Origin of the sequence: Corynebacterium sp. 51B, assembly GCF_008930785.1 — a bacterium.
GTDB classification, from domain to species: domain Bacteria; phylum Actinomycetota; class Actinomycetes; order Mycobacteriales; family Mycobacteriaceae; genus Corynebacterium; species Corynebacterium megadyptis.
Genome location: NZ_PQMK01000003.1, coordinates 170,749 through 228,419, shown reverse-complemented (window position 1 = coordinate 228,419; position 57,671 = coordinate 170,749). Strand labels below are relative to the sequence as shown.

Sequence of the window (57,671 nt, the reverse complement as noted above, 5' to 3'; positions counted from 1 at the left end):
CGCGATCCTGCTCTCCGAGGTGCGCCTGCCGGTACCGCGCGCGATTGTGCGCCCGGTGGGGTTGATCGCCTCGGCCTCGCTGTATATCTATCTGATCCAGTTCGATATTCTGGCGCAGCCCTTAAGCGAGTTCCTCACGGTGCCGCTCTGCTTCCTCGCGGGGATTGTGCTGTGGAAGGCGTCGACAAGCGTGGTGTCGTGGCTCGCGCAGCGGCGGATGGTCTAAGGCCACCGCGCCGCTTATCGATGCCTCCCTGGGGGCTTAGCTCCCCACGGGCGTCATGTGCACCGTGTGCTGGGCGAGACGGGCGGAGTCTTGCTCGTCGTGGGTGACCAACACGCTGGTGACGCTGTACTGCTCGATGATGGCGGCCACCTCATCGCGCACCTGGCCGCGGAGGGCGGTGTCGAGATTAGAGAAGGGCTCATCCAATAGCAGCACCCGCGGCGAGGGGGCGAGGGCACGCGCCAGCGCCACGCGCTGCTGCTGCCCACCAGAAAGCTCGTGCGGGTAGCGCTTGTCATAGCCCTCAAGGCCGACCGCGGCGAGCATGGCCTGCACCCGGTCCTTGGTGTTTGCGCGGTTCATCTTGCGCAGACCGAAAGCAATATTGGCGCGCACCGTGAGGTGCGGAAAGAGCGCATAGTCTTGGAATACCAAGCCAATGGCGCGCTTTTCCGGGGGCACAAATACCCCCGGGCCCGCCAGCAGGGTCTCATCCATGTACACCGATCCCGAGCTGGGCCGCTCGAGGCCCGCGATCAGGCGCAGCGCCGTTGTTTTGGCGCAGCCACTGGGCCCTAAGAGCGCAGTGCATTCCCCAGCGGGGGCTTCGAGGTTGAAATTATCCAACTGCCGGGTCTCAGACCCGGGATAGCTGAAGCACACATCGCGCAGCGTGATCGTGGGGCAGGAGGAAGTATTAGTCATGGGTAGACCCTTCAAGCTGTGCGGAAGAAGCGGAGCTGTCGTCCTCGCTGGTCGCAGTGGTGGTTTTTTGTCGCCACAACAACACCAGCAGCGGCAAGGCGGCGATGAGAACAATCATGAGCGAGGCCAGAGAGCTCTCCGGGATCTTCTCATCATTGGCGTATTCAAAGACGCGGGTGGCGAGGGTAGAGAAGTTGAAGGGGCGCAGGATCAGCACGATCGCCAGCTCCTTCACCATGTCAATGAACGCCAAGAGGAAGGCTCCCACTAGGGCGGTGGAGATCATGGGCATGTCCACGCGGAAGAAAGCTCGCGTCGGGCCGGTGCCCAGCATGCGGGCGGATTCGTGGAAGCGCACGCCGGTGCGCTCGAAACCGGATTCCACCGATTGCATACTTACCGCCAGGTAGCGGATCACATAGGCCACAATCACGATCGTCGGCGAGAGCATGAGCTGTAGCGGCGAGTGGGAGTCGATCCACAGTGCCACCGACAGGATCGCTAGGGCGATCACTGTGGAGGGTACCGAGTAGCCCATCACCGTGATGCGGGCCAAAAAGCGCGAGGTCCGCGAGGGCCATAGCCGCTGGTTATTCGCCACAATGACAGCGAATACCGTGGTCAGTGCCGCGCCGATGCCGGCGACCCACACGGTGGTAATCGCATCCTCGAGCATCCCCTCGGTGCGGATATTGGGCAGCGAGAGAATGGCCCAATAGGCCATCTGTGCCACGGGAATGAGCAGGGCAAACGCCAATGTTCCCCAGCTCAGCAGCATGACCAGCCACTTGGTGGGGCCCTGCAGGGTGCGACGAGTAATGGGCGTGACTCGGCCCGAAGAATAGGCTGCAGAGCGGGAACCGCGCATTACCTTCTCGCCGACGCTGATGATTGTGACCACCAGCAGCAGATTGCCCGCGAGTTTCAGCGCCGAATTCACGTCCTGAAAACCCAGCCAGCTCTTAAAGATGGCGGTGGTAAAGACATTCAGCCCGAAGTACTGCGAGAGGCCATAGTCCGAGAGCACCTCGAAGGCCACCAGGGTGGCACCCGCGATCACCGCATTGCGGGTGAGCGGCAGAATGATCTGAAAATAGGTGCGAATGGGGCCCGCGCCCAGCACGCGGCTGGCCTCGATGAGTCCACCGGCTTGGCGATCCAGGAAGGCTCGCACCACCAGATACACATAGGGGTAGAGGAAGAGCGAGAACATCACGATGGCGCCGGGCACATTTTGAATGTCCATCAGCGAGGGCGGGATATCAATGCCCAGTCTTTCGCGGGCAAAGACCTGAATGGTGCCCGTGTAGCTGGTCATGGCCACATAGGTGTAGCCACCGATATAGGGCGGGATTGCCAGCGGCACCACGAGGGCGATGCTGAGGAACCTCCGGCCGGGGAACTCAGTGGCAGTGATAAACCACGCGAGCGCGGAGGCCAGCGAGCAGGTAATCGCCAGCACGCCGATGACCACGATCGTGGTTTCTTTGATATAGCCCAGCAGCAGTGTGTTCTGAATATGCCGCCAGGTGTCGGATACAGGGGAAAGTAGACCTGACAAAATGCCAAGAAGCGGTAGTAGCATGAGCGCTACTACCGTCAGGCTCAGCAGGAGCCAGGGTGCCTGCCCGCGGGCAGGCACAAAACGTTTGACCGTCACTTACTCCGGCTTTCTATCTACAGGAGTGGAGAGGCGGAACACTACTGCCAGCCAACCTCATCGAAAATGCGGGTGGCGACGGGGCGCTCCTTGCCGAAGGTGGCGAAGTCGAGATCCTGCGGGGTGAACTCGCCCCAGGATGCCTGGATCTCAGGAAGCTTGGCCTCCGGGTTCATCGGGAACTCGCCGTTCTCCTCAGCGATCAGTTCCTGGATTTCCGGGCTGGCCAGGAACTCGAGGAAGGTCTTGGCGTTGTCCGCGTGCTTCGCACCCTCGAGGACCGCAGCGTAGCTGATGTTCAGGTGGGTGTTCTCGGGGAAAGCAAGCCCGATCTGCTCCGAAACCTTGCGCTCCTCGGGATCGGAGGAACGGTTCATCAGTGCCCAGTAGTAGGAGTTCATGATGGCGACGTCGCTCTCGCCTGCAACCACTGCCTTGGCCTGGTCGCGGTCATTGCCCTTGGGGTCGCGAGCGAAGTTATCCACCACGCCCTGAGCCCACTCCTTGGCCTCATCCTCGCCGTTCAGGGCGACGAAGGAGGACAGCAGAGCCTGGTTATAGGAGGAGCTGGAGGAGCGTGCGAGCACCTTGCCCTCGAACTTCGGCTCGGTGATCGCGTCGTAGGAGTTGAGCTCCTCCGGATCCACGGTCTCCTTGTTATAGGCGAGCACGCGGGCACGAGAAACAATGCCCATCCAGTTGTCGCCGCGGAAGTTCTCGGGGATCGACTTCTCGATCTCGGGGGTCATGGAGTCGCCAAGAATACCTTCCTCGTTGAGGGGGTAGATGGACTCGGCGCCCACGGTGAGGAACACGTCCGCTGCGGGGTTGGACTTCTCACGCTTGACGCGCTCGATCAGCTCGTCAGCTTTGCCCTCGACAACGTTGATTTCGATGCCGGTGTCTTTTTCGAAGCGATCGTAGATCTCCTTGTCCACGTCATAGTGGCGGGAGGAGTAGACATTCACAACATCGGGAGAGTCTTTATCGAACTCCTCGGGGGCGTCACCTCCGCTGGAGCAGCTGGCCAGAGAGAGGCCCACCGCAGCGGCGACGATGGTAGCGGTTAAACGGCGCATATGGTCGTTCCTTAGGGTTGTGCGCTCAGCGTGTCCATGTGACGATTTTGGTCACACTGAATAGGCTGGCGCGCGGCGTACAAAATGTGGGATCTATAAGAGTCCCACATGGGCGTCTTAGATAATAGCAAAGGCTTGCCATATTCCCTGCCAGAAGGTCTCTTAGCCTAAGCACATAGGACGTGTGCATTGAAAATACTGTGCGCGCCAGAAATATTTGTGCTGGTGGCGAGGTTAGGCATGCGTATGTGTTTTTTGCCACTCAATGCCGCGCGGGGCGTTCTAGGCGCTCCGAAGTGCTGCCATACGGGGGTAGGTGAGAGCGAGAAAAACAATAGGGACATGTCCCCAATGTGGCTAAGTGCATGGACGGAATGCGCCATCTGGGGTGACGTATCGCGCTGCGTTACTCCTGACCCTGTGTCGAGTAGTTACTTTCGTGGTGTGCTCGGGAAATAATGGCGCCGTATGCGGGGCATATGCCGGCTCGGGACTTTAAGCTGAGATCATGCTGAGTATTTCTTCTGTCTGGAAAAGCATCCTTGGCGGTGGCGCCGCGCTCATACTTATGGCCGGCTGCTCTGCTCTGCCGTCCTCCTCTGAAGACTCGACTGCCTCTGAGGCTGCGTCCGGGGCGGCCTCCGAGTCTGCGTCTGAGTTCGCGTCCGAGTCTGTCACCGTCACGGAAACCATCACCGAAACGAGTGTTCGTAGCCGCAGCTCTGCCGCACCGGCCAGCACTAGTGCGCAGCAGGAGGCGGAACGCGAACCCACTATCTCTCTTGCGCAGAGGTGTGACATGGACAAGCTACGCGCAGACGTGGACTGGGTAGGGGGTCTGAGCGTGCTGTATTGCGATGAGAACTTTACCCGTTATGGGAGGCCCAACACGGGGTCTGTGCACATTGCCCACTGGAGCGGGGACTCGTGGCACACGATCAACCCAGATGGCAAGGACACTAATGACTTCAGCTGTTATAGCCGTGCACATCTGGAGGATCTGGGCTTAACGGCGGAGCAGATCCAGCGTGTGCACCTGTGCGAGGGGGCGTAAATACGTATAGCGAAGGTGAGGTATGAGTCGCCGGCACGCCGCTGTGGCTGTGCCGTCCGTGTGCCTATGGCAAGGAATAATTCCCCCAGTCATCCGATGCTATCGGGCCTACGGTAGGCAACTAGAGCACTGATAAGAACTCCCAGATAGATCGATAGCGGAGACATGCTGAGGACAAGAAGGGGCTGTATTCTCCGCGAAGAACCCGATGGTCATGTAGGCATATCTCACACAGTGCATGAGCTACACCGGTGTAGTCCATTGGTGGTGTATTCCCACGATGGTTGATTATTAAGTCCGACTTCCTCCGGTGGCATAGTGCGAATGTCCAAGCTGTGTGCTGGAAATTCAGTCGTCACACTAATTTCTTCGATCCGTCCTACTGCGGTGAATTCTTTCGGTGGGTTCGGGCGAACACCCTCTACGATTGCCACCTCGAGAGAATCCGGAGATTCCTTCACTGCGCTTCGAAGTCCAAAACATTTCGGATCGCCGGTGGTGACAGTGAAAGTCACCTCATTCGCCCCTGTGACCTCATACTTCGTCCAGTCGACGATCTTTTCAGAGTGCATAGGAGCATCGTTATTCGCACAGCCGCACACCATAGCGACGGCACCGAGGAGGATGATCAGCCGTCCTCTCAGTTGTCTCAATGAGGGCCATGTCATCGTTTCCTGCATTATCGTTCCTTACCCATGTGTGGAGTAATCTGCGCCGGAGGCGTGGTGATACATCTAGGCTACATAGTCACCACGATAGGCGAGCTAGTTAACAATGCCGTGCACATTCGGTTTGTCTGTGGGAGCTTGGCGGGCCACCGCGCCGATATAGCGGGTGCCGTACCAGCGCTAGCGAAACGGCCACAACAAGCAAAAAACACCCCTTCCGATACGCCGTCCGGCCAAACAAGGCGGTGTATCACGATGGGGTGTTTAGGTGGAGCCGATGACGGGAATCGAACCCGCGTATTCAGCTTGGGAAGCTGATGTTCTACCATTGAACTACATCGGCAGTGCTGCTCAGCGGGGGTAGGGCATAGCCTGCATCTCGGCCACATAGGGACCGCGCAGCTGCCTTCCCGCATCTGAGTTGCAAGCTCACAGTGTAGCACCACGTTTTATGGTTCTACCAACTGCCGTGGCCGGGGCGGTCCGCTCTTTTTCTTACCTCTATGCCGCGTACCCGCTACACTTGCGAACGTGCTTCTTTCTGACCATGACATTCGCGCCGCCATCGATTCGCAGGCATTGGGAATTACCCCCTATGACGAGACGCTGGTTCAGCCCTCGTCCATTGACGTGCGCATGGACCGTTTCTTCCGTGTGTTCAATAACTCGCGGTACACGCACATCGACCCAAAAATGCAGCAGGATGAGCTGACGAGTTTGGTCGAGGTCGAAGAGGATGAGCCCTTCGTGCTGCACCCCAGCGAGTTCGTGCTGGGCGCCACGCTGGAGCGTTTCCGGCTACCGAGCGATCTCGCGGGCCGCCTCGAAGGAAAGTCCTCCTTGGGCCGGCTAGGTTTGCTCACCCACTCCACCGCCGGCTTCATTGACCCCGGTTTCGATGGCCACATCACTCTCGAGCTGTCCAATGTGGCCAATCTGCCGATCATGCTGTGGCCGGGAATGAAAGTGGGACAGCTAGCGCTATTTAAGATGACCTCGCCCGCCGATGTGCCCTATGGTTCGAGCGCGCTCGGCTCCAAATATCAGGGGCAACGCGGACCAACGCCGTCCAAGGCGTACTTAAACTTCCGCTAGGCTGCGCCCACACGGCGCGTGCGCTAGCACGAGGATTCTATGATCACGTTCGAGAACGTCACGAAAACCTACCCAGCCCGTGAGGGGGATAACACCGCCCCCGCGGTCAGTAACTTCTCGCTATCGATCCCGAGCGGCAAAACCACCGTTTTTGTGGGCTCCTCCGGCTCTGGAAAAACGACCCTGCTGCGCATGATTAATCGCATGGTCACGCCCACCAGCGGCCGCGTGCTTATCGACGGCAACTCGGTGGCAGATCGTGACCCTGTTGAGCTGCGCCGCTCTATTGGTTATGTCATGCAGGCCTCGGGTCTGCTCCCCCACCGAACGATTGCGGAGAATATCGCCACGGTGCCGCGCCTCGAGGGGGCGTCGAAAAGCGAAGGGCGCGAACTCGCTGCACCGCTGATGACGCTGCTCGGGCTGGACACGGGATTGCTCGATCGTTACCCGAGTGAGCTCTCGGGCGGTCAGGCGCAGCGCGTCGGAGTGGCGCGGGCGCTGGCCCACGACCCCAATATTTTGCTCATGGATGAGCCCTTCGGCGCTGTGGATCCGCTGGTGCGGCGGGAGCTGCAAGACCAGTTGCTTGATCTCCAGCAACGCCTGCACAAGACAATTGTGCTGGTGACCCACGATATGCAGGAGGCTATTGCGCTGGGCGATCAGGTGGTGGTGCTGCGTACCTCCGCGGAGATCGCGCAGGTGGGCACCCCCACGGAGATCGTGCGCGAGCCCGCCGATGAGTTCGTGAAGAAATTCCTGGGCATGCACACCAACACGGTGCACATTGAGCAGCGTGATGGGCAGCAGATCGTGGTGGATCACCTCGGCCGGGTCCAAGGGATCGTGGGGTAGATGAATCTGTCGTGGATAGCGGACAACCTGGGCTATATCGCGGGTCTCGCCGGCCAGCACGCGATGCTGGCGGTGCCGGCGATCGTGGCGAGCTTCGTGTTGGCCTTGCCTTTTGGCTTTTGGCAGCGGTCCTATCCCACCGCGCGGGAGCTACTCATCGGTGCGGTGGGCTTGCTCTATGCGGTGCCCAGTTTGGCGCTTTTTATCGTGATGCCCCTGCTCTTGGGAACCTCGGTGCTCTCGCCAATAAACGTGGTGGTGGCGATGATTCTCTATGGGCTGGCCCTGCAGATTCGCAGTACCACGGATGCTTTCGCCTCGGTGCCGCTGGCGCCGGTGCAGGCCGCAGAGGCCGTGGGGTATAGCCGGTGGCAGCGCCTGCTGCAGGTGGAGTTTCCCCTAGCCCTGCCAGTGCTGATCGCCGGGCTGCGGGTGGTATCGGCGTCAACGATTTCGCTGATCTCGGTCGGGGCGCTCATCGGCGTGCAGTCTCTCGGCACCTTGTTCACCAATGGTTTCCAGCGGGCCTTTCCCACCGAGATTCTGGCGGGGGTCCTCGGCACGGTGGTGTTGGCCGTGGTCTTTGATCTCATCATCGTGGCTATCGGCCGGATGTGTACGCCCTGGGTGCGTGCCTCTCAGCAAGGGGGTGTGGGCTGATGAGTCCTGTAGCAGCGGCTTTGCAACAGATCACGAGCGCTGAGTATTGGACTGGATCCACCGGTTTTGGCGCGCGGGTGCTCGAGCATATGGAGCTGACCCTGTTCACCATGATGTTCACGCTTGCGATTGGTTTGCCTGTGGGTATCTGGTTGGGAGTGCGCGCCCACCGTACCGGCCGGACTGGCACCAGCATCGTCGCCGCACTGGGGGCGTTGCGAGCGTTGCCCACGCTGGGACTTGTCACCTGGCTGACCTTGATTATTCCCCTCGGCATCTCTATGCCCACGATTCCCGCAGTGATCGTGTTGGTGATTCTCGCGGTGCCGCCGGTGGTGGCGGGGGCCTATTCTGGCATCGCCGCCATCGAGCACAGTGTGGTGGATGCGGCGGTCGCCCTGGGGCATTCGCCCTGGCAGTCGCTGCGGGCGGTACATCTGCCGCTGGCGCTGCCCACAATCATCGGTGGCATACGCTCCGCCACCGTCCAGGTCCTCGCCACCGCCACGGTCGCGGCTTATATCGGTTTGGGTGGGCTCGGCCGTCCGCTTATCGACGGCTTGGCCCTGCGGGATTATCCGCAGATGCTCGCCGGAGCCATTCTGGTGATTGCACTGGCGTGGATAGTGGACATGCTTCTCGCCGTGGTCCAACGCGCCGCCCGTCCGCGCACCTAGGCCGCCACCTCGTTGTCCACCGCTGGGGCCAGCGTGGCCCAGGGTGCATCTGCACAGTTCAGCGATATTTTCACCAACAATAAAACTCAGCGACTGTTAAACTAAGCAGTTGTGCTGCAGTGTGCCGAGCGCCGAAATTGCCCTGTCACCGGCTATCAGCGGTGGGTGTGGCTTCCATTTCTCGATCACCGATATTCCCGTGGATAGAGATCCATGTGCGCGCGCAATCGGTGGACGCCGAGTATGCCGGGGTGATCCTCGGCGCGGCTGTATCGCGTGTTTATCCCTTATGTGCAGGGACCATCACTCAGGTGAACTCAGTACTGTGGAGGTAGTGAGTATGTCCCAAGAGAATTATTAGAGAAAGTAGAGCAGATGAACATCAATTCCCGTCTTGTGAGCATGACTGCGGTCGTGAGCGCGAGCGCCCTCGTACTGGCTGGCTGCGGAGCCGGCAATGATCCCCTCGATGGACAGGGCTCGGATGGCGAGAAGAACTCGGACCGGGACCGCGGCACCATCGTTATTGGTACGGCGAACTTTCCCGAGTCGGAGCTGATCGGACAGCTCTGGGCGGAGGCGCTGCGCACGCAGAGCATCGATGTCGAGGTGAAGTCCGGCATTGGTTCCCGCGAGGTGTATATCAAGGCAATCGAGGAAGGCTCGATCGATCTGGTGCCCGAGTACTCCGGAAACCTGGCGATGTACTTGGCTGGCGATGAGGATGCGGTGACCGTGGGCATGTCCAGCGAGGAGGTGCTCGATGCGTTGAAGGAGGTAACTCCCAAGAATCTTGCTGTGGGCGAGGCCGCCGAGGCGCAGTCGAAGGATTCCTACCGCGTCACCCCCGAGGTGGCCCAAGAATATGATCTGAAGAGCCTCGAGGATCTCCGCTCTGTCCCGGAGATTGTTGTCGCGGGCAACCCGGAGCTCGCCGAGCGTCCTTATGGCCCGAAGGGGCTGAGCGAGTTCTATGGCGTGGAGGAATCCTCCATGGAATTCAAGGCCATCTCTGATGGTGGTGGCCCGCTGACGGTGAAGGCTTTGACCGATGGGGCGGCCACGATCGCCGATATTTATACCACCTCTCCGGTGCTCAATAGCGAGGGCGAGGAGATCAATCTGGTGATGCTTGATGATCCCAAGGGGATGATCCTGCCGCAGAATATTGTGCCGCTGATGGCCAAGGGACGGCTGGGCCGCGAGGCGCGAGAGACCATTGCCTGGGTCAACCGCACGCTCACGACGGAGAAACTCACTGAGCTGAATAAGCGCAATGTGGGCCCCGATAAGGAAGATCCCGCGAAGATCGCCCGTGAGTACACCCAGGAAGTGTTCTAGACACACACCATTCCTGCCTGAGACCCTGCCCCGCCACACGGGGTGGGGTCTTTGTGCTGTGACATGGGGGAATACGCTTGTAAGCAAGCATTCATGCGCGGGCTAGCGCCCGGTCAGCGGTGGTTTACCCACCTGAGCTAGGAATAACACTCATGAACATTTCAGTACTGGGCACCGGGTATCTCGGGGCAACGCACGCGGCATGCATGGCAGAGCTTGGCTTTTCTGTGGTGGGCGTGGACATTGATGAAGACAAGATCGCGGCGCTATCGGCGGGGCGAGCACCTTTTTATGAGCCGGGGCTCGGCGCTATTCTGCGCCGCGCCATCGACAAGGACCGGCTCTGCTTTTCCACCGACATGAGCGCGGCGGCCCAGGCGAATGTTCATTTCATCGCAGTAGGCACCCCACAGGCCAAGGGCTCCTTTGCCGCCGATACCTCAGCGGTGGAGGGGGTGCTGCGTGAGCTGGTGCCGCATCTCGAGGGCGAGCATGTGGTGATCGGGAAATCAACTGTGCCAGTGGGCACGGCGGCGCGCTTGCAAAAAATGGCGGATGATCTCGCCGGAGACCGCGCCCGCGTGGAGGTGTGCTGGAATCCAGAGTTTTTGCGAGAAGGCTATGCGGTGCACGACACCATCACCCCGGATCGCATCGTGCTCGGTATGGCGCGCCCTGATTCCTCGGCTCGCGCCGTGGTGGAGAACATCTATGCCCAAGCCCTCGAGGCGGGCACCCCGTTGATTGTGACGGATCTGGCGACGGCGGAATTGGTGAAGGTGGCGGCGAATGCTTTCCTGGCTACCAAGATTTCCTTTATCAACGCCGTCTCTGAAGTGTGTGAGGTTGCGGGCGCGGACATCACCGATGTGGCCGATGCGCTGGGCTACGATAACCGCATTGGCCGGCGCTTTTTGAACGCCGGGTTGGGCTTTGGCGGCGGCTGCCTGCCGAAGGATATTCGCGCTTTCATGGCTCGCGCCGGCGAGCTCGGCGCCAATGAGGCGCTCACCTTTTTGCGCGAGGTCGATGCCATCAACATGCGGCGCCGCGATCACTTGGTGCAGGTAGTCAAGCGGGCATGTGGCGGATCGCTGATCGGGCAGAATATCGGGGTGCTCGGCTGCGCCTTTAAACCCCATAGCGATGATGTGCGCGATTCTCCTTCCCTCGCCGTGGCGGGTGCGTTGTCGCTGGGCGGGGCGGAAGTCAGCGTCTATGACCCTCAAGCCATGGATAATGCCCGCGCAGTCTTTCCCACGTTGCACTATTCACGCGATGCGCGCGAGGCGCTGGCGGGTGCCGATTGCGTGGTGGTGGCGACTGAGTGGCCGGAGTTTATGGAGCTCGATCCGCGTGAGGCGGCAGTGTTGGTGCGCACCCCTCGGCTGGTCGATGGCCGCAATGTGATGGATCGGCAGGCGTGGGCTGCGGCAGGGTGGAGCGTGCATGCGCTGGGGCGCCCCAGCTTGGAGCCGGGATCGGTATGAAGAGGAGCTAGGCAGTCGCGCCACCCTCGGCGATAGCGTCCTAGTCGCGCCGGCGCTGCTCATCCTCGCGGTGCGGCCCCACAGTCAAGGCCGCAATGCCGGTGGTAATCGGCACCGCCAGGCAGAGGGCGAGGGCACCCACGGCAGAGCGCATGAGCTCGGTGGACATAATGTCCGAGGTGAGAGTGTTGCTCAGCGGGCGATCCGCCACGGAGAGCAACAGCAGTAGCGGCAGCGCCGCGCCAGTATAGGACAGCACCAAGGTGTACACCATCGAAGCGATGTGATCGCGCCCCACCCGCATGGCGGAGGTGAATACCTGCCATGGAGTGTTGCGCGGATTGAGCTCATAGAGCTCGTTCACCGTGGAGGCTTGGGCAATGGTCACGTCATTGAGCACACCCAATGCGCCGATGATGAAGCCGCACAACATCAACCCCGGCACCGTCACATCGGGCAGGTAGAGCTGAATCAGCAGATTGTCCTCATCACCCAAACCACGAATACCGGTGGTACTAATCGCATAGCGGCCCAACAGCGCTGCTATGAGCAAGGCGGTGAGGGTGCCGCCCAAGGCGGCCGAGGACTTCCAGTTCAAGCCGTGTACCAGGTAGATCACGATGAACAATACGAGCGCTCCGGTGACCACCGATAGCCACAGCGGATCGCCGCCGTGCAGCAAGCTGGGCAGCAAGAACACGGCGATGACCACCAAGCTCACGCTCAGCCCCACCAGCGCCCGCATGCCGCGCCAGCCGCCGATAACCACAAAGCCGAGAGCGGTCAGAAGCGTCCAGACGAGGATCGGGGTCCCGCGTTGAAAATCGGAGAACGCATACTGGGTGCCGCCATTGGGGGTGTCATTAACCAGCAGGCGAATCTGATCGCCCACCTGCAGCTCCGGATCGCCAGGCAGATTGTTGGTGATCAGCAAGGTGCGCATCCCGGCGTCATCGCCGGAGGTGAGATCCACGATTGAGTGGGTACAGGTGTGGTTCGGCTCGACGGGGCGGGCGGAATCACGACTCGGCGCCCCAGGCGCGGTGGGGCCATTGGGTGCGGGCGGTGGCGTTGGCGCTGCCGGAGCAGCCGGAGCGGCCGCGGGGGCAGTTTCAAACACCTGCCCCGAGCCGGGCGCATCACAGGCCCCCTCTTGGACCACGGCGACGGTGCCATCGACCTGCTTGTGCGCGAGCGGGACGGAGAGGCTGAACCCTTCAGCGATGCTCGGCTTCTCAGCGGAGGGCCAGAGCAGCACGGTGCCGATCACCGTCAATAGTGCAGTCAGCGCCAAAGCCCCAGCGAGGATCTTCTGCGCCATGCTGAACTGCGCCGCGCTACCGGCACTGCTGGCTGGTCGCTTGGATTCCGAATGCCGCGAGTGTCTGCCCATAGTTGAAAAGACTACCTTCCTGCTGTGCAGGAAATAACCCCCGCAGCAGTGCAGCGCCGCAGCGGTGGGGCCGCCCCCGGTGAACAATCACCGACAGCAGCAACCCCGCCCATCCCGCGCGCGGCGGAGTGGACGGGGCGCGAGGCGACCGCTGCGATAGGCGGCCGCCGCGGACGTTATTGCTTATAGCTGGCGAGGAAATTGCCGAGGCGGTCGATCGCTTCCTCCAGGCCGCTGGGCCAGGGGAGGGTGACCACGCGGAAGTGATCGGGCTCCGGCCAGTTAAAGCCGGTGCCCTGCACCATCAGGATCTTCTCCTTGCGCAGCAGATCCAGCATCAACTTGGTGTCATCGTGAATGTCGTAGACATTGCGATCGATCTTCGGAAACGCGTACAGCGCACCCATGGGCTTGACCACGGAGATACCGGGGATCTCGTTGAGCTTCTCATAGGCCACATTGCGCTGGCGCAGCAGCCGGCCGCCCTCCGCGGTGAGGGAGTAGATGGACTGCCGTCCGCCCAACGCCACCTGGATGGCGTGCTGGGCGGGCACATTCGGGCACAGGCGCGTTCCCGCCAACAGGTCGAGGCCCTCGATGAAGCCCTCGGCGTGATCCTTCGGGCCGGTCAGCACCATCCAGCCGGCGCGATAGCCGGCCACGCGATAGGCCTTGGACAGGCCGTTGTAGGTGATGCACAGCAGATCGGGGCACAAGGAGGCGATGGAGATGTGCTGGGCGTCGTCGTAGAGAATGCGGTCGTAGATCTCATCGGCCAGCACCAGCAGCTGGTGCTCGCGGGCGATGTCGGCGATCTTATTCAGTACCTCACGGGAGTACACCGCGCCCGTGGGGTTATTCGGGTTGATCACCACGATCGCTTTGGTCTTTTCCGTGATCTTGGACTCGATATCCTCGATCGACGGCTGCCACTCGTTTTCCTCATCGCACAGATAGTGCACCGGGGTGCCGCCGGCGAGGGAGGTGGCGGCCGTCCACAGGGGGTAATCCGGGGAGGGGATGAGCACCTCGTCGCCATCATTCAACAGCGCCTGGGTGGTCATGGTGATCAGCTCGGAAACACCATTGCCCAAGTAGACATCGTCGACATCGAACTCGGGGAAACCGTGGATCATCTCATAGCGCGTCACGATTGCGCGGCGCGCCGGGATCACTCCCTTGGAGGTGGAATAGCCTTGGGCGCTCGGCAGTGCGGCAATCATGTCGCGCATGATCACGTCCGGGGCTTCGAAACCGAACACAGCGGGGTTGCCGGTGTTCAGCTTCAGGATGCGGTGACCATCCATCTCGAGGCGCTCGGCCTCCGCTGCCACCGGACCGCGAATCTCGTATAGGACGTCTTTGAGTTTCTCGGACTGGTCGAACTCGCGGCGCTTCACGTCGGGGCGACGCTCGTCGCGGGGCTGATGGGTGTCATTGCTCATTGTTCCATCATGCCACTGGCCTCCGGCGCAGGAAAGTGCTGTGGGGAATCTGTGGGGCAGAATCGCCGATGGTCACAGAGGGTGGCGTCGATAAGCGCTTGGGAGCTAGGAGCGGAACACGGCGTCGCGGATCTCGGGCACCTGAACCACGTTCTCACTATCACGGAAATGGCCGGTACCTGCGACGATGGTGGGTTCCACGGCCAGATGGGCGGCCACCTCATCGCTGGCGGTGGCCGGCACGAGGGAGTCATTATCGGAGCGAATCACCGCGATAGAGGCGACCCGTTCACGAATTTTCTCCCACTCCACCTCCTCGCAGAAGGCACGGATCTCCGCAGGTGTGCCCTCATAGGGGCGGGCAAAGGGGGCAACCAGCACCAACGTCCCGAGCGACCACTCAGAGGTGTCGCGCGTGAGATAGCGCAGCGCCGTGATCCCGCCGAGAGAGTGCGTCACCAGCCCCATCGAGGTATCGAGTTCCGGCAGCTGCCGGTCGAGCACATCCTGCCACTGGCTCGGCACGGGCGCATCGGGGGAGGGAAAAGCCACCGCATCCAGCACGGCGCCGCGCATGATCCCCTCCAGCTTCAGCCACTGAAACAAACGCTTCTGTGGCGAACTGTGGAAACCGTGGAGGGCGTAGACAGAGCGGATAGGGGCTACCGGCTGGGCAGTTTCGAGCGACATAGCAACGACTGTACCCAGCCGCCGCGGCTATGTCTCCGTGCCGTCCTCGGAGTCGTCGTGCTGTGCGCTTGTCGACGTATCACTGCCCGCATCCCGGCCCGTCACCGGTTGTGGCACGGCGGGTGGGGGAGCGGTAGGCGCGGGCACCGCCGGCTGCGGGACAGCTGGTTGCGGGGTTGCTGGCTTGGGGGTTGCGGCCTTTGGCGTTGCCGGCTTGGGGGTTGCTGCCTTGGGCGCTGCGGCGTTCGGTGTGGCCGGCGTTGGGGCGGCCGGTTTCGGGGTGGCTGGCGTCGGCGTTGCAGGTTTCGGCACCGCCGGCGTGGGTGCTGCCGCTGGGGGAGTAACTGCCTTGGGTACGGCAGGCTGAGGAGTTGCGGCCTTTGGGGCGGCTGGTGCTGGCGCTGCTGCTTTCGGCGTCGCCGGTTGGGGCACGGCAGGTTGCGGAGTTGCTGCCTTCGGGGTTGCAGGTGCCGGTGTCGCGGGTTTCGGAACTGCGGGCGTTGGTACTGCTTCCTTCGGCGTCGCCGGTTGAGGCACCGCCGGCTTGGGGGTTGCCGACTGTGGTGTTGCTGGGGTTGCTGCCTTGGGCACGGCTGCTTTTGGCGTGGCCGGCGTTGGTACTGCTGCCTTCGGGGTCGCCGGTTTCGGGGTGGCCGGCGTGGGCACAGCTGCTTGCGGAGTAGCCGGCTTGGGCGCTGCTGCCTTCGGCGTCGCTGGCGTGGGCGCGGCGGGCCGTGCCGCCGGCGGAGTTGCAGCCTTCGGTGCTGCCGGGGTCGGCGCGGCAGGCGTCGGGGTAGCCGGAGTCTGCCCCGCATCCTCGGCGGCGTGGGATTCTGGGCCGGGAAGAGGTGCGTTCTTCGTGGCAGACCGCGGTGCGGCCACACGGGTGGGCCGCTCGAGGAACGCCTTGGGGCGAGCGGGCGGCAGCGCGCCGTCGATGGTGATGGAATCGCGCATCAGCTGGGCGACATCCTTAATCACGGGGGCGTTGCCCTGCTTGTTGGCGGTGGCTTTCACCCCGGCACCCAGCATGGTGTTACAGAAGGGGCAGCCCACGGCGATGGTCTCGGCGCCGGTAGCCACGGCCTCGGCTGCGCGGTTATCACTGATGCGTTGGCCGATGTTTTCTTCCATGAACATGCGGGCGCCACCGGCGCCGCAGCAGAAGCCATCGTCGCGGTTGCGCGGCATCTCCCGCAGCTCCATGCCGGTGGATGCGAGCAGCTCACGCGGCGGATCAAATACCTTATTATGGCGCCCCAAAAAGCAGGGGTCGTGGTAGGTGAGGGGGCGACGGTTCTCCGGGCCGCGGGGCACCGGGGTGATCAGCTTCTCGCGCACCAAGCGGTTGAGCAGCTGGGTGTGGTGGAACACGTCATAGTGGCCGTCGAAGTCCGGGTATTCATTGCGCAGCGTGTTAAAGCAGTGGGCGCAGCTGGTGATGATCTTGCGCTGCCGCGGCGGCACACCATCAAATACTTGGTTGAGAGTGCTCACATTCTGCTCGGCGAGGGTCTGGAAGAGCAGCTCATTGCCGGCGCGGCGCGCCGGGTCGCCCGTGCAGGTTTCGTCCTGGGCGAGCACCGCGAACTTCACCCCGGCCGTATGCAGCAGCTCCACGATGGCGCGCGAGGTTGCCACACCGTCCTCGTCGAGGGAGCCGGCGCAGCCCACCCACAGCAGATATTCGGTGTCGGAAAAATCGGCGACATCCTCGCCAAAGATCGGCACCTCGATACCGTCCTTGCGGGCGCGCTCAATCCACGCACGACGATCGCGGGAATTGCGCCCCCACGGGTTGCCCTTGTTCTCCAGGTTCTTAAACAGCCCCGTCAGCTCGGAGGGGAAGGCGGACTCCTCGAGCACCTGGTAGCGGCGCAAGTTGGCCACGTGGTCGATGTGCTCAATATCCACGGGGCACTGCTCAACGCAGGCGCCACAGTTGGTGCACGACCACAGCACATCCTCAGTCACGGCCTGGTTGGCGCCGACGAGCTTCAGCACATCCACGCCGTCGTGGCTGTCCTCTGGAGTGAGATCGGCGTGGAGGGCGGCGTCGCGAAGCGACATCATGAGTAGCTTCGGCGAAAGGGGCTTCTCGGTGTTCCACGCGGGACACGCCGCTTGGCAGCGGCCGCATTCGGTGCAGGTGGCCGAATCGAGCAGCATCTTCCATGAGGCATCGCCGACGGTGCCGGTGCCGAGGCTGGCAGGTTCGCTCTGCTCGAGATCGGCGAGCCGGAGAGGGCGCGGGCCATCCATCAGGGGGCTGAGCGCACCAAGGGAGGGACTGCCGTCGTAGTTGCGGCTAAAGAAAAGATTGAAGAATGCGAGAATGCGGTGCCAGGACACGCCCCAATGCAGGTTGCGTCCCACCACGATCAGCCACGTCATGCCGGTGAGCAGCTTGAATAGGGCGAAACCGCTGACCATGAGCGGTGCGGCCGGCAGCAGCTGGGATAGGGGACCGGTTACCCAGTCTGTCCACGGGGAATAACCGCCATAGGTGGCAATGGCGCCGGCCTTGACCAGCAGAATACCGAGGCCTTCGAGGAAGACCACTGCCTCCACGAAATGCGCGGCGGTGGCGTTGGAGCCATAGAAACGATCGACGCGGTTCGCGCGGCCCACGCGTAGGCGAGTGATGAACAGAAAGAGGATGCCCACGACCGTACCCAGCCCGAGGACTTCCTCGAGCAGCCGGTAGACGCGCAGCTCATGCAGCCACGGCCAGCCGCCGGCGGGATTAAAGGTTTGGATATAGGCCTCAAACCAGACCACCACACCAAATAAGAACCCCACCATCACCAGCCAGTGGGCAATCGCCACTGCGGGTTTGGGCATCATTTCGCCGTGCCCGAACACCTTGCGCAGCACCTGGAAGGCACGGCTAAAGGGGCGATCGGTGCGGGTAGTGGTGGGCGTGCCCCGGGAGACGAAGCGGACAATGCGCCAGCACCCGTGCAGAAATACCGCCCATGCGGGCAATGACAGCACGACGCCCGCAATCCCCAAAAGGGTAGTCATGGTTGTTTCCCGTTCAGCTTCGGCAGTAGTCCCTCGCATTTTAGCTTTAGGACGCCGCCATGCGGTTGTCAGCACTGCCTAAGCGATACGCCCAGACTCGGCGCGAGAACTCACTAAGCTGGAGGGGAGGAAACACCACGACAGCGATGTCACTAGCGAAGGATCCAGAGAAAAAACGATGCCCAACATTATTTGGCAGATTTATCCACTCGGCTTCACCGGCGCCCCCGTGCGCCCCAGCGAGGGAGAGCGCGAGACCACCCCGCGGCTGCGCCATATCTGTAATTGGCTGGACTATGCCGCCGCGATCGGCGCGGACACCATTCTGCTGAACCCGATCTTCGAATCCACCACCCACGGCTATGACACCATCGACCATCGAAAGATCGATACCCGCCTCGGCACGGATGAGGACTTCGATCACCTGGTGAAGGTGTGCCGCGAGAAGAACCTTGAGCTGGTGCTCGACGGGGTGTTTAACCACGTCGCTGAAAGCCACGAGTTGGCCACCGCGGGGCATGTCAGCGGCGGCGACTTTGAAGGACACGGCGATCTGCTGGAGCTGGACCACTCTTCCCCCGAGGTGGAGGACTATGTGGTGGATGTGATGTGCCACTGGCTCGAGCGCGGCATCTCTGGGTGGCGCCTCGACGCCGTGTATGCCACCGATCCGGAGTTCTTTGCCCGCGTCACCACCCAGGTGCGCGAGCGTTTCCCGCACGCGTGGTTCGTGGGCGAGATGATTCACGGCGACTACAACGACTATGTGGCCAAGGCACATCTGGACTCGATCACTCAATACGAGCTGTGGAAAGCCATCTGGAGCTCCATCAAGGATCGGAACTTCTACGAGCTGGAGTGGACGCTGAAACGCAACGCCGAGCTCACCTTCACACCGATGACCTTCGTGGGCAATCACGACACCACCCGCATCGCCAGCCAGGTGGGGGAGCACGGTGCCGCTATCGCCGCTGTGTTGCTCTACACCCTGCCGGGTATCCCCGCCATCTACTATGGCGATGAACAGGGCTTTACCGGGGTGAAAGAGGAGCGAGTTGGCGGCGACGATGCCGTGCGGCCCACCGTCCCCGGCTCCCCGGAGGAGCTACACGAGATCGGGAAGTGGATGTATGCGCTGCATGAGCAGCTAGGACGGCGTCGACAAGCCCAGCCCTGGATCAAGGACGCCCAGGTAGAGATCACCGATATCGACAACGCGGTGCTCGCCTATCGGGTATTTGATGAGAACAACAGCATGAACGTGCGCGTGGAGCTGGACCCGCCGCGGGCAGAGATCGACGGCGAATCCGTGGGGCTCTAGGGATGGTGGGGTACGGCCGCGGCAGGGAAGAATCCCGCGGTGCTGATCGCGGTTCTTGCTAGAATCCAACTCTATGACGCACATCGTAGAGTCCCGGCCCCTCATTGTTTCCGCAACGAAAGAGGAGGCCGCTTATCTGCCCGAGGATGTGCCGGTACTGGTCACCGGCATCGGCACCCTCGCCGCCGCAATCAAGCTCACCGCCCTGCTCGCCGAGGCCCGCGCCGAAGGGCGCAGCCCCTCGCGCATCATCAATATCGGCACCGCGGGTGGCCTCAAGGACGGCGTCTCTGGCGTATTCGAGATCGCCACCGTGTTCAAGCATGATCTCGACCGCGATGTCTTTGAAGACGCCACCGGCCGCGGCTGGGGCGAGCCCTATGAGCTGAAGAAGGTCGGCCCGCTGCCCGCAGCGGGGCTGGCCACCGGCGATAGCTTTATTCGCGACTCCGAGACGCGCGCCCGGCTGGGCCACTATGCCGAGCTGGTCGATATGGAGGGCGTCGCCTTCGTGGAGGTCGCGCGCTTCTTCGATATTCCAATCACCCTGCTCAAGCAGGTCAGCGACTCTGCAGACGAGAACGCCGCCACCACATGGTTCGACGTGGTCGATCACAGCGCCAAGGAGATCGCCGCCGTGGTGGGGGATTATCTCTAAAAGCTGCGGCCAGCAGGCTAGGCCCCAGTGACCTAGCCCAAGCGCGAGGCGTCCTGCTTGCAGGACACCTGCGCGGTGGCGCACGAAAAAGCACCGCCGGAGAGTACGTTTCCGGCGGTGCTGTGTAGCGAGGAGGTTAGTCCTCGTCGTCCTGGCTCTTCTTTGCCTCCTTGGTGGACTGCAAGGAGTTTTCCTTGCGGGTGCCCAAGGCCAGCATCTTCTGCCGGATGGTCTCGAAGCTTTGCAGGCCTTCCGATGATTGATCGCCCTTGGCGGTGGCGATCTCGATATCGTCGGCGGTGATCTCGCCGGCGCGCAGCGCCACCAGATCAGAGTGATAGCGCAGCCAGACCGCGATGGTCGCTGCCACCGGCACGGCCAAGAAGGCGCCAATGATGCCGAAGAGGGTAGAGCCCACGGTCACCGACAGCAGCACGATCACGGGGTGCAGGTTCATGGCCTTGGACTGCAGGATCGGGGAGAGCACATTGCCCTCCAGCTGCTGCACGATGAGGATCAGCGCCAGCACGGCAATGGCCGTGCCCACACCATTGGACACCAGCGCAATCAGCACCGCGATCGTGCCGGCAGAGATCGCACCCACGATGGGGATGAAGCCGGCGAAGAAGGTGATGGTGGCCAAGGCCAAGGCCAGCGGTACCTGCAGAATGAGCAGGCCGGCGCCGATGAGCACGGCATCCACCAGCGACACGATGGCCTGGGCGCGGATGAAGCCCGCGAGGGTATTCCAGGTGCGGGTGAGCACCTCGCTCAAGTGCCAGCCGGCGTTGTGCCCGGCATAGCGGCGCACGAAGGGCAGGAAACCGGTGCCGTCCTTGAGGAAGAAGAAGGTGAGCACGAGCATCACCACGAAAGTGACTGCGATGGAGGAGGCGGCAGACAAACCGCTGAACACGCCCGAGGTGATCTGGCTGGACTGCTGCTGCAGCCGCGAGGTCACCTGGTCCATCAGCCCATCGAATTGCTCCAGCCGCAGATTCAGCGGCGGGCCCTGGACCCAGTCGATGAGTTGATCTGCGCCGCGGCGTGCCTCTTTCCACAGCACTTGGCTTTGCGACGTAATGCTCGGGGCGATGGCAGCAATAACCCCACCGAAGACCGCAAAGAAGCCCAGAATCACCAGCAACGCGGACAGCCCAGCGGGAACCTTTTTGCTGCGAAGCCAGCGCACCGGCGGCCACAGCACCGTGCAGAGGAGGATAGCCAAGAGAATCGGGAGCAAACCGACCCAGATTTTGGCCAGACCGAACCACAGCAGGGTGGCGGCAATCACAAGAATGACGAAGCGCAGGGCCCATCCGGCCAGCCAGCGGCCATCTGAGCCGAGAATCGCGCCGCGATCAACCTCGTCGCTGGATTCCTCGCCGCCCTCGCTCAGCGGTGCGGGGCCGGGATTAGCCGCCGAAGTATCGCTGGCGCGCTCTGTGGCCGTGGAGCCAGAGTGGCCGGACTGCGCCGCCTCTGCTTGAGTGGCCGCGTGGCGCGGGCGATGATCCACATCGTGGAAGGTGTCGGTGGCCTCGTCGAGGCCATCGTAGGGCTTATCGTTCATTCCATCTCTTTCGCAGTGGGACGCGACATCGGACATAAAGGTCGTTCACGCGCGCTAGACAACCGAGCGCGGATATCGCGTTAAGGGAATAAAAGGCTGCTCAGAGTAATCACAGGGCGTTCCATGTGCTGGGAATGGGAGCAGCGTAAGACACATTCTATGGACTAGTCCAGCACAACGCTAAATGGAGCGAGCAGTACGAGTTAGGGTGCGCGCCCTCGTGGGCGGGGCCGGCGGCACGCTGTGGAGCGCCGTCGAGCGCTGAGGAGCGTTGTGGCGATAGCACGCGCCCCGCCATAGCCTGTCCCGAGTAGGTGGCAGGTGATGGCGGGGCCGAATGGTCGAGGCGAGAGCCCAGACTAGAGGACCATGGCTGCGATCCAGCCTGCGGCCATGAGCGGCAGGTTGAAGTGCAAGAAGGTGGGGATCACCGAGTCGCGGATGTGATCGTGCTGGCCATCGGCGTTCAAACCGGCCGTGGGACCAAGGGTGGAGTCCGAGGCAGGCGAGCCGGCATCACCCAGTGCACCGGCGGTGCCGATGATGGCCACCGTGGCCAGCGGGGAGAAGCCCAGCTCCATGCACAGCGGAACGTAGATGGTGGCGATGATCGGCAGGGTAGAGAAGGAGGAGCCGATACCCATGGTGACCACCAGGCCCACGGCCAGCATGACGATCGCGGCCACGCCCTGGTTGCTGCCGAAGGCATTGGTGGCGTCTTCCACCAGGGTGGTCACGTGCCCGGTTTCCTTCATCACCGCGGCAAAGCCCTGGGCGGAGATCATGATGAAGCCGATGATGGCCATCATCTTCATGCCATCGGTAAAGACATCATCGGCCTCATTCCACTTCACCGCGCCGGTGATGAGGATGATGGACAGGCCCACCAAGGCGCCGACCAGCAGGGAGTTGGATTCGGCGCCCATGGCCTGCATGACCACCTGGATGGCGAAGGTGGCCACGATGGCGATGAGGGCCACGATGATCTGATAGGTGCTGGCCCGCGGGGTGGTGGCGGATTCCACCTCCACCTCAGTGACGGCGGGTGCCGCCGTGGAGCCGGTGGCCGGGGTGGAGGGCTGGGTGCGGGTTTCTGCGGGGCGGGAGGTGTCCTCGCCAAGAACCGGCAGATCCTCATAGTGGCGGCGGCCGCGGTAGCTGATAAAGAGGGCGATGAGCAGACCGATGAGCATGCCGAGCGCCGGGATGCCCATGGCTTGCATGATGTTGATCCCCGAGGTGTCCATGCCGGCGTCTTGAATATTGCCCAGCAGGATGTCATTGAGGAAGATATTGCCGAAGCCCACCGGCAGGAACATGTAGGTGGTGACGAGGCCGAAGGTCAGCGTGGTCGCCACCGCGCGACGGTCCAAGCCGATGCGGTTGAACACGGTGAGCAGCGGCGGGATGAGTAGCGGAATAAAGGCGATGTGCACCGGGATGAGGTTCTGTGACATCACCGCCATGGCGAAGATACCGAGGATCAGCGCCCACTTGGTGGTGGTTTCTGCCCGCTCAGAGGCCTCGCCGGCCGAGCGATCCATTTTCGTGATGATCCAGTCCGCCAACATCTTGGGCAGACCGGTGCTGGCGATGGCCATGGCGAAGGCGCCGAGCAGCGCATAGCTGAGCGCGATACTGGCACCGCCCGCCAAGCCGTCCTGGAAGGCGAGCATGGTGCCATCGACTCCCAGACCACCAATCAGTCCACCGACGAGAGCGCCGATGAAGAGGGCAAGCACGACATGGACGCGGCTGACGGCCAAGACCAGCATGACGATGACCGCAACTAATACTGCATTCACGCGACTGATCTTAGAGTAGCTTTATCTATTTCTTAGGATTCACCCCTTGATGGGGCACGGGCGTGACGGGCGTCTCCTCCGCGCTGGGGCTTTCTTGGGATAGAGGCCGGTAGAGCACCCACAACACCGCGATGCAGGCCACGGTCCACCACAGGTAGCTATTGCCCATCACGTGCCAGAAGATGTTCCACTCCCCGCCGAACTCGGGAATGGGAGTAAAAGCCTTCGGGTCGAGCAGGAAGCAGAAGAAACCCACAGCGGCAAAGACTTTCCAGACAACGCGCATCCGGCTGCTGAAGCTATCGAGGGCGGCGGGATGCGTCACCCGCAGGGTCACGGCGATAACCAGTAGCGGAATCCATACCCAGTGGTGGGTCCAGGACACCGGGCTGGCCAGCAATGCGATGAAGCTATTGGCCGCCAGGGCTGCGAAGGGGGCCTGGGCGCGGAAGAGTCGCACCATCAGCGCGGCCACCACCGCGATGGTGATGAGGGCGAGCAGCAGCCACAGCGTGGAGCCGGAGCTGTCATCGCGCAGCCCCGCCCGCCACAACGCGCCGTTGAAGGACTGGTTGGCAGGGAAATCCATGTTGCCTATGCGCCCCGTGGAGGAGAGCGTATCTAGCCAGTAGGTGCGCGAATCCTGCGGCAGAATCGCCCACGCAATCCCCGTAAGCCCCAAAGTGCCGGCCCCCATGCGCAGAATCGAGGCCCAGTCGCGCTGCAGCAAAAACCAGAGACCAAAGACCGCTGGGGTGAGCTTGATGGCCACGGCGGCGCCGGTGAGCACGCCGCGCCAGCGCCGCGGCAGAACCATGGTGTCCACGATGATCAGCGCGATGAGGAAAATATTGATCTGCCCGTAGACCACGGTGGACCAGATGGGGCCGATCGGCACCAGCGCTGCCGTGGTGGCGAGTGCGAGCCATGATCCGGTGGAGGAATCCACGGCGGCGAAGCGGGTGATGATCAGCCGCGTCAGCGCGAAGAGCACGGCCACATTGGCGAGGGTGATACACAGCGACGCCACCGTGTGCGAACCGAAGGTGAGCGGCACAAAGAGCAGCGCCGAGATCGGCGGATAGGTGAAGGGCAACACCACATCCGGGGTGATCTGAAACGCCCCGCTATACAGCTCCTGGCCGTCGAGCACCCGCTGGGCGCCCACACGGTAGACCTCCATGTCCACGCGATAGCGCAGGCCGTGGCCATTATAAAAGGCATAGATGAGGGACGCGGTCATCATCAGTGCGAAGACCACCTTGTGCCATCGCGAAAAAGAGATATGGCGAGGTGTGCCCGACGCGGCTGTGGCGGAGAGCGCGCCGCGATCGGCAGGGCTAAGGGCGGGGAGCATCGGCAACGAACCTTCAGGGATGTCACGAATTACGACTGAGCCCTTATATTAAGCCACATCGATAGCTCCGAGGGATGGCTTGTGAGCAAGCAGGGCGGCGTCGATAAGCGTCGGCGGGATCACTGGCACAGAGGGGACCCCAGTACATGGGTTCGTGGGTGGGCGTGGTATAAGGCGATTTTTCACAGGCCGATTCATGCTCTACCCTTTACCTAGCATGTGGACGAACCTCTTCGCCGATAAGGACCGCGTATTTTCTAGGCCCGCGAACGGTCGAAGGGGTTATTTCACGTCCGACGACTGTATACCTTGTGATCCCACTCCATCCGCCGCGCCAAAAGAAAAGAAGTAGATGACAGCTCAGGACTTGCAGGCCGACGATCGCGCTAGTGAGCAGACCCGCGTTAGCGAGCCTGCTGCTGGGGTGAACGGTGCGACCGTTCTTTTTGTTGGGGCTGGCCCCGGCAACCCCGAGCTGCTCACCGTGCGGGCGCGCGATGTGCTGAGCCACACCGTCTACGCCTTGGTTGATGAGGTGGTACTGCCGGGCGTGCGCGATATTGTGGGGCAGTCGCTGAGCGTGCCGCAGGCCAAGATCGATCAGTGGAATGCGGATTATGAGGCCGCCTGCGCCGCCGCGAAGGCCAAGGGGGCGCGCCGCAAGCCGCCGCAGCCGCCGCAGCCCGGGGCAGGGGAGATCACCGAGGTCACCGCTATTATCGACGCCGCCTCGCAGGAGGATTCGGCCGCCGAGCCCAGTGTGCACGCCAGTGTGGATTGGCTCGAGGAAAAGGTGCGCCAGGGTCATGACGTGATCCGGCTCGTGGCCGGTAATCCGCTGTCTAATGATCACACCCTGCGGGAGATCAACGAGGTCTCGCGCCGCGGCATCGAATTCCAGGTAGTGCCGGGCATGTCGCTGCCGGCGACCGTGCCTTCTTTCGCCGGTATCGCCACGGGATCGACCTATACCGAAACCGATGTGGCCGCCACCGATGTGGACTGGGATCAGCTGGCCGAGGCGCCGCAGCCGCTGGTACTCACCGCCACCCAGGATGATCTGGCCACCATCGCCACCGAGCTGAGCGAGCGCGGCATGGCCGCCAATACCCCGGTATCGGTGACGGTGCACGGCACCACGCGCCTGCAGCGCACCCACGACACCCAGCTGAACACGCTCGGCAAGCTCAACGGGGAATTCCCCGGCCAGCTCGTGGTCACGATCGGGCGCGGCGTGGATGCCCGCTCGAAATACTCCTGGTGGGAGACCCGCCCGCTCTACGGGTGGCGCGTGCTGGTGCCGCGAGCGAAGGCGCAGGCCGCGGACATGTCCACCCGCCTGGCCAGCCACGGCGCTATCCCCCAAGAAGTGCCCACCATCTCGCTGGAGCCGCCGCGCAACCCCGCCCAGATGGAGCGCGCCGTCAAGGGCATTGTGGAGGGCCGCTACCAGTGGATCGTGCTCACCAGCGTCAATGCCGTGGACGCGCTGTGGTCGAAGCTGCAAGAGTTCGGCCTCGATGCCCGCGATCTCGCTGGGGTGCGCATCGCCGCGGTTGGGAAAAAGACCGCGGCAGCCATCCGCGTCTGGGGTATTAGCCCCGAGCTGATGCCGCACGAGAAGCACCAGAACGCCCATGGCTTGGTGGAGGTATTCCCCGAGTATGACGAGGACCTCGACCCCGTGGGTCGGGTGCTGCTGCCGCGCGCCGACATTGCCACCGATGTGCTGGTGGATGGCCTTAAGGCCAAGTTCTGGGACGTTGATGATGTGGTGGCCTACCGCACCGTGCGGGCAGCCCCGCCCTCGGCAGAGGTCCGCGACATGATCAAAACGGGCGGCTTCGATGCCGTGTGCTTCACCTCCTCGTCCACGGTGCGCAATCTTGTCGGAATCGCTGGTAAGCCGCATCAGCGCACCATCATTGCCTGCATTGGTCCGATGGCGGCCGCCACCGCTAAGGAGCTGGGGCTGCGCGTGGATGTGGTGCCGGAGGAAGCGAGCGTGCATAACGTGGTGGACGCCTTGGCCGATCACGTTGCCCAGTTGCGGGCCACTGACCAGCTGCCGCCACCGCGAAAGAAGCGGCGTAGTCGGAAGAAAGCAACGAAGAAGTAGACAGGCGCGCGGGTGGTCCCCCGCGCGCTGTCGCGCGTTAAGGTAGGAAGCATGTCTGAGTTTTCCGAGAATACTGCTGGGGCCCGCGATGCACACTACGATGCCGGACTGCTCCGCCGTCCGCGCCGTCTGCGCAGCTCATCGGCTATGCGTGAGCTTGTGGCCGAGACCCGCTTGCACCCGAGTGATCTGATCTTGCCGATGTTTATCGCCGATAAGATCGACGCGCCGAATGAAATTTCTTCCATGCCGGGGGTGTACCAGCACACGGAAAACTCCCTGCTGCACGCCGTCGAGGACGCCGCCGAGGCGGGGGTGCGCTGCATCGACCTCTTCGGTGTTCCGGTGGAGGACAGCAAAGACCACAACGGCTCGCAGAGCTGGGCCGAGGACGGCATCCTCAACCGCGGAGTGCGGGCAGTGCGGGAGCGCTTCGGCGACGATGTGCTGGTCATGGCCGATACCTGCCTCGATGAGTTCACCGATCACGGCCACTGTGGGGTGCTCACCACTGATCGCTTCGGCGCCACCGTGGTGGATAATGACGCCACCCTGCCCTGCTATCAGCGCATGGCCGTGGCCCAAGCCGAGGCGGGTGCCCACATTGTGAGCCCCTCCGGCATGATGGATGGCCAAATTTCCGCCATCCGCGCGGCCCTCGATGCCGCCGGCTTCCAGGACGTGGCCATCATGGCCTACTCCGCCAAATACGCCTCCGCCTTCTTCGGTCCCTTCCGCGACGCCGTGGGTTCTTCCCTGCAGGGGGATCGCCGCACCTATCAGCAGGATCCCGCGAACTTCCGCGAATCCCTGCTGGAGGTGGATCTGGATGTGGCAGAAGGCGCCGACTTCGTGATGGTCAAGCCCGCGCTGCCCTATCTGGATGTGCTGGCCGCCGTCAAGGAGCGTGTGGAGGTGCCTGTGGCCGCCTACCAAGTCTCTGGCGAGTACTCCATGATTCACGCTGCCGCCCGCAATAACTGGATTGATCTTGACGCCGTGATGATGGAATCCGCCCTGTCCATTAAGCGCGCCGGCGCCGACCAGATTCTCACCTACTTTGCCGTGGACCTCGCCCGCCGCTGCGGCTAAAGGCGAGACCAGACACCCTAGAGCCAGATAGGTCAGCTGTGCACAACCACACCCCAGCACCACCACCCAGCAGCCCCGGCGGGATGGGCGGCCAGCCTGCACCTGGCGGCCAGCCTGTTCCTGGCGGCCAGCCCGTTCCTGGCGGCCAGCCCGTCCCCGATGCGCCGCCGCCAGAGCGCCCCAGCGGACTCAGCGAGCCGGAGCGCCAGCCGCAGCCGCCGCAACCGGAGCGCCCCGGTGATCGCAGCCCGCGCACCCCGCGCCGCGGCCCCTCGCGTCCTTGGGACGCAAAGCCGGATCCCCAGCCCTCCCAGGGGCCGGTGGGGCCAGGTAGCGATCAGCGCCAGCAGCCACCACGGGGTGGGCGCCGCGCCGAGCCTGAATCGAAGGAGCGGCCGGAATCGATCGATCTTGCCGTCAAGGTGTGGTGGGTGCTGATTATCGCCGAGGTACTGCGGCATGTGGTGCTGGTGCTCACCACCGCCATGAACCCCCGCGAGGTCGCCTCCCAGGTGATCGCCACCATGGACTCGGAGCAAGTGTCCCAGCTGGAGAACCTCGGGGATACCGCCCTGAATCTGGCGGTGATCGGCTACTACGTGGTCATCATGCTCTTCGCCTTCGCAATCCTGGCCATTGTGGCGTGGATGGTGAATGTGATCGCCCGTGCTCGGGAGAAAGCGCCCAGCGCGAAGCGGCTGCTCACCTTCTTTGGCATCTACTTCACCATTCGGGCGCTGTTCGTGTTCTTCTCTCCACCGCCGCTGTCCGATCCGAACTCGGTGCAATTCCTCATCGACGGCTCCCTGCAAATTGTGGTGGGCGTGGCCGCGGTTCTGGGCCTGGTGTTCTTCTCCCGCCCCGAGTCGAAGACGTGGATCGAGCCCACAGAGACCGAGCGCTAGCGGCCCCGCCGCTGCTTTACCCTACCCCTTGCTGTTGAAGGATATCGCCATGACTCACCCCGCCTCGGCCCCGCAGCCCATAGCCCCCGCCAGTATTCGGGTGGGATTTTTCCTCCTGCTCGCCGGGGCGGCGCTCATGATCCTCGCCGGGCTGGTGGTCACCACCGCCGGCTATCAGGGGGATCCCGCCGCGCCCCTGGAGTTCCAAGACAGCGTGGTGCGTAATCAACGCATCGTCGGCTTCTTTAATATGGTGTTAGGGCTGGTGATAGCGGGCCTCGCCGCGCAGCTGCACTCCGGCTCCGCCCGCTCGCGCCGCATCCTTCTGCTCGTGCTAGCCATCGTCATCGTGCTCGACGTGATGGCCTTCGTATTCCGCTTCGTCGGGCTATCCTTCGGGCTGATACCCATGGTGCTGGCGCTCGGTGGGCTGGCCATCTTCCGCCCCACGGCAAATGACTATGTGGCCGCCTGCAGCGCGTGGCGGAAAAAGTGCGCCCAGAATACTCATCCCGAGTCCGCCCCTGATCGCGAGAGCGAGGAGTAAATAATGAGCCCCCTGAGTAATGGCAGTCGCGCCGATCTCAGCCCGGCCGCCCTACGCGCTGACTGGCGAGAAATGGACGAGGCCATCAAAGAGGCTAAAAAAGCGGCCAGCCTCGCCGGATTGAACACCGACGCCTCCTCCTCTGATCTCGCCTCCCAACGTCTCGCCTCCCGAGAGGGATCGGAGCTCATCTCCTTTGCCCTCGAGCTACAAGGACTCTCCTCGGCCGCCGCGGCACGCGATGTGGAACAGGCACTGGAGTGCATCGATGGGGTGCGGGCCTCGCTGATCTACACCAACTCGATCGCGTGGATCACCGCGCCCACCAGCATCCCGCCCGAGACGATCATTGAGAAGCTGGCCAATATGGGGGTGCGGGCCGAGCTCACGGAAGGCTCGCTGCGTCGTCGCGCGGACCGCCTCATCGCCCCGCCGGTGCACCATGCGCAGCGGCATCCGCACCGCAGCTCCCTGCTGGAACGCATCAAAGGCACCAAACAGGCACTCACCGAGGCCAACCCCGAAAACCGGCACTTGGGTCTCACCTTGGAGCGCAACGATAACGCCGATGTGCTCTTCACCGCCCGCGGCCTAGTCACCCTCGACCGGCTGCTGGTGAGCCTCGTGCTCACCATCCCTATCTTGGTCTTTAGCTATGTGCCCTCGCTGCAGATCGACTACTGGCAGTGGATCAGCTTCGCGCTATCTATTCCCGTGGTCACCTGGGGCGCCTGGCCCTTCCACCGCGCGGCGCTGGGGGGATTGCGGCGGAAGATGTCCGCGCTGGACGCGGCCAGTGCGGCCGCCATCATCGCCGCCTTCGGCTGGTCCATGATCATGCTCTTTTTCACCCCAGCCGGCTCCATCGGCTGGACCTCCGAACCGCGCTGGTTCGCCTATAACTACCCCTCGATCCTCGATGGAGAGCTCTTCCTAGATGTGGCCTGCGGCATGACGGTGCTGCTGCTGGGCGGGCGCATCGCCATGCGCCACTCCCGCTCCAACTTGGTGGAAGACGCCCGCCGCGAGCACGAGGGCACCATGTATGAAGTGACGGTGGTGCGCAAAGCCGGCCCCCGTGCTGCCGCCGTCAAACAGGTGGTGCCCGTGCAGGAGCTGCGGGTGGGCGATGACATCCTGGTGCCCACCGGCGGGGTGATTCCCTGCGATGGCCGCGTTGTCGGCGGTGCCTCCACGGTGGCCTCGGGACTGCTGCGCTCGGCGGTGGATCACGATGAAGGCCACCAGGACGCCCGCACCGTGAAGGTGAATTCCAAGGTGTATGCCGGCTCCACCAACCTGGGTGGGCCGCTGAAGATTCGCGTCCGCCACTCCGGCTCCGCCACCCGGCTGGCCGCGATGCTGCGCTGGATCGACGAGTCCACGGCCGTGCAAAACCACTCCGCGCAGCTGGCCACCCGGTCGGCCTCCCTCTTGGTGCCCTGGGCAGTCACTATCGCCATCGTGGATTTTTGTATGTGGCTGCTCATCCGCGGGAATTACAATGTCGCCTTCGCCACGGCGCTCGCTATTCTCGCCTGCGTGGCGCCGGTGTCTCTCGCCATTTCGGCGCCGCTGGCCACCCGCTATGGCATCGAGTCGGGTGCCCGCAAGGGCCTGCTCATCCGTAATTCGGAGACCATCCGCGTGATGGAGCGGGTCAATACCGTGATCTTCAACCGCGTGGGCACCCTGACCAAGGACACCATGTCGGTGGAAACCGTGATCGCCAGCGATCGCGAGAACCCCGAGCTGGTGTTGCGGGTGGCCGCGGCGCTATCGATGGAGTCCGATCATCCGGTGTCCAAGGCTCTGGTCAAGGCCGCCCGCGAGGCCCGCGACCGCGGGGCTGGCGGCGAGGAAATTCCGCACTGGATCGATGTCTCCCAAGCCCATGTGGACGAACACGGCACCTTCACCGGGCTGGTGGAAATCCCCATCGAGGTCGCGCGCGGGAAAACGGAGCTGCGCCAGGTGGAGGCCTCTCTGTGGCGGCCGCGCGATGAATCCGATCTCGAGGGCCGCCTAGCCCTGGCGATCTCCGCCGGCGGTACCCCGCTGGTGGTCAATTGGAAGGGCAAGCCGCGGGGCGTAATCACCATGCACTCGGATCCCAAAGACGATGCCATGGACGCCATCGATGAGCTAGAGACGATGGGTATTGAAACCGTCATGCTCACCCGCGACGCCTATCCGGTGGCGCGCCGCTTGGCGAACTTCATGGGCATCTCCAAGGTGCTCGCCGGTATCGCCCCGGCGAAGAAAACGGTCACGGTCCGCAGTGTTCACACCCGCGGCAATGTGGTGGGCATGGTGGGAGATGAGTCCGTGCGCGGCCCGCTCAACGTGGCCGATGTAGGCCTGCTGGTCCAGCCCGGCGATGATTTCGATGTGCCCGAGGCCGATGTGGTGATCCTGCGCCAGGACGTCTCCGCCATCCCCGAGGCCTTCAACCTGGCGCGCCGTGTTGGTGCCCTCGTGGACCGCAACCTCATGTTCGCCTGGGTGTATAACATCACCGCCATGCTGCTCGCCGCCGCCGGCCTGCTGCACCCGATGGCCGCCACCGTGCTCATGCTCACCAGCTCCTTCATCACGGAGTGGTCCTCCCAGCAGGCGCGACGCTTCTAGCGTATCGACGCCTACCCTAGACACCATGATCCTTTTGACCATCGTCGTCGGCCTCGGAGTGGGGCTCGTGGTGGGCGCCTTGGGTGCCGGCGGCGGCATCCTCTCCGTGCCCGCCCTCATCTTCCTGCTGGGCTTCGCCCCGCACGATGCCACCTACGGATCCCTCATCATCGTGGCCACCACGGCCGCGTTTTCCCTTGTCGGCCACGCCCGCCACGGCACGGTGGCGTGGCGTCGCGGCGCCAGCTTCGGCCTGCTCACGGTGCTGGGCTCCTTCCTCGGTGGGCGGGTATCGGTGCTGGTGAACCCCGATCTGCTCCTGGTGCTCTTCGCGGCGCTCTTGGCTGTGGTGGCCGGCTATATGGGCTGGCGGGGGCTGCGCGATCGCGCCCAGCCCGAGACTGCGGCGGCCGCACCGGCGCCCTCTCGCCCCTGGTGGCTGGTGGTGGCATTGGCCTGCGCCACGGGTTTTCTCACCGGGTTCTTCGGCGTCGGCGGCGGCTTCATCGTGGTACCTGTGCTGGTGCTGGCGCTGGGCATGCGGATGCACCAGGCCGCCGGAACCTCGCTGGTGATTATGATTATCAGCGCCCTGGCGGGGCTGGCGGCGCGAGTGGGCACCGACTTCGGCGGAGACTATCTGACCGTGCTGATCTTTACCGCCGCCTCGGTGGTGGGCGGCATAGCGGGCGAGCCGCTGACCCGACGGGTGCGCCCCTATCAGCTCACCCTGGCCTTCGCCACGCTGCTGGCCGTGGTGGCTGCGGCGACCGCCCTAGAAACGGTGCTCGGCTGAGCCTGCGCCGGGGCGCCCAGTGCGTCGCCGGGTGAGCCATGATCCGGCAAGGGGCAGCTCGCTAGCGACGTGTCCTACGGGTAGGGCATGATGGAACACTATGACCGACTCCGCCTCTGCCCGCCGCCGCTCGATCCCTTCCGCGCCGTTGCTCGCCGCCGCGCATGGCCGCACCCCCAGCCGTACCCCGGTCTGGTTCATGCGCCAGGCAGGGCGGTCGCTGCCGGAATATCGCAAGGTGCGCGAGGGCATCGCCATGCTGGACTCCTGCTTCATGCCGGAGTTGCTGGCCGAGATCACCCTGCAGCCGGTCCGCCGGCATGATGTTGATGCCGCGATCCTCTTCTCCGATATTGTGGTGCCGCTCAAGGCCGCGGGCCTCGATATCGATATCGTGCCCGGCCGCGGCCCCGTGGTGGAGCAGCCGATCCGCTGCGCCTCGGATATTTCGGCGCTGCCGATTCTCGATCACGATGTGGAGGAGATCGTCGAGGGCATTGGCCTCATCCTCAATGAGCTCACTGATCAGCAGGCCCTCATCGGCTTCATCGGCGCCCCCTTTACTCTCGCCAGCTATCTCATCGAGGGCGGGCCCAGCAAAAACCATGAGCAGACCAAGGCCATGATGCACGCCGATCCCGAGAACTGGCATGCGCTCATGCGCCGCATCGTGCCCACCGTGCTGGGCTATCTTGATACCCAGGTGCACGCCGGCATCGACGCCATGCAGCTCTTCGACTCCTGGGCCGGTTTCCTCAGCCAGCGCGACTACCGCGAGTTCGTTCTGCCCTATTCGCAGGAAATCTTCGCGCATATCGAGCAATATGACATTCCGCGCATCCACTTCGGCGTGGGCACCGGCGAGCTGCTGGGCGCCATGGCCGAGGCCGGCCCCGAGGTGGTGGGCGTCGATTGGCGCGTGCAGCTTGACGACGCCGCCTCGCGCATCCGTGCCGCCGCCGGCCCCAAGGTGCTCCAAGGAAACTTGGACCCCGCCATGCTCTTTACCTCGCCAGAGGTGATTTCTTCCGAGGTGCAGCGCATCACGGGCGAGGCCCAGCGGGCCATAGCGGCCGGGGATGCCACCGGCCATATCTTCAACCTGGGACACGGGGTGCTGCCCAGCACCGACGCAGAGATGATCACGCGCGCCGTCGAGATCATCCACGAGACTTAGGAAGTGACATCAGCAACCATGAAGTACGCCATTGTTGGCGCCGGTCTCGCCGGCCTCACCGCAGCCTATGAGCTGAACAAGCACGATAGCTCCGCGCAGATCGATGTGTACGAGGCCGCGGACCGGATCGGCGGGAAGCTGTTCACGGTGCCCTTCGCCTCGGGGCCGACGGATATGGGGGCTGAGGCATTTCTCAACCTGCGCCCAGATATCAAGGAGTTCGTGGCGGAGCTGGGGCTCAGCGATAGCCTGCGCTACCCCTCTGGCCTCGGTTCGCTGGTGTACTCGGGAGAGGAATTGCATCCGCTGCCCCGCGGCGGGGCGATGGGGATTCCCGCCACCGCCGCCGAGATCCGCGAGCTGATTTCCGCCGAGACGGCCGCCCGCATCGACGCCGAGGGCGAGCAGGAACCCATCGCGTGGACGGTGGGGCAGGACCTCAGCGTCGGAGAGCTAGTGCGCCAACGCTATGGCGATGACGTGGTGGATCATGTGCTCAGCTCGCTGCTGGGTGGGGTGTATTCCTGCCAGGCCGATGATCTGGGCGTGCGCGCCACCATCCCGGCGCTGGCCGCCACCTTCGACGCCATGGTCGAGGCGGGGGAGAAGGTCACGCTCTCGGGAGCGGTGAAGAAGATGAATGAGCAGCGCGCCTCCGCACGTGCAGCCCGCAGCGACGCCCCGGCCACCGAGCCGACACCGATCTTCGCCACCTTCGATGGCGGCTATGCCACCTTCTATGAGGCGCTGGCTGAGCGCTCCGGGGCGAGGATCTTCGTGGATGCCTTCATCACTGGCCTGCAGCGCTGCGAGGGCGGGCTGCGCCTCATAGGCGGCGAGGACGAGGTCTATGACAAGGTCATTATGGCCACCCCTGCACCCACTACCGCGCTGCTGCTGAAGCAGCACAACCCGGCAGCGGCGGCCGCGGCCAAGCAGGTGGAGCTGGCCGGCTCGGTGGTGGTGGGCATGAAGTTCGACGATGCCACCGGCCTGCCCGATAACTCCGGCATCCTCATCGCCGCCGATGAGCCGAATGTGCACACCAAGGCCTTTACGCTCTCCTCGAAAAAGTGGCCGCACCTGGCCGCCCGCGGCGGGGCGCTGGTGCGCGCCAGCTTCGGCCGCTATGGCGATGATTCCTACCTGCGCACCGATGAGGACCAGCTGGTGGACTGGGCCCTGGACGATCTGCAGGCCATCACCGGCTTCGATGGCCGCGCCGCCGGGCTGAGTGAGATCTACACCCAGTACTGGTACGGCGGGATCCCGCGCTACTCCCACACCCACCTGGATACCGTTGCCGCCGTGCAGGAGGCCCTTGCCGCTGATGCGGATGTGGCGGTCACCGGAGCATGGGTCGGCGGCGTGGGTGTGCCCGCCGTGGTGGCCCATGCGCGCTCCACCGCCCGCGCGCTTCTGGGTGTGCACGAGCGGCTGTAGGGGTGGAAGTGGGCGTCGATAAGCGTGCTGCTGGAGACGTCTACAATGAAGCACATGACTTTTAGCACCTCGCACTCCGCTGAGTACTTTGATCGCGCGCAGAATCTCATCCCTGGCGGGGTGAATTCTCCGGTGCGGGCCTTCGGCTCCGTGGGAGGCCAGACCCGCTTCATCGACCACGCCCACGGCTCCACGCTGGTGGATGTGGACGGCAATGAATACGTGGATCTTTTCTGCTCCTGGGGGCCGATGCTGCTCGGGCACAACCACCCCGCCATCGTGGAGGCCGTGAAGAAGGCCGTGGAGAAGGGGCTCTCCTTCGGCGCGCCCACCCTCGGAGAGGTCGAGCTGGCCCAGACCATCGTGGATCGCACCTCGGTGGACGAGGTACGCCTGGTGAACTCCGGTACCGAGGCCACCATGTCGGCGGTGCGCCTGGCCCGCGGCTTTACCGGCCGGTCGAAGATCATCAAGTTCGAGGGCTGCTATCACGGCCACGTGGATGCGCTGCTTGCCGCCGCCGGCTCGGGTGTGGCAGATTACTCCCTGCCCGGCAGCCCGGGTGTCACCGGCGCCTCCGCCGCCGACACCATCGTGGTGCCCTATAACGATATCGAGGCGGTGCGCGCCGCCTTCGCCGCCCATCCGGAGGATATCGCCTGTGTGATCACCGAGGCCGCCGCCGGCAATATGGGTACCGTCGCCCCGGTGGAGGGCTTCAACCAGCAGCTCAAGACCCTGTGCGGCGAGTATGGCGCGCTGCTGATCATGGACGAGGTGATGACGGGCTTCCGCACCTCCTACCAGGGCTGGTACGGCGTGGATGGCGTGGCCGGCGACCTCACCACCTTTGGCAAGGTGGTCTCCGGCGGGCTGCCCGCCGCGGCCTTCGGTGGCCGCCGCGACATCATGGAATACCTTGCCCCGCACGGCCCCGTGTACCAGGCCGGCACCCTCTCCGGTAACCCGGTGGCGGTGGCCGCCGGTAAGGCCTCGCTGGATAATGCCAGCGCAGACATCTATGACACGGTGCGCGCCAATGCCGATCAGCTGGCCAGCCTCACCCACGCGGCGCTGGACAAGGCCGGAGTGGCGCACCATATTCAGCGCGCCACCACCATGATGTCGGTGCGCTTCGCCGAGGGCGAGGGCCACAATTTCGCCGATATGCAGGGCGCCGATACCTTCCGCTACCCGGCCTTCTTCCACGCCATGCTGGAGCACGGCGTGCACCTGCCGCCGAGCGTGTTTGAAACCTGGTTCGTCTCGACCGCGCTGAGCGACCGCGACTTCGAGACCATCGAGAAGGCCCTCGCTGCAGCCGCCGAGGCAGCGGCCGCCGCTACCCCAACCAAGGACGGAGCCTAACGTGGCCAGCACCCCCGACACCACCATTGTGCACCTGGTCCGCCATGGTGAGGTGCACAATCCGGAGCGCGTCCTCTATGGCCGCCTGCCCGGCTATCACCTATCGGAGCGGGGCCGGGCCCAGGCGGCCGCCACCGCCGCCTCCTTCGCCGGCCATGACGTGACCCAGCTCTATAGCTCCCCGCTGCAGCGCACCCGCGAAACCTCCGAGCCCTTTCAGCAGGTCACAGGCCGTGAGCTGCAGACCAACGAGGGACTGCTGGAGGCCGGTAACCGCTTCGAGGGATTGCGCATCAAATCCTGGCGCTCCCAGCTGTGGAACCCGGTGCGCTGGCCGCTATTGGTGGATCCGCGCGTGCCCTCCTGGGGTGAGCCCTATGAGCACATCGCCGAGCGCATGATGGACACCATCGCCGATATTCGCGAGCGCGCCGCCGGGCATGAGGCCATTGTGATCAGCCACCAGCTGCCGATTGTCTGCGTGCAGCGCCATCTGCAGGGCCTGCCGCTCTATCACAACCCCGCCCTGCGCCGCTGCGACCTGGCGTCCGTGACCTCGCTGATCTTCCACGGCGAGGACATCATGGACATGCACTACACCGAACCTGCACGGGACATCTCATGAAGCGCACTACGGCACTGATTCTCAGCCTGGTGGCGGCCGCCACCACGGCCACCGCCTGCAGCACCGGCGATGATGCCGTAGCCGTGGGCGGAACCTTCTCCTTCGTGGCCCCCGGCGGCGAAACCGATATCTACTACCCCGAGGAGGAGCGCGCCCCCATCGGCACGCTCAAGGGGCCCTCGCTGCTGGACGAGAACACAGAAATCTCCCTGGACGACTACGAGGGCCAGGTCGTGGTGCTCAACGCCTGGGGCCAGTGGTGTGCGCCCTGCCGCTCCGAGTCAGATGATCTGCAGCGGGTGCAGGAGGATATCGAATCCCGCGGGGGCACCGTGCTGGGCATCAATGTCCGCGACCACAATGTGCAGCTGCCGCGGGACTTCGTGAAAGACAACGGGGTGAGCTATCCCTCCATCTACGATCCGCCCTTCAAATCGGCAGTGGCGCTGGGTGGTTTTCCCGCCACCGTGATCCCCACTACCATCGTGCTGGATAGACAGCACCGCCCCGCGCACGTGTTCCTGCGAGAAGTCACGGACACCGAGCTGCTCGAGGCAGTGAACCAAGAACTGAGCTAAGGATCTGAGTGGACACCAACGCCGTCGCTGATCTCGTGGCCAGCGGCCCCCTGCTGCTGGGGCTGCTCGCCGCCGCGCTCGCGGGGCTGGTGTCTTTCGCCAGCCCCTGTGTGGTGCCACTGGTGCCGGGCTATATCTCTTATCTCGCCAGCGTGGTCGGCGGCGATATTAGCTATGATGCGCGCGGCGGCACCGTGGTGCGCGGCTCCCGCGCCCGCGTGGCCGGGGCTGCCGGCCTGTTCATTCTGGGTTTTACCGTGGTGTTCGTGCTCGCCACCGTCACCGTCTTTGGCACCATTCAGGCGCTCACCGTGCAGGCCACCACGCTGCAGCGGATCGGCGGGGTCATCACCATCATCATGGGCGTGGCGTTCATGGGCTATATCCCGGCGCTGCAAAAAGACACGCGGCTGCAGCCGAAGCGTATCTCCACCTGGGTGGGGGCGCCGCTGCTCGGCGGGGTCTTCGCCCTGGGCTGGACACCCTGCCTCGGCCCCACTCTGGCAGCGATCATCTCCGTGGCCGTCGGCACCCAAGGCACCACCGCCGCCCGCGGGGTGGCGCTCATCATTGCCTATTGCCTCGGGCTTGGCCTGCCCTTCTTATTGGTGGCGCTCGGTTCGGCCCGGGCGATGAACTCGGTGGACTGGATGAAACGCCATTCCCACACCATCCAGAAGATCGGTGGCGCCCTGCTCATCGTGGTGGGCGTGTGCTTGGTCACGGGGTTGTGGGATAGCTTTATTAACGTGATCAGGCAGTGGACCGTCAATTACGGCACCACCCTGCTCTAGGCCGCGGCTCCGACTCCTCAAAGGACAACGCTGAGTACCTCATGAAAAACCTCAACCGCTATGTCGTTCGCGCATGGAACTGGCTTACCAGTATGCGCACCGCGCTCATCCTGCTTTTTCTGCTCTCTTTGGGCGCCATCCCCGGTGCCCTTTTGCCGCAGCGCAGCCTCAATGAGTCCAAGGTAGAGGAATACATTGCCACCAATGGGCGCATCGCGGAGGTCTACGATAAGCTGCAGCTTTTCGACGTCTTCAGCTCCACCTGGTTCACCGCGATTTATGTGCTGCTGTTCATTTCTTTGATCGGCTGTATTCTGCCGCGCAGCTGGGAGCACTATCAGGCCATGAAGCAGCCGCCGGTGCGCGCTCCCAAAAAATTGGAGCGCCTCCCGCACTACTCCGAGGGCGTCGTGGAGGACAACCCGGATGAGGTGCTCGCCGCAGCTCGCAGCCGGATGAAGGGCTGGCGGCTGAAGGAGTACTCGGCTGCTGAGGATCGCAGCGGGCAGCGGTCGCTGGCGGGGGAGAAGGGCTATGCGCGCGAGCTGGCCAATCTCGTCTTTCACCTCGGTTTAGTGGGAATGTTGATCACCGTGGCCTGGGGCCGGTTGAGCTACTACGAGGGCCAAGTGATCGTGGTGGCCGATACCGAGGAGTCGCAGTTCTGCAATACCGCGGTGGCCAACTATGACAGCTTCCGCCACGGCGCCACCTTCGATGGCACCAGCCTCAACCCCTTCTGCATCGACGTCCACGACTTCACCGCCGACTATCTGCCCAATGGCCAGGCGGAGATGTTCCACAGCAACGTCTCCTGGGCCGAGGGCGAGGACGTATATTCCGATCCCTCCACGTGGCAGGACTATGAGCTGCGGGTGAACCACCCGCTGCGTATCGCCGGCGATCGCGTCTATCTGCAAGGCCACGGCTTCGCCCCCACCGTCACGGTCACTTGGCCGGATGGGGAAAGCCGCACCCAGACCCTGCAGTTCCGCCCCGATGATCCCACCTTCTTCCTCTCCTCCGGCGCGATGCGTTTCGATCCGCCGGCGGGAATGTATGAGGAGCTCTCGGAGCGCCGCCAAAACCAGATCGCCCTCGAGGGGCTCTTTGCCCCCACCGCCGCGTGGTCGGGGGAAAATAATGAGCTGCTCGCCTCCGCCTTCCCCGCGATGCGCGATCCCGCCCTCGCCATCGATATCTATCGCGGCGATGCCGGGCTGGATACTGGGCGCGGGCAGTCGCTGTGGAGCCTCGATCCCTCCCTGGTGCACACCGGCCAGCTGCAGAAGCTGGAGCGCGTCAATCTGCTCCAGGGCGAGTCTGTCACCCTTGACGATGGCACCACCGTCACCTTCGACGGCGCCAAGGAGTTTGTGAACCTGCAGATCAGCCACGATTCCACCCAGATCTGGGTGCTGGTGAGCACCATGATCACCCTGGCGGGGCTCGTGGGCTCGCTGGCCATTAAGCGCCGCCGCATCTGGATTCGCGTCAGCCCGGTTGCGGGCGGCACCCGGGTAGAGACCGGTGGTCTGGCCCGCACCGACCGCGCCGGCTGGGGCGAGGAGCACGACGACCTCGCCCGCGCCCTCTACGGGCTGCCCGATCCGGAGGATGAGAGCTTCGACGCCGAGGTGGATGCCCAGCACATTAGGGGCTAGCCGCGCCGCCGCTCGGCTCCTGCCGGGGCCCCGCTGGGCAGGGCAGGCTTATTGAAATTGGCCTAAGGTTCGCTACACTCTCACGAAGAATAAACTCTTGACGGGATAGGACGACTAGTGAATTCCCTGCCGGTTAATCAGTCTGTGGCGACGTTTTCGGATCTCACCTTCGCCTCGGCGTTTGTGGTGTACTTCTTGGCGCTCGCACTCGCGATCGTCTACTACGTGAAGCACACCGCCGCCGCGGAGGCCACGATCGACGCCACACGCCCCGCGCTCGTGGGCACGACGAGCTCCGCCTCGGGATCGGATGCCGATTCCGGCAGCTCCGATACCCTGCCGCCGGCCGCGACGAAGAAGGCAGCTGAGCTAGAGGCGAAGGCGCAGCGCTTCGCCAATATGGCGCAGACCATGGTGTTCCTCGGCATCGTGCTGCACGCCACCTCCCTGGTGCTGCGCGGTGTCTCTGCCTCCCGCTTCCCCTTCGGCAACCTCTACGAGTACGTCTCCGTCATTACCTTCGGCACCATGCTGGTGACCGCGCTGATGGTCACCTCCCGCGCCATCCCGGCGCTGTGGCCGTGGGTGCTCACCCCGGTGCTGGCGCTGATGTTCTTCGGCGGCACCAAGCTCTATGCCGAGTCCGCGCCGCTGGTTCCGGCCCTGCAGTCCATGTGGTATCCCATCCACGTTTCCACCGTGGTCACCGGCGCCTCTATCTGCATGCTCTCTGGCCTCGGCTCGCTGGTGTTCCTCTTCCGCAGCCGCTTCCCCAAGGGCAAGGAGCCCGCTACCTTCTTGGGACGGGTGGCCCGGCCGCTGCCCGCGGCGAAGGTCTTGGACCAGATCGCCTATAAGACGGCCATTTGGGCGCTGCCGATCTTCGGCCTGGGTATTGCCCTGGGCGCGATCTGGGCGGAGTCCGCGTGGGGTCGTTTCTGGGGCTGGGATCCGAAGGAGACCATGTCGCTGGTTACCTGGCTGCTCTTGGCCGCCTATCTCCACGCCCGCGCCATCCCCTCCTTCAGCCGCGTATTCGCCGCCTGGATCAACGTGGTCTGCCTCGGCACCATGGTGTTCAACCTCTTCTTCATCAACATGGTCACCTCGGGCCTGCACTCCTACGCCGGCCTCAACTAACGCCCCTGCCTGTACCGAGCGGGTGTGGCCACTGCGGCGCGCCCGCTCCTCGCCCGCGCAGAAAGGACCTCTGTCGTGCATCTCGTGGTCACCGGCGGCGCCGGTTTCATTGGCGCGAACTTTGTTCGCCGCACCCGACTCACTCGCCCCGAGGTGGAGCGCATCACTGTTCTCGACGCGCTTACCTACGCCGCCAACCCCGATAGTCTGGCCGGTACGGACGCGCAGCTGGTGCAGGGGACTATCTGCGATGAGCAGCTCGTGGACGAGGTGCTTCACGACGCCGACCTCCTGGTGCACTTCGCCGCGGAAAGCCACAACGATAATTCCATCGACCACCCCGAGGTTTTTGCCCGTACCAATGTGGAGGGCACGGTGACCCTCGCCAAGTGCGCGGTGGCGCATGGGGTGCGCATGCACCACATCTCCACCGATGAGGTCTATGGCGATCTGCCTCTCGACTCCGCGGAGCGTTTCCAGGTGGATAGCCCCTATCGGCCCTCCTCGCCCTATTCGGCGTCGAAGGCGGCCAGCGATCACATGATCCGCGCCTTCGTGCGCTCCTATGGCCTGCAGGCGACCATTTCTAATTGCAGCAATAACTACGGCCCCTATCAGCACCCAGAGAAGTTCATTCCCCGGCAAATCCTCAAGCTGCTGCAGGGCGAGTCCGTGCGCCTCTACGGCGATGGCCGCAATGTGCGGGACTGGATTCACGTGGACGATCACAATGACGCCGTGTGGCGCATTATCGACGCCGGCAAGATCGGCTCCACCTATCTCATCGGGGCGGATGGGGAGGCCTCCAATAGGGACGTGGCCGAACTGCTCGTCGAGATCATCGGCGGCGGCGCTATCGAGTATGTGCGCGATCGGCCCGGCCATGATCGTCGCTACGCCATCGATCCCAGTTCCACCGAGGAACTCGGGTGGGCGCCGGCGCACACCACGCTGCGCGCCGGGCTGGAAGAGACCGTGGAGTTTTATCGTCGCAATCCGCAGTGGTGGCAGGCGGCCTATGCCCGCTCCGAGGAGCTCTACGCCGCTCGCGGCGTCTAGCCGCACTGCTCAACGGGGTGCAGCCTCGCGCCGCGCGGCACTATAGTGGTGCCTATGCTGCATGAACTCTCCACCCTGCCCAGTTTCTACACCGAGCCCACCGTGCACCCCGATGCGCGGGGCAGCTTCCACGAGTGGTTTAAGGCCACCGAGTTTGAATCCTTCACCGGCCACCCCTTTGCTTTGCAGCAGGCGAATATGTCTGTCTCCCGGGCCGGAGTCCTGCGCGGGTTGCACTTCACCGCCGTGTTCCCCGGGCAGCAGAAGTATGTCACCTGCGTCAGTGGCGAGATCTGGGATGTGTTGGTGGATGTGCGCCTCGGCTCGGAGACCTTCGGTCGCTGGGAGGGCGTGACCCTTTCTGAGGAGAATCGCCGGTGCCTCTACATCCCGGATGGCTTCGCCCACGGTTTTGCCGCGGTGCGCGATTCCACCGTCTGCTATCTCACCTCCAGCGAATACGACCCGAACGTCGATTTCGGCGTCGATCCGCTCGATAGCAGCCTCGGTATCGAATGGCCGGTCAGCGATCCGATCCTGAGCGATAAGGACCGCGCCGCCCCGGGGCTGGACGAGGCCCGCGATCATCTGCCCACCATCGAGGACTGCGAGGAGCTGCTCAACATGTACAAGGATGGGTGGGTGCTGGCGAACGAGGAAGCGCAGCAGTGAAAGGCATCATCCTCGCGGGCGGCACCGGTTCGCGGCTGTGGCCCATCACCCTGGGCGTCTCCAAACAGCTGGTTCCGGTCTATGACAAGCCCATGATCTACTACCCGCTGTCCACGCTCATGCTGGCGGGTATTGATGACATTCTCGTGATCGTGGATCCGAACGATGAGCCGCAGTTTCGCCGCCTCCTCGGGGATGGCTCCCAATTCGGCATCTCCTTAAGTTTCGCCACCCAGGACGCCCCACGGGGGCTTGCCGACGCCTTCCGCATCGGCCGGGACCATATTGGAGAGGACAGCGTGGCGTTGATTCTCGGCGATAATATCTTCTATGGCGCCGGCCTCGGCACCCAGCTGCGCCGCTTCACCGAGGTGGAGGGCGGGGCGATCTTCGCCTATTGGGTGGCTGATCCGAGCGCCTATGGGGTGGTGGAGTTCGACCGCGAGGGCAATGCGCTGTCGCTGGAGGAAAAACCGGCCCAGCCGCGCTCCCAGTTCGCGGTGCCGGGCCTGTATTTCTACGACAACGAGGTGGTAGATATCGCCGCCGGCCTCACCCCGAGCGCTCGCGGCGAGCTCGAGATCACCGATATCAACAACCACTATTTGCAGCGGCAGGCGCTGCAGGTGGAGGTGCTGCCGCGGGGCACCGCATGGCTGGACACCGGCACCCATGAATCGCTCATGGACGCCGGCGATTTTGTGCGCACCATCGAAAAGCGCCAAGGGCTCAAGATCAGCTGCCCAGAAGAGGTGGCGTGGCGCATGGGGCTGATCTCTGATGAGCAGCTGCGCATCCGGGCGCAGCGTTTGGAGAAGTCCGGCTATGGCGCCTACTTGAGCGAGATTCTCCGGCGCGAACAGGCCGCCGCCCGCGCCTAGACCCAGCTAGGAGCCTGGTTTCTCCTCGGGATTCTCCTCCGGGTTATCCTCCGGTTGTTCTCGCGGCGTATCCGCCGAGGCGGGGCCAGGCTGCTGTTCAGCGGCGCGCTGCTCTTCGATCCGGCGCTGCTCCTGCCTGCGTTCGCGGCGACGCCGCTCCTCGGCCTCCTGGGCCTGGCGCTCGAGTTCCTGCTGGCGGGCGCGCCGCTCCTTGAACTGGCGTTTTTCCAGCTCCCAGAGGAATTCCTCATCATCGTCGGGGCCCTTGATGACGGGCCGCTGCGACTGCTGGAGCTGGTTGTTTCGTTTCCAGCTCGATGGCCCAAAGGCCTTCCAGATCAGCACCAGGGCGGCAATGATGAGAATGAGAACGATGAGACGACCCACTCGCTGACAACTCCGATCTCTACAAACAATGATGCGGGCTACGTTTTCTTCCCCCAAGGATACGGCTAAACTCGGTGCTTGTGACTAGCAGGGTTGAATCGGACGCACCGGAGTTGGATACAGAGCTGCGCAGCCGCGCGTGGAAAGACTCCGCGCTGTATGCGGGCGCGCGCATTGTGCTCTTCGTCGTACTCACCGCGCTCATCAAGGGGGCGGCGGTGCTCATTGATTCCCCCGTGCCCTGGCTCATCTGCGCGCTGCTGGCCCTCCTCGTGGCCTTCCCGCTCTCGTTACTGCTCTTCAGCTCCCTGCGGATGCGCGTCACCGGCGAAATGGCCGAGTGGGATGAGCAGCGCAAGGCCCACAAGAAGTGGGTGGAGGAAGAACTAGCCAATCGCTAAGCGGCGCTAGCTGGCCAGCGTCAGCGCCGCAGCGATAACGAGGGAAAACACCAGCATCCCGCGCCCGGTCAGCCCCAGCACGGGGATGAGTGCCGCACCGGTGGCGCCGCCACGCACTGGCCGCGCCGCGGCCACAAGGAAGGGCGCCGCCAGCACACCCACCACACACCACCAAGTGGCACTGACTGCGAGCAGCAGGATGGCCACCAGCGGCACGGCTATGAGCGCCAGCCACAGGGTGCGGGTGCGCTTATCACCGAGAATCACCGCCAGCGTGGTTTTCCCGGTGGCGCTATCGGAGGGGATATCGCGCAGGTTATTGGCTAGGTTCACCGCGGCCGACATCGCGCCCACGCTCACCGCCAAGACCACGCCCACGGCACTGATGGAACCCGCTTGGGTGAACTCGGTGCCCAGCACGGCCACGAGGCCAAAGAACACAAACACGGACACCTCGCCCAGCCCGCGATAGCCATAGGGGCGCGAGCCACCGGTGTAGAACCACGCCCCCGCGATACAGGCGATGCCTACCAGGATCAGCCACCACGCGCTCAGCAGCGAGAGCACAATCCCCGCTAGTGCGGCCACCCCGAAGGCAGCGAATGCGGCGCGCTTGACCTTCGCCGGCGCCGCCAGACCCGAGCCGGTGAGCCGCAGCGGCCCGGAGCGATCATCATCGGTGCCGCGGATCCCATCCGAGTAGTCATTGGCGTAGTTCACGCCCACAATCAACGCCCATGCCACCAGCAGCGCCAGCAGGGCGCGGGGCAGCGAGGCCCCTTGGGCATAGGCGGCGGCCCCCGTGCCGGCAATCACGGGGGCGAAAGCATTGGCCCAGGTGTGCGGTCGGGCCCCTTCGAGCCAATCGGCGGCGGTCGCGGTGGAGCGGGAGTTCTGCATAGCTACTATTTCTACCCGCGGCCCGTCCCCTCGTGGCGCTTGGGGTGCTGAACTCAGCGCCGGGGTCTGCTCGGCTAATCTCAAGCGTGTGTGGCTGAACTATCTCTCTACCGCGGCGATCAACGCGCTGCGTCATCTTCCCTTGCTGCTGCGGCTGGTGTGGCGCAACCACACCTCGCGCACCCCTGTGCCGCAGCACCCCCACGTGGTCATTAGCCTCAGCAGCTATGGCCGCCGGCTGCGCTGGGTGCATCTCGCCATCGAATCGGTGGCGCATGCCTCCCCGGTGGAATTGTGGCTCGAACCGCAGGACTATCACGCCCCGCGCTCGGCCGGTCTGCAGCGGCTCTGCGCCCGCGGCCTGCGCATCCGCCAGGCAGAACCGGGCCTGGGGCCACACACCAAATACTTACCGGCGGCGCGGGCCCACCCGCAGAGCTGGCTCATCACCATCGACGATGATGTGCTCTACCCGCCCGCGTGCGTGCCGCAGCTCCTTGCGGCGGCCCGGCCCACGCAGATCACCGCGCACCGCGCCCACCGGATCAGGCTGCAGGGCCAGCGCATCGCCCCCTATATCCACTGGAATCCCGTGCGCAGCACCCGCGCCTCGCTTTTGCACGTGCCCACCGGGGTGAGCGGGGTGTGCTACCCGCCGGGGTTCGTGCAACGGCTCGCCCAGCTGCGCCGCGAGGATATTGCCCCCAGCCTGCACTGCGATGATCTGCTGCTGCACCACACCGCCCTGCGCGCCGAGCTGCCCGTGGCGCAGGTGGCGCACACACCGCGCACCTTCCCGCTGCTGCCCTCAGCGGCTCTGCACCCGCTGGTGCGGGAGAACCTCGCCCACGGCAATGATGCCGCCATTGCGCGGCTCTATACCCGAGATGACGTCGTCACGCTCGATCAGGCGAATCGCTAGAACAGCCGCGCCACCGCCCGCCGATCCACCTTGCCCGGGCCGGTGAGCGGCAGGGCGTCTACCCGCAGCAACTGCTTCGGCAACTGCCAGCGGGGAAGATGATCGAGAGCCTCAATGATCTCGCCTACCCGCGCCGTGCCGGTATAGGCCGCCACAATGGCCTGGCCGAGGCGCTCATCGGGGATGCCGGTGACACACGCTGTGTCTACCCCAGCGATATTGAGCAGCTCTTGCTCCAGCACCTCGGGGTGCAGCTTCAGCCCGCCGGAGGAGATGATCGCATCGAGCCGGCCGGTCACCTGCAGCAGGCCATCCGTGATGTGCCCGCAGTCATTGGTCGAAAACCAGCCTGGGTGGGCAAAAGCATCCGTGTCTTGCGGGCCCACATTGCGGTAGCCGCGGGCCACCATCGGCCCGCCCAGATGAATCCGCCCATGCTGCCCCGTGAGTTTCACCGAAGCCCACTCGATGGGCACGCCATCGTAGATACAGCCGCCCGCCGTCTCCGAGGAACCATAGGTGCACACCACGGAGATCCCGAGGCGCCGGGCGGCGGCGCGGGTGCTTTCGGTGGTGGGTCCGCCGCCGACCAGGATGGCGTCGTAAAGCCGCAAAGCCTCGATGCCCTGCAGCGACGCCAATGCCTTGTGCAGCTGGTTGGGCACGAGTGCGGTGTAGAGCGGATCCTGCCCGGCAGCGCGCCGGGCCTGGGCGGTGGCGCGGGCGAAGGCGGCGAGGTGAAAGCCGCCGGAGACATCGAGGGTGGTGGGGGTGGTCTCGGCGAGGATGCTGCGGATAAGCACCTGCAACCCGGCGATGTGATGGGCGGGCAAGGCCAAGAGCCACGCCCCCGGCCCGTGCAGGGCATTATGGGTGGCCACCGCCGAGGAGGCGAGATTCTCGCCGCTCAGCAGCGCCCCCTTGGGCGTGCCGGTGGAGCCGGAGGTGGAGACCACCAGCGCCACCTCGGGATCGATCTCCTCGCCGACGCGCATAGTGCGGGCCAGCTGCTGGGCGCGGGAGCGGTCCCGGGCGGGCAGCGGCAGCAGGCTGCGTTCACCGGCGAGGGCCGCGGCGAGATCAGGCAGGATGGCGGCAGGGTCAGCGGGGGAGACAGGCAGGGCTTCCAGCATGAATCTCATGGTAGCCGCGGGCCTGCTAGTAGGCGGCGAGGGAGGAGGAGTGGGCGTCGAAGCGCGCAATGCCCTGGATGGCGGGGAAGGCGCGCTGCGCGCAATCCGTGCGGGCACACACCCGACAGCCGGGGCCGATGGGCACCGCGGCGGCCGGGTTATTCACCGGCAGCGCATCGAAATACACCATGCGCCCCGCGTGCCGGGCCTCGCAGCCCAAGCCGATCGCGAATTCCTTGCCGCCCTGGTCGAAGGTGCCATAGCGATGGCTGACGGTGCGGGCGACCCACACATAGGTGCGGCCATCGGGCATAGAGGCATATTGGCGCTGCACATGCCCTGGATTGGAGAAGGCCTCGTAGACATTCCACAGCGGGCAGGTGCCGCCGGAATGAGTGAAGTGAAAGCCCCCGGCGGACAGCCGCTTGGACATATTGCCGGCGCGGTCGACGCGGATGAAGGTAAAAGGAATGCCCCGCCGCTCAGGGCGCTGCAGCGTCGAGACGCGGTGGCAGATGGTCTCGAAGCCGAGGCCGGTGTAGTTGGCCAGGTACTCCAAGTCATAGCGGGTCTTGTCCACCAGTTCGTGGAACTCGGTATAGGGCAGCAGCAGCGCGGCGGCGTAGTAGCTGGCCAGGCCGCGCAGCGCCAGCAGGGAGGATTCACGGGTGCTGAAGTCCGCCTCCTCGACCAGCCGCTCCAGCTCTAAGCCGTGCTCGAGGTGGGCGAGCACACTGGCGATCCGAAACGCCTGCTGGCCTGGTCCGATGAGGCTGGAGATCTCCAGCGTGGCGGTGCTGGGGTCATAGCGGTGCAGGGTGGTGCCGGTGGTGGTGGGCAGCACTGTGACCCCGTGCTGCTCGGTGATGTACTGGTGCAGCGCCGCCAAGGTGGCGGGAGTAGAGCTGAGCTGCAGCCCCAGCTTCTGGTGCAGCTGCTCCGCCGCGGTGTCGAGCTGGTGGAAGTAATTGTTATTGGCGTGGATGAAATCCCGCACCTGCTCGTGGGGCATCTCCAGCAGATCGCCGGTGTGATCCTTCATCTCCTCGCTGTGGCTGCGTTCGTCGGTGAGCAGCGAGAGCTTATCGCGGATGATGCGGTAGCGCCGGTGCATGTCCACGATGGTCTTGGCCACCGTGGGGTGATCGGCCACCACCTCGGAGAGCTCGGCCAGATCCACCGGCTGGGCCACCAGCTCCTTGTCCGCGATCACGTCTTTGACCTCGGCGAGAAGCCGAGAATCGTCCTCGTGGGAGAAGAAGGTGGCGTCAATTCCGAAGGCCTCGGTGATTTTGGACAGCACCGATACGGTCAGCGGGCGCACATCGTGTTCAATCTGATTGACATACGAGGCGGAAAGCCCCAGCGTGTCCGCGAGGGACGCTTGGCTGAGGTCACGTTCCCGCCGCAGCTGCCGCAACCTAGAACCCACGTATGTTTTTCCCATAGAGACATAGTACGTGAGCGGCATCACCTCAACCGGATCGCGGCCCGCCCCAGGGGCAGCGCCTGTTCACCCGCGTATTCGGGGTGTCCGCGCGCCGGGCTGCGGCATATATACGCCCACCTATGGGTGTGGTTTTCCGCGGTTCTACCCCTGATGCGGCGCCATCTTGAGCGTTGTTTATGGGGCTCTTATCGACGCCCTGAGCTGGTCATATATCCCGCTATGGCGGCGGTGGGACTGGGGTGGGGTGCGCTGAGCACTCGTGGGCCCGATGCTGGCGCGTGAGGTGAATTAAGAATCAAAAATGTTGCGTAATTGCGGATCGCGAAAGTGCCCCCGATAGGGGTTGATTGTGGAGCTTGGGGTAAATGTGAATCTCGAAACGGCCCACCGACCGCGTATCCTGATAGAGGAATGAGAATTCGCAGTGAACTGCCATAATGGCCGCGCAGCACACTTCTTCTAGAGGCGAGCCTAACCTAAAGAACACAGAACATGCTAGTTATAGCGTTGTGAGTTGGGTCACCCCGTGATGGAGCGAGTGGTTCCGCCTGTGAAAACGGCCGTAAGGTATTAGCGACACTGGAGGTGCCATGACTGTTAAATATGACGACCGTGACGCAATCGCGCACGGCAAAATTACTGAAAAACCACTCCGCGAGCGGCCGGGTTATCCCACCTGGGCCGTGAAGCTCACGATGGCGATTACCGGCCTGATCTTTGCCGGATTCGTCGTCGTCCACATGGTGGGTAACCTGAAGATCTTCTTGCCGGATCATGATGGCCGCCCCGCGCTCGACGAGTACGGCGAGTTCTTCCGTACCGTCGGTGAGCCCGTTATGCCTTATGGGTCGGTGCTGTGGATCCTGCGCATTGTCCTGCTGGTGGGCATTATTCTCCACATCTGGGGAGCCTTCACCATCGTGGGCCGTGCTCACCAATCCCGCGGCAAGTTCCGCCGCACCAACAAGATGGGCGGTCTGCAGAGCTTCGCGACGCAGACCATGATCGTCACCGGCATCGTGCTGCTGGCCTTCATCATCTTCCACATTCTGGACCTGACCGTTGGTGTCCAGCCGGCAGCATCCGCGTCCTTCGAGCACGGTGAGGTATACGCCAACGTTGTGGCAACCTTCAGCCGTCCGGCCGTGGCCATCTTCTACATCATTGCTCAGCTCTGCCTGTTCCTGCACCTCACCCACGGCATGTGGGTGGCAGTGAGCGACCTGGGCATTGTGGGTAAGCGCTGGCGTGCTGTGCTCTCCTTCGTTGCTTACCTTGTTCCCGCCATCGTCCTGATCGGCAATGTGCTGATCCCCGTCGCAGTCCTTGCGGGCTGGGTCAGCTAAGGATTCCAGGAGAGTTAAGTTCCATGAGTAAAGAAATCGATACGTCCTTCCTCGACAACTTCGAGGCTCCTGCCTCCGTAGTGGAGGGTGTGACCCTCGGCTCGGTCCTCAATGACCAGGCACCGCACGGCGTCGTTCCTACCAAGGACATGTGGGAATACCAGAAGGACCACATGACCCTGGTCTCCCCGCTGAACCGCCGTAAGTTCAACGTGATCGTGGTGGGCACCGGCCTCTCCGGCGGCGGCGCAGCCGCGGCTCTCGGCGAGCTCGGTTATAACGTCCAGTGCTTCACCTATCACGACGCCCCGCGTCGTGCGCACTCCATTGCTGCCCAGGGTGGTGTGAACTCCGCCCGCGGCAAGAAGGTGGACAACGACGGCGCCTACCGCCACGTCAAGGACACCGTGAAGGGCGGCGACTACCGCTGCCGCGAGCATGACTGCTGGCGTCTGGCCTATGAGTCCGTGCGCGTGATCGACCACATGAGCGCCATCGGTGCTCCCTTCGCTCGCGAGTATGGCGGCACCCTAGCCACCCGTTCCTTCGGTGGTGTGCAGGTTTCCCGCACCTACTACACCCGTGGTCAAACAGGCCAGCAGCTGCAGCTCTCCGCTGCATCCGCGCTGCAGCGCCAGATCCACGAGGGCACCGTTGAGATCTTCACCCACAACGAGATGGTGGATTTGATCATCAACGAGCGTGAGGGCGGCAAGCACTGCGATGGCGTGGTCATGCGCAACCTCATTACCGGCGAGATCAAGGCCCACACCGCTCACGCTGTGGTACTGGCCACCGGTGGTTACGGCAACGTCTACCACATGTCTACGCTGGCAAAGAACTCCAACGCATCCGCCATGATGCGTGCCTACGATGCGGGCGCCTACTTGGCTTCCCCGTCCTTCATCCAGTTCCACCCGACCGGCCTGCCCGTCAACTCGCACTGGCAGTCCAAGACCATCCTGATGTCGGAGTCGCTGCGTAATGACGGCCGCATCTGGTCCCCAGTGGTAGAGAAGGACGACCGCGACGCCAATAGCATCCCCGAGGAGGAGCGCGACTACTTCCTCGAGCGCCGCTACCCGGCATTCGGTAACCTCGTGCCCCGCGACGTGGCCTCCCGTGCGATCTCCCAGCAGATCAACAAGGGCCTCGGCGTTGGGCCGCTGCACAACTCGGCGTACCTGGACTTCCGCGACGCCATCCAGCGTCTCGGCGAGGACAAGATCCGTGCTCGTTACGGCAACCTCTTCACCATGTATGAAGAGGCCACCGGCGAGAACCCCTACAAGGTGCCGATGCGTATTGCCCCCACCTGTCACTTCACCATGGGTGGCCTGTGGACCGACTTCAACCTGATGACCTCCGTGGATGGTCTCTTCGCCGCCGGTGAGTGCGGTTGGACCTACCACGGTGCGAACCGCCTCGGCGCGAACTCGCTGCTCTCGGCATCTGTGGACGGCTGGTTCACCATCCCGTTCACCGTTCCGAACTACCTCGGCGAGCACCTGGGCAAGGAAGTCCTCTCCGAGGACTCTCCGGAGGCCAAGGCCGCCGTGCAGCGCGCGAAGGACCGCATCTCCACGCTGATGAACGTCAAGGGCGACCACGGCCCGGAGTACTTCCACCGTCAGCTCGGTGAGATCCTGTACTTCTCTTGTGGCGTGTCCCGTAACGAGAAGGACCTGGCCGATGGCATCGAGAAGATCCGCGCCCTGCGCAAGGACTTCTGGGCCAACGTCAACATCCCCGGCAAGGCCGATGAGATGAACCAGGTGCTGGAGTACGGCCTGCGCGTGGCCGACTACATCGACCTGGGCGAGCTCATGTGCGTCGACGCTCTTGACCGCGACGAGTCCTGCGGTGCGCACTACCGCGAGGATCACCTCACCGAAGACGGCGAGGCCCGCCGTGACGACGAGCACTGGTGCTTCGTCTCCGCCTGGGAGCCCGCCGGCGAGGGTAAGTTCATCCGCCACGCCGAACCGCTGTACTTCGAAGCCGTTCCGCTGATGACAAGGAATTACAAGTAATGAAACTGCATCTAGAGATTTGGCGCCAAGCTGGCCCAAACACCGAGGGACATTACGAGCCTGTCGAGGTTCCGGACGCTGTACCGCAGATGTCGGTCCTCGAGCTGCTCGACCACGTCAACTCCCAGTACGTTGAAGAGGGCAAGGAGCCTTTCGCCTTCGCCTCTGACTGCCGCGAGGGTATCTGCGGAACCTGTGGCGTGATGGTCAACGGCCGTCCGCACGGCCCCCTGAAGAACACTCCGGCCTGCCAGCAGCGCCTGATGGACTTCAAGGATGGCGACAAGCTGCAGATCGAGCCGATGCGCTCCGCCGCCTACCCCGTGATCAAGGACATGGTCATTGACCGCTCCGCCCTTGACCGCGTCATGCAAAAGGGTGGCTATGTCACCGTCAACGCGGGTACCGCGCCGGACGCTGACACCATGCACATGAACTATGAGGACAACGAGTTCGCACTGGATCACGCAGCCTGCATCGGCTGTGGTGCCTGTGTGGCCGCCTGCCCGAATGGTGCCGCTCACCTGTTCACCGGCGCCAAGCTGGTGCACCTGCGCATGATGCCTCTCGGCAAGGAAGAGCGCGGCCGCCGCGCCCGCAATATGATCGACGAGCTGGAGACCAACTTCGGCCCCTGCTCGCTGTACGGTGAATGTGCCGATGTGTGCCCGGCCAGCATCCCGCTGACCGCTGTGGCATCCATCAACTATGAGCGGGCCCGAGCTGCATTCTCGGGCAAGGATCGCTAAGCTTATTCTTAACATTTGCTTAACTTGAACGAAAGGCAAGGGTATGTCTGCGAAGAAGGTTTCAGACAAGGAACTGCGCATCGAGGACAACTACATCGAGGGCTATGATCCCGTGAGCTTGGAGGCACCGCACTCCTCGCTGCTCAAGAGCTCCACTTGGTGGGGTATGGGCATCCTCCTCTCCTCGATCGCTTTCTCCGGCATCATCCTGTTCGGCCTGGCTTCAGGCTCGGTGGATTCCCAGGCCAACGCTTCCACCTACGTCATGGTTGGTGCGGTCGCCACCCTCGCGGTGCTGCTCTTCGGAGTGGGCCTCGTGAAGTACGGTCGCCGCGACTACAAGGCGTACGTCAAGCGCACAGGACGCCACAACTAGGCCGCTGACATACCCCTCAACCTCGTTCAGTACCTCACCACCGCGGCCCCGCACAGCGGGGCGGGTGGAACGAGCTGACTGGCGCGGGTGAAGCGTCAGCGCTCCGTGTTCAACTCAGAGCCGCCGAGTCGGATCCCCGAAGATCTGGCCCGGCGGTTTTGGCTATGTCATTCCCCAGTGCAGCGGAGAGGAGGTGCCCGTGAATAACCGCACCCGCTGGATTATTCTCATGGTGCTCATCACCATCCTCACTCTGCTCGTGGGGCTGCGTTTCATCAGCACCGGCCTGTCCATGATCTAGGCCGCACCCCGCGCCCGCGCCGGAAGAGTGTGGCGCAGGAATACCCTGTGTGCTGGGCACATCTCGCTCGCATCGCAGCAGATGCGCTATAGTACAACAGTTCATCCCAGCCGCCGCCCCATCCGAGGCGGAGGCTGCACCTAGTACCTAGCTGAGAGTGACAACATCCATGGGACGACACTCACTCGGCCCCGCTGTATCTGAGGCGGAGGCTACCGCGCCCACTGCCCCCGACCCCACCTCGGGGCGTCTGGCCGTTCCCGGCCCCTCCTCAGAGACGGAGGCCGAGCGCCGCCGCAGCCTGCGCAAACACAAGGCCATAGCCACCGGCCTGCTGCTGCTGGCCACCGTGGTGTATCTCTTCTGCCGCTGGTTGGAAGCTCAGCCGGGCGACACCGCCACGTGGGTTGGCTTCGTGCGCGCCGCCGCCGAGGCCGGCATGATCGGCGGCTTGGCGGACTGGTTCGCGGTGACCGCGCTCTTCCGCCATCCGCTGCACCTGCCGATCCCGCATACCGCGATCGTGCGCAATAAGAAGGACCAGATCGGCGAGTCCTTGGCGGGCTTCGTGGGGGATAACTTCCTCAACGCCGAGCTCATTACAGAGAAGGTCTCCCAGGCCCGGATCCCCGAGCGCATCGGCGAGTGGCTGGTGGCCGAGGGCAATGCGGAGCGCACCTCTGCCGAGGCCGGCCGATTGCTCGCCGCCATTGTGCGGGAGTTGGACCCCGCAGAGGCGGAGGCCATTATCCAGCGCGGTCTCATCGATCGCCTCGCCGAACCGGAGTGGGGGCCACCTGCTGGCCGCATCCTCGAGGGGCTGATCGAGGAAGGCAAGACCGAGCCGGTGGTGGATGCCGTCGCCGCTTGGGCGGATGAGAAGGCCCGTGCCTCCGAGGATCTCATCGACCGCATCCTCGGCGAGCGTGCCCCCAGCTGGGCGCCGCGTTTTGTTAATGATCTCGTATCGGACAAGGTCTATCGCGAGCTCACCGCGTGGACGGCCGCTGTGGCCCGCGATAAAAACCACGAGGCCCGCCGCGAGATGCGCCGGGTGGTGGCCCGCTTGGCCCATGATCTCCAGCACGATCCGGAGACCATCGCCAAGCTGGAGAGCTGGAAGGCCGATGTGCTCGGCTCCAGCGCGATCCAGGGCGCCCCCGCCGCCATCTGGCGGGGTGTATCCTCCTCCATTGTGGAGGCCGCCGAGGATCCCAGCTCGGTGCTGCGCACCAAGATCACCGCATTCGCGCGCGACTGGGGCCACAGGATCTGCGAGGATGAGCAGATGCGTGCCTCCCTGGAGCGTCGCATTATCGATGGTGCGGCTTTCTTGGCCAATAACTACGCAGATGAGATCACCGCGATCATCTCGGAGACCATCGAGCGCTGGGACGCCGAGGAGGCCAGCGACAAGATCGAACTCATGGTGGGCAAGGATTTGCAGTTCATCCGCCTCAACGGCACCATCGTCGGTGCCTTGGCGGGACTGATTATCTACTCGCTGTCCCACCTTCTCTTCGGCGCCCTCTAAGCGCCGTTTATTCCCCGCACCCGCCAGAGGTGTCTCGCTGCTGAGACGGTAAGGTGGGTGCCACGACGCCCGCTGTCTAAGGAGCTCCGCTGATGTCGCTGTTAACCATGATCCTCTACTGGCCGGTCGCCATCGCCGGCGCGCTTGGCGCTGTACTGATCGCCAATACCCGCCCCGACGCTTTCGAGGCCGCCGGCCGCAAGGACAAGTGGACGTGGTTCGGCATGGTGCTGGGTTCTACCCTCGCCACCCTCATCGGTTTCCCGATTCTCGCCTGGGTCGGCATCGTCGTCATCGGCGTCTACTGGTGGGATGTACGCCCCCAGATCAAGAGCATCCTCAACGGCGACTACTACTAGCTGTATCTAGCGCTCAAGGGGGCGAACTCGCCGAACATTCTCCCTAGGCTAGACCCATCCTTCTTCTGCGGCGAGCTTATAAGCCTCGAAGCGATTGGCCCCACCGGTTTTAGTAATAGCGGAGCTGAGGTAATTGCGAACCGTCCCTGGGGCGAGATGAACGGCGGCAGCGAGCTGATCTACACTACTTCCCTCGGGCACTAACTCGAGTAGTTGTTGTTCCCGCGCGCTTAGTGGGTTGGGGATGGCGTCGAAGGCCGCAGCGGCGACGCAGGAATCGATGTAGCGTCGTCCCGCGTATACGGCCCTAATTGCGGCGCCAAACTCCTCTGCCGTGGCCGTTTTAGGCAGAAAACCCGCAGCCCCAGCAGCGAGGGCGTGTCGAAGGCCTTTGGGCTGGGCGTGGCTGGTGATGATGAGTACGGCGCAACCGAGGACAGTGAGTTTCTCGGTAATGGCAATGCCATCAAGGTCAGGCATGTGCAGATCCACTACGCCTACGTCTACGGGATGCACCCGCACCCAGTCCAGCAGTTCTTTTCCGGAGAAACAGGTGGTGTGGACCTCAAGATCGGGCTCGAGGGAGAGCAGGGTGGCAAGGGAGGTGGCGATGAGTGTTTCGTCATCGGCCACGGCCACGCTGATACTGTGCGGCTGAGTCATGGGGTGTTGTTCTCCTCGGTTGCGCCCCAGTGCAAAACCGCACTGACGCGATCATTTGAGTGCTGGGTGAGTGACAGCGAACCCCCTAGCGGGACGCAGCGTTGGCGTATAGTAGCTAGCCCAGAGAGCGGGCCCACGGGGTTAGCGGCGCCGTCGTTAGTGATACTCAGGGACTGTGGGCTGATCTCTACCGCTACATGCTGGGCGTTCGAGTGGCGCAGCACATTGGTGGTGGCTTCACGGATAAACCAAGCAAGCATCGAGTGATCTATTGTGTGCTCGGTTAAGTCTTCGAAATCACCGTATACGCTCACAGCGATACCGGCAGTGACGAGCAGGGAGCGGGCGCTGTCTAATTCGTTGGCAGGATCGACGGTGCGGTAACCGCGAACCACTTCCCGCATCTGTTCGGAAGAATCATGGATCAGGGTGTGTAACTGGCGTAGTTCCGCACCCAGACGCGGATCGTTTTTCTCTGCGAATGCCGTGGCGAGCTGGGTTTTCATGGACATCGCAGCTAGTTGATGACCGAGGCTATCGTGCAGTTCTTGGGCGATGCGCAGTCGCTCTTGAGAGAGTTGAAGCGCCGCTTCCACGTCGTGGATGCGCCGCTGATTTTTGAACACATCGAAGGTCCAGCGTGAACACCACGTGGAGACTCCTCCGATCAGTGGCCAGATCATGATCGGCCACCCCAAGTACTCGATCACAGGGATCAACACAAGGGTGAGTAGCAGGGCGATGATCAGTGGGTTCCTGCTCCACGGCACTAGAGTGAAGCCGGCATTCACACTGCAGCTGAACCAGAGCATCACCCCGACATAGAGTCCTACCTGCCCGCCAA

50 protein-coding genes and 1 tRNA gene (2 of these 51 only partly in view) are annotated in these 57,671 nt (G+C 63.6%); 34 read left to right on the top strand and 17 right to left on the bottom strand.

The features are described 5' to 3' along the window. Positions 1–226, top strand: the 3' end of a protein-coding gene (locus tag GBB14_RS05435) for an AMP-binding protein (RefSeq protein ID WP_192796181.1). The gene continues 2,387 nt to the left of window position 1, outside the view; only the last 226 of its 2,613 coding nucleotides appear in the window; its start codon lies beyond the left edge, outside the window; the stop codon is at positions 224–226. 36 nt (positions 227–262) lie between these two features. Here the strand turns inward: GBB14_RS05435 and GBB14_RS05430 are convergent, their stop codons facing one another. From GBB14_RS05430 to GBB14_RS05410, 4 genes are all read right to left on the bottom strand, one after another. Beyond that, complete coding sequence (locus tag GBB14_RS05430) at positions 263–931, bottom strand: ABC transporter ATP-binding protein (protein WP_151529349.1); 669 nt, start codon at positions 929–931, stop codon at positions 263–265. Further along, on the bottom strand, positions 924–2,591 hold the full coding sequence (locus GBB14_RS05425) for an iron ABC transporter permease (RefSeq protein ID WP_151529348.1): 1,668 nt from the start codon (positions 2,589–2,591) through the stop codon (positions 924–926). The genes GBB14_RS05430 and GBB14_RS05425 overlap by 8 nt, the downstream gene beginning before the upstream one ends. A 41-nt stretch (positions 2,592–2,632) precedes the next feature. After that, positions 2,633–3,670, bottom strand: a complete 1,038-nt coding sequence (locus tag GBB14_RS05420) for an extracellular solute-binding protein (RefSeq protein ID WP_151529347.1) — start codon at positions 3,668–3,670, stop codon at positions 2,633–2,635. 1,991 nt (positions 3,671–5,661) lie between these two features. Further along, positions 5,662–5,735 (bottom strand) — tRNA-Gly (locus tag GBB14_RS05410). Positions 5,736–5,923: 188 nt separating this feature from the next. Here GBB14_RS05410 and dcd point away from each other — a divergent pair. The 6 genes from dcd to GBB14_RS05380 all read left to right on the top strand — a co-directional run bounded on the left by dcd (position 5,924) and on the right by GBB14_RS05380 (position 11,513). After that, positions 5,924–6,487: a dCTP deaminase gene (gene dcd, locus GBB14_RS05405; protein ID WP_151529346.1), complete on the top strand. Its 564-nt coding sequence runs from the start codon at positions 5,924–5,926 to the stop codon at positions 6,485–6,487. Between the two features lie 39 nt (positions 6,488–6,526). After that, entirely contained in the window at positions 6,527–7,345 is an 819-nt protein-coding gene (locus GBB14_RS05400; protein ID WP_151529345.1) for an ATP-binding cassette domain-containing protein, read from the top strand. Next, complete coding sequence (locus tag GBB14_RS05395) at positions 7,346–8,005, top strand: ABC transporter permease (RefSeq protein WP_151529344.1); 660 nt, start codon at positions 7,346–7,348, stop codon at positions 8,003–8,005. It begins immediately after the preceding gene. Then, the gene (locus GBB14_RS05390) at positions 8,005–8,682 is read left to right on the top strand and encodes an ABC transporter permease (protein ID WP_151529343.1); all 678 of its coding nucleotides are present in this window, start codon (positions 8,005–8,007) and stop codon (positions 8,680–8,682) included. Before GBB14_RS05395 ends, GBB14_RS05390 begins: the two co-directional genes overlap by 1 nt. Before the next feature lie 375 nt (positions 8,683–9,057). After that, complete coding sequence (locus tag GBB14_RS05385) at positions 9,058–10,023, top strand: ABC transporter substrate-binding protein (RefSeq protein ID WP_225976593.1); 966 nt, start codon at positions 9,058–9,060, stop codon at positions 10,021–10,023. Between the two features lie 152 nt (positions 10,024–10,175). Continuing rightward, entirely contained in the window at positions 10,176–11,513 is a 1,338-nt protein-coding gene (locus GBB14_RS05380; RefSeq protein ID WP_192796180.1) for a UDP-glucose/GDP-mannose dehydrogenase family protein, read from the top strand. A gap of 40 nt (positions 11,514–11,553) precedes the next feature. Here the strand turns inward: GBB14_RS05380 and GBB14_RS05375 are convergent, their stop codons facing one another. The 4 genes from GBB14_RS05375 to GBB14_RS05360 form a co-directional block, all read right to left on the bottom strand. Further along, a complete protein-coding gene (locus GBB14_RS05375) occupies positions 11,554–12,906 on the bottom strand; it encodes a YibE/F family protein (RefSeq protein WP_151529342.1) in 1,353 nt (450 codons plus the stop codon). 176 nt (positions 12,907–13,082) lie between these two features. Continuing rightward, complete coding sequence (locus tag GBB14_RS05370) at positions 13,083–14,351, bottom strand: pyridoxal phosphate-dependent aminotransferase (RefSeq protein ID WP_151529341.1); 1,269 nt, start codon at positions 14,349–14,351, stop codon at positions 13,083–13,085. A gap of 105 nt (positions 14,352–14,456) precedes the next feature. Further along, positions 14,457–15,041, bottom strand: a complete 585-nt coding sequence (locus tag GBB14_RS05365) for an alpha/beta hydrolase (RefSeq protein ID WP_151529340.1) — start codon at positions 15,039–15,041, stop codon at positions 14,457–14,459. A 27-nt stretch (positions 15,042–15,068) separates the two neighbouring features. Continuing rightward, positions 15,069–18,068, bottom strand: a complete 3,000-nt coding sequence (locus GBB14_RS05360) for a (Fe-S)-binding protein (protein WP_151529339.1) — start codon at positions 18,066–18,068, stop codon at positions 15,069–15,071. Between the two features lie 178 nt (positions 18,069–18,246). Here GBB14_RS05360 and GBB14_RS05355 point away from each other — a divergent pair, with 178 nt between their 5' ends. Together GBB14_RS05355 and GBB14_RS05350 are read left to right on the top strand one after the other, a co-directional pair. Continuing rightward, positions 18,247–19,389: an alpha-amylase family glycosyl hydrolase gene (locus GBB14_RS05355; RefSeq protein ID WP_151529338.1), complete on the top strand. Its 1,143-nt coding sequence runs from the start codon at positions 18,247–18,249 to the stop codon at positions 19,387–19,389. 73 nt (positions 19,390–19,462) lie between these two features. After that, on the top strand, positions 19,463–20,047 hold the full coding sequence (locus GBB14_RS05350; RefSeq protein ID WP_151529337.1) for a nucleosidase: 585 nt from the start codon (positions 19,463–19,465) through the stop codon (positions 20,045–20,047). 136 nt (positions 20,048–20,183) lie between these two features. Here GBB14_RS05350 and GBB14_RS05345 read toward each other — a convergent pair whose 3' ends face one another. The 3 genes from GBB14_RS05345 to GBB14_RS05335 form a co-directional block, all read right to left on the bottom strand. Continuing rightward, positions 20,184–21,620 (bottom strand): AI-2E family transporter, encoded by a 1,437-nt coding sequence (locus GBB14_RS05345; protein WP_151529336.1) that lies wholly within the window; start codon positions 21,618–21,620, stop codon positions 20,184–20,186. 359 nt (positions 21,621–21,979) lie between these two features. Beyond that, the gene (locus GBB14_RS05340; RefSeq protein WP_151529335.1) at positions 21,980–23,425 is read right to left on the bottom strand and encodes a Na+/H+ antiporter family protein; all 1,446 of its coding nucleotides are present in this window, start codon (positions 23,423–23,425) and stop codon (positions 21,980–21,982) included. 25 nt (positions 23,426–23,450) lie between these two features. Next, positions 23,451–24,671, bottom strand: coding sequence for a glycosyltransferase 87 family protein (locus GBB14_RS05335; protein WP_225976592.1), 1,221 nt, complete (start codon positions 24,669–24,671; stop codon positions 23,451–23,453). Positions 24,672–25,134: 463 nt separating this feature from the next. Between GBB14_RS05335 and GBB14_RS05330 the strand changes: the two genes are divergently transcribed. From GBB14_RS05330 to rfbA, 17 genes are all read left to right on the top strand, one after another. After that, positions 25,135–26,901: a uroporphyrinogen-III synthase gene (locus GBB14_RS05330; protein WP_151529333.1), complete on the top strand. Its 1,767-nt coding sequence runs from the start codon at positions 25,135–25,137 to the stop codon at positions 26,899–26,901. A gap of 51 nt (positions 26,902–26,952) precedes the next feature. Next, complete coding sequence (hemB, locus tag GBB14_RS05325) at positions 26,953–27,993, top strand: porphobilinogen synthase (protein WP_151529332.1); 1,041 nt, start codon at positions 26,953–26,955, stop codon at positions 27,991–27,993. A 38-nt stretch (positions 27,994–28,031) separates the two neighbouring features. Beyond that, positions 28,032–28,898 (top strand): hypothetical protein, encoded by an 867-nt coding sequence (locus GBB14_RS05320; RefSeq protein ID WP_151529331.1) that lies wholly within the window; start codon positions 28,032–28,034, stop codon positions 28,896–28,898. A 49-nt stretch (positions 28,899–28,947) separates the two neighbouring features. Then, positions 28,948–29,445, top strand: a complete 498-nt coding sequence (locus GBB14_RS05315) for a hypothetical protein (protein ID WP_151529330.1) — start codon at positions 28,948–28,950, stop codon at positions 29,443–29,445. Between the two features lie 3 nt (positions 29,446–29,448). After that, positions 29,449–32,076 carry a cation-translocating P-type ATPase gene (locus tag GBB14_RS05310; protein ID WP_151529329.1) on the top strand — a complete coding sequence of 876 codons (2,628 nt, stop codon included), beginning with the start codon at positions 29,449–29,451 and terminating at the stop codon, positions 32,074–32,076. A 25-nt stretch (positions 32,077–32,101) separates the two neighbouring features. Beyond that, complete coding sequence (locus GBB14_RS05305; protein ID WP_151529328.1) at positions 32,102–32,872, top strand: sulfite exporter TauE/SafE family protein; 771 nt, start codon at positions 32,102–32,104, stop codon at positions 32,870–32,872. Between the two features lie 100 nt (positions 32,873–32,972). Continuing rightward, positions 32,973–34,049: a uroporphyrinogen decarboxylase gene (gene hemE / locus GBB14_RS05300; protein ID WP_151529327.1), complete on the top strand. Its 1,077-nt coding sequence runs from the start codon at positions 32,973–32,975 to the stop codon at positions 34,047–34,049. A gap of 18 nt (positions 34,050–34,067) precedes the next feature. Beyond that, on the top strand, positions 34,068–35,492 hold the full coding sequence (locus GBB14_RS05295; RefSeq protein WP_151529434.1) for a protoporphyrinogen oxidase: 1,425 nt from the start codon (positions 34,068–34,070) through the stop codon (positions 35,490–35,492). A 54-nt stretch (positions 35,493–35,546) separates the two neighbouring features. Continuing rightward, positions 35,547–36,860: a glutamate-1-semialdehyde 2,1-aminomutase gene (gene hemL, locus GBB14_RS05290; RefSeq protein ID WP_151529326.1), complete on the top strand. Its 1,314-nt coding sequence runs from the start codon at positions 35,547–35,549 to the stop codon at positions 36,858–36,860. 1 nt (position 36,861) lies between these two features. Next, positions 36,862–37,485, top strand: a complete 624-nt coding sequence (locus GBB14_RS05285) for a histidine phosphatase family protein (RefSeq protein WP_151529325.1) — start codon at positions 36,862–36,864, stop codon at positions 37,483–37,485. After that, positions 37,482–38,063: a TlpA disulfide reductase family protein gene (locus GBB14_RS05280; protein WP_151529324.1), complete on the top strand. Its 582-nt coding sequence runs from the start codon at positions 37,482–37,484 to the stop codon at positions 38,061–38,063. Before GBB14_RS05285 ends, GBB14_RS05280 begins: the two co-directional genes overlap by 4 nt. A gap of 8 nt (positions 38,064–38,071) precedes the next feature. Continuing rightward, the gene (locus tag GBB14_RS05275; protein WP_151529323.1) at positions 38,072–38,857 is read left to right on the top strand and encodes a cytochrome c biogenesis CcdA family protein; all 786 of its coding nucleotides are present in this window, start codon (positions 38,072–38,074) and stop codon (positions 38,855–38,857) included. Between the two features lie 41 nt (positions 38,858–38,898). Then, positions 38,899–40,521, top strand: a complete 1,623-nt coding sequence (locus GBB14_RS05270; RefSeq protein WP_151529433.1) for a cytochrome c biogenesis protein ResB — start codon at positions 38,899–38,901, stop codon at positions 40,519–40,521. 126 nt (positions 40,522–40,647) lie between these two features. Further along, a complete protein-coding gene (ccsB, locus tag GBB14_RS05265) occupies positions 40,648–41,661 on the top strand; it encodes a c-type cytochrome biogenesis protein CcsB (protein WP_192796188.1) in 1,014 nt (337 codons plus the stop codon). Positions 41,662–41,736: 75 nt separating this feature from the next. Continuing rightward, positions 41,737–42,720, top strand: coding sequence for a dTDP-glucose 4,6-dehydratase (gene rfbB, locus GBB14_RS05260; RefSeq protein ID WP_151529321.1), 984 nt, complete (start codon positions 41,737–41,739; stop codon positions 42,718–42,720). A gap of 54 nt (positions 42,721–42,774) precedes the next feature. Then, the gene (gene rfbC / locus GBB14_RS05255) at positions 42,775–43,392 is read left to right on the top strand and encodes a dTDP-4-dehydrorhamnose 3,5-epimerase (protein ID WP_151529320.1); all 618 of its coding nucleotides are present in this window, start codon (positions 42,775–42,777) and stop codon (positions 43,390–43,392) included. Then, entirely contained in the window at positions 43,389–44,273 is an 885-nt protein-coding gene (rfbA, locus tag GBB14_RS05250) for a glucose-1-phosphate thymidylyltransferase RfbA (protein ID WP_151529319.1), read from the top strand. Before rfbC ends, rfbA begins: the two co-directional genes overlap by 4 nt. Before the next feature lie 6 nt (positions 44,274–44,279). Here rfbA and GBB14_RS05245 read toward each other — a convergent pair whose 3' ends face one another. Further along, complete coding sequence (locus tag GBB14_RS05245) at positions 44,280–44,660, bottom strand: hypothetical protein (protein WP_151529318.1); 381 nt, start codon at positions 44,658–44,660, stop codon at positions 44,280–44,282. Between the two features lie 80 nt (positions 44,661–44,740). Here GBB14_RS05245 and GBB14_RS05240 point away from each other — a divergent pair, with 80 nt between their 5' ends. Next, on the top strand, positions 44,741–45,061 hold the full coding sequence (locus GBB14_RS05240) for a DUF4229 domain-containing protein (RefSeq protein WP_225976591.1): 321 nt from the start codon (positions 44,741–44,743) through the stop codon (positions 45,059–45,061). Between the two features lie 6 nt (positions 45,062–45,067). Here the strand turns inward: GBB14_RS05240 and GBB14_RS05235 are convergent, their stop codons facing one another. Beyond that, positions 45,068–45,961, bottom strand: a complete 894-nt coding sequence (locus GBB14_RS05235) for a 1,4-dihydroxy-2-naphthoate polyprenyltransferase (RefSeq protein WP_151529317.1) — start codon at positions 45,959–45,961, stop codon at positions 45,068–45,070. 88 nt (positions 45,962–46,049) lie between these two features. Here GBB14_RS05235 and GBB14_RS05230 point away from each other — a divergent pair, with 88 nt between their 5' ends. Continuing rightward, positions 46,050–46,883, top strand: coding sequence for a glycosyltransferase (locus GBB14_RS05230; protein WP_151529316.1), 834 nt, complete (start codon positions 46,050–46,052; stop codon positions 46,881–46,883). Here GBB14_RS05230 and menE read toward each other — a convergent pair. Then, positions 46,880–48,016 carry an o-succinylbenzoate--CoA ligase gene (gene menE / locus GBB14_RS05225; protein WP_151529315.1) on the bottom strand — a complete coding sequence of 379 codons (1,137 nt, stop codon included), beginning with the start codon at positions 48,014–48,016 and terminating at the stop codon, positions 46,880–46,882. The genes GBB14_RS05230 and menE overlap by 4 nt on opposite strands. Positions 48,017–48,041: 25 nt before the next feature. Continuing rightward, a complete protein-coding gene (ramB, locus tag GBB14_RS05220) occupies positions 48,042–49,463 on the bottom strand; it encodes an acetate metabolism transcriptional regulator RamB (RefSeq protein ID WP_151529314.1) in 1,422 nt (473 codons plus the stop codon). Between the two features lie 593 nt (positions 49,464–50,056). Between ramB and GBB14_RS05215 the strand changes: the two genes are divergently transcribed. The 6 genes from GBB14_RS05215 (at position 50,057) to GBB14_RS05190 (ending at position 56,164) form a co-directional block, all read left to right on the top strand. Then, positions 50,057–50,812: a succinate dehydrogenase cytochrome b subunit gene (locus GBB14_RS05215; RefSeq protein WP_151529313.1), complete on the top strand. Its 756-nt coding sequence runs from the start codon at positions 50,057–50,059 to the stop codon at positions 50,810–50,812. Positions 50,813–50,835: 23 nt separating this feature from the next. Then, positions 50,836–52,845 (top strand): fumarate reductase/succinate dehydrogenase flavoprotein subunit, encoded by a 2,010-nt coding sequence (locus tag GBB14_RS05210; protein WP_151529312.1) that lies wholly within the window; start codon positions 50,836–50,838, stop codon positions 52,843–52,845. Continuing rightward, positions 52,845–53,594 carry a succinate dehydrogenase/fumarate reductase iron-sulfur subunit gene (locus GBB14_RS05205; RefSeq protein WP_151529311.1) on the top strand — a complete coding sequence of 250 codons (750 nt, stop codon included), beginning with the start codon at positions 52,845–52,847 and terminating at the stop codon, positions 53,592–53,594. Before GBB14_RS05210 ends, GBB14_RS05205 begins: the two co-directional genes overlap by 1 nt. A 43-nt stretch (positions 53,595–53,637) precedes the next feature. Continuing rightward, positions 53,638–53,970 (top strand): hypothetical protein, encoded by a 333-nt coding sequence (locus GBB14_RS05200; RefSeq protein ID WP_151529310.1) that lies wholly within the window; start codon positions 53,638–53,640, stop codon positions 53,968–53,970. A gap of 470 nt (positions 53,971–54,440) precedes the next feature. Then, positions 54,441–55,805: a DUF445 domain-containing protein gene (locus tag GBB14_RS05195; RefSeq protein ID WP_151529309.1), complete on the top strand. Its 1,365-nt coding sequence runs from the start codon at positions 54,441–54,443 to the stop codon at positions 55,803–55,805. Positions 55,806–55,897: 92 nt separating this feature from the next. Continuing rightward, positions 55,898–56,164 carry a DUF2516 family protein gene (locus tag GBB14_RS05190; RefSeq protein WP_370451579.1) on the top strand — a complete coding sequence of 89 codons (267 nt, stop codon included), beginning with the start codon at positions 55,898–55,900 and terminating at the stop codon, positions 56,162–56,164. Between the two features lie 48 nt (positions 56,165–56,212). On the opposite strand, the gene GBB14_RS05185 is transcribed toward GBB14_RS05190, so the two are convergent. Both GBB14_RS05185 and GBB14_RS05180 read right to left on the bottom strand, forming a co-directional pair. Beyond that, a complete protein-coding gene (locus GBB14_RS05185; RefSeq protein ID WP_151529307.1) occupies positions 56,213–56,827 on the bottom strand; it encodes a response regulator transcription factor in 615 nt (204 codons plus the stop codon). Further along, on the bottom strand, positions 56,824–57,671 hold the 3' portion of the coding sequence (locus tag GBB14_RS05180) for a sensor histidine kinase (protein ID WP_151529306.1). Its footprint extends 319 nt past the window's final position; only the last 848 of its 1,167 coding nucleotides appear in the window; the start codon falls outside the window, past its right edge — the gene reads right to left on this strand; its stop codon occupies positions 56,824–56,826. The genes GBB14_RS05185 and GBB14_RS05180 overlap by 4 nt, the downstream gene beginning before the upstream one ends.

What these genes read in the sequence shown, in the direction of transcription:
- GBB14_RS05430 (WP_151529349.1), bottom strand. Translation starts at nt 931, where the DNA reads ATGACTAATACTTCCTCCTGCCCCACGATCACGCTGCGCGATGTGTGC.
- GBB14_RS05420 (WP_151529347.1), bottom strand. Translation starts at nt 3,670, where the DNA reads ATGCGCCGTTTAACCGCTACCATCGTCGCCGCTGCGGTGGGCCTCTCT.
- GBB14_RS05400 (WP_151529345.1), top strand. Translation starts at nt 6,527, where the DNA reads ATGATCACGTTCGAGAACGTCACGAAAACCTACCCAGCCCGTGAGGGG.
- GBB14_RS05395 (WP_151529344.1), top strand. Translation starts at nt 7,346, where the DNA reads ATGAATCTGTCGTGGATAGCGGACAACCTGGGCTATATCGCGGGTCTC.
- GBB14_RS05390 (WP_151529343.1), top strand. Translation starts at nt 8,005, where the DNA reads ATGAGTCCTGTAGCAGCGGCTTTGCAACAGATCACGAGCGCTGAGTAT.
- GBB14_RS05385 (WP_225976593.1), top strand. Translation starts at nt 9,058, where the DNA reads ATGAACATCAATTCCCGTCTTGTGAGCATGACTGCGGTCGTGAGCGCG.
- GBB14_RS05380 (WP_192796180.1), top strand. Translation starts at nt 10,176, where the DNA reads ATGAACATTTCAGTACTGGGCACCGGGTATCTCGGGGCAACGCACGCG.
- GBB14_RS05375 (WP_151529342.1), bottom strand. Translation starts at nt 12,906, where the DNA reads ATGGGCAGACACTCGCGGCATTCGGAATCCAAGCGACCAGCCAGCAGT.
- GBB14_RS05370 (WP_151529341.1), bottom strand. Translation starts at nt 14,351, where the DNA reads ATGAGCAATGACACCCATCAGCCCCGCGACGAGCGTCGCCCCGACGTG.
- GBB14_RS05365 (WP_151529340.1), bottom strand. Translation starts at nt 15,041, where the DNA reads ATGTCGCTCGAAACTGCCCAGCCGGTAGCCCCTATCCGCTCTGTCTAC.
- GBB14_RS05360 (WP_151529339.1), bottom strand. Translation starts at nt 18,068, where the DNA reads ATGACTACCCTTTTGGGGATTGCGGGCGTCGTGCTGTCATTGCCCGCA.
- GBB14_RS05355 (WP_151529338.1), top strand. Translation starts at nt 18,247, where the DNA reads ATGCCCAACATTATTTGGCAGATTTATCCACTCGGCTTCACCGGCGCC.
- GBB14_RS05350 (WP_151529337.1), top strand. Translation starts at nt 19,463, where the DNA reads ATGACGCACATCGTAGAGTCCCGGCCCCTCATTGTTTCCGCAACGAAA.
- GBB14_RS05345 (WP_151529336.1), bottom strand. Translation starts at nt 21,620, where the DNA reads ATGAACGATAAGCCCTACGATGGCCTCGACGAGGCCACCGACACCTTC.
- GBB14_RS05335 (WP_225976592.1), bottom strand. Translation starts at nt 24,671, where the DNA reads ATGATGACCGCGTCCCTCATCTATGCCTTTTATAATGGCCACGGCCTG.
- GBB14_RS05330 (WP_151529333.1), top strand. Translation starts at nt 25,135, where the DNA reads ATGACAGCTCAGGACTTGCAGGCCGACGATCGCGCTAGTGAGCAGACC.
- hemB (WP_151529332.1), top strand. Translation starts at nt 26,953, where the DNA reads ATGTCTGAGTTTTCCGAGAATACTGCTGGGGCCCGCGATGCACACTAC.
- GBB14_RS05315 (WP_151529330.1), top strand. Translation starts at nt 28,948, where the DNA reads ATGACTCACCCCGCCTCGGCCCCGCAGCCCATAGCCCCCGCCAGTATT.
- GBB14_RS05310 (WP_151529329.1), top strand. Translation starts at nt 29,449, where the DNA reads ATGAGCCCCCTGAGTAATGGCAGTCGCGCCGATCTCAGCCCGGCCGCC.
- GBB14_RS05305 (WP_151529328.1), top strand. Translation starts at nt 32,102, where the DNA reads ATGATCCTTTTGACCATCGTCGTCGGCCTCGGAGTGGGGCTCGTGGTG.
- hemE (WP_151529327.1), top strand. Translation starts at nt 32,973, where the DNA reads ATGACCGACTCCGCCTCTGCCCGCCGCCGCTCGATCCCTTCCGCGCCG.
- GBB14_RS05295 (WP_151529434.1), top strand. Translation starts at nt 34,068, where the DNA reads ATGAAGTACGCCATTGTTGGCGCCGGTCTCGCCGGCCTCACCGCAGCC.
- hemL (WP_151529326.1), top strand. Translation starts at nt 35,547, where the DNA reads ATGACTTTTAGCACCTCGCACTCCGCTGAGTACTTTGATCGCGCGCAG.
- GBB14_RS05280 (WP_151529324.1), top strand. Translation starts at nt 37,482, where the DNA reads ATGAAGCGCACTACGGCACTGATTCTCAGCCTGGTGGCGGCCGCCACC.
- GBB14_RS05270 (WP_151529433.1), top strand. Translation starts at nt 38,899, where the DNA reads ATGAAAAACCTCAACCGCTATGTCGTTCGCGCATGGAACTGGCTTACC.
- rfbC (WP_151529320.1), top strand. Translation starts at nt 42,775, where the DNA reads ATGCTGCATGAACTCTCCACCCTGCCCAGTTTCTACACCGAGCCCACC.
- GBB14_RS05235 (WP_151529317.1), bottom strand. Translation starts at nt 45,961, where the DNA reads ATGCAGAACTCCCGCTCCACCGCGACCGCCGCCGATTGGCTCGAAGGG.
- menE (WP_151529315.1), bottom strand. Translation starts at nt 48,016, where the DNA reads ATGCTGGAAGCCCTGCCTGTCTCCCCCGCTGACCCTGCCGCCATCCTG.
- ramB (WP_151529314.1), bottom strand. Translation starts at nt 49,463, where the DNA reads ATGGGAAAAACATACGTGGGTTCTAGGTTGCGGCAGCTGCGGCGGGAA.
- GBB14_RS05215 (WP_151529313.1), top strand. Translation starts at nt 50,057, where the DNA reads ATGACTGTTAAATATGACGACCGTGACGCAATCGCGCACGGCAAAATT.
- GBB14_RS05210 (WP_151529312.1), top strand. Translation starts at nt 50,836, where the DNA reads ATGAGTAAAGAAATCGATACGTCCTTCCTCGACAACTTCGAGGCTCCT.
- GBB14_RS05205 (WP_151529311.1), top strand. Translation starts at nt 52,845, where the DNA reads ATGAAACTGCATCTAGAGATTTGGCGCCAAGCTGGCCCAAACACCGAG.
- GBB14_RS05200 (WP_151529310.1), top strand. Translation starts at nt 53,638, where the DNA reads ATGTCTGCGAAGAAGGTTTCAGACAAGGAACTGCGCATCGAGGACAAC.
- GBB14_RS05195 (WP_151529309.1), top strand. Translation starts at nt 54,441, where the DNA reads ATGGGACGACACTCACTCGGCCCCGCTGTATCTGAGGCGGAGGCTACC.
- GBB14_RS05190 (WP_370451579.1), top strand. Translation starts at nt 55,898, where the DNA reads ATGTCGCTGTTAACCATGATCCTCTACTGGCCGGTCGCCATCGCCGGC.
- GBB14_RS05185 (WP_151529307.1), bottom strand. Translation starts at nt 56,827, where the DNA reads ATGACTCAGCCGCACAGTATCAGCGTGGCCGTGGCCGATGACGAAACA.